Raw genomic sequence first — 57,671 nt, 5'->3', positions numbered from 1 at the left:
TACTGGGCGCGGTGCCGGCCTGCAACGCAATGTTCCGTCACGAATTCACGAAACCGGCCGCCGCGCTGCGCTATGCTTGCCGAACCTTGTCGCGCGTTGTCGCGCGTCGACGTCGGCGCGCGGCGGCAATCTGTAACGTCGGAACATAACGGTCGAGTTATCCACAATTTCTGTGGAAAACCTTGTGGAAAGTCGGCCGGACGGCCCCGTGGGACGGCTCGCGGGCTGGCTTGCCTATAAACAGACCTTTGTCGCCCGTTCGGAAGCAATCGATCCGATTCCTCACTCACCGGAAGGAGAATGCCATGTCCTATCGTATTGCAGTCGTCGTCGGCAGCCTGCGCAGCGCTTCGACGAACCGCGCGCTCGCGCACGCCGTGATCTCGCTCGCCCCCGCCGATTTTTCGTTCGAGTTCGTCGAGATCGGCGAACTGCCGCTGTACAGCCAGGACTACGACGCGGATTTCCCCGAAGTCGCGAAACGCTTCAAGCAATCGATCGAAGCCGCCGACGCGCTGCTGTTCGTCACGCCCGAATACAACCGGTCGATTCCGGGCGTGCTGAAGAATGCGCTCGACTGGGGCTCGCGCCCGTGGGGTTCCAACTCATGGTCGGGCAAGCCGGGCGCGGTGCTCGGCACGTCGCCGGGTGCAGTCGGTACCGCGCTCGCGCAGCAGCACCTGCGCAACGTGCTCGCGTACCTCGACGTGAAGACGCTCGGTCAGCCCGAGATGTTCATCAAGCACGATCCGGCGCGCATCGACGACCAGGGGCAGATCGTCAGCGAGGACACCCGCAAGTTCCTGCAGGGCTTCGTCGATCGCTATGCGGGCTGGGTGCGCCTGCTGAAATCCGCCTGACGTCGTCGGGCCGATCGACGCGCCCGTTCACGCCGTCGCGTCGGCGTCGGCGTCGGCGTCGGCGTCGGCGTCGGCGTCGGCGTCGGCGTCGGCCGCACGCGGCCGGTCACGCGCCGGTGTGTCGTGCGTCGCGCGCTTCGCGGATGCCCAGCAGGATCTCGTCGAGCAGCGCGATGTCGAACGGCTTCGACAGCACGCGGACGTTGACGGTGCGCGTACGGTCGAGCTCCTCCGCGTAACCCGTGACGAGAATCACGGGCAGCTTCCCCGGCCGTTTTTCGACCGCTTCGGCGAGGTCGATACCGTTCAGGCGGCCCGGCATGTGGATGTCCGAAATCACGAGATCGAACGTGTCGTTCGCCGCGGCGCCTTCGATCAGGCGCAACGCGTCGTCGGCGGTGGGCGCATAGGTCACGCGATGACCGAGCAGCGACAGCAGCGCTTCCGTGCCGGCCGCGACTTCGCCGTTGTCCTCGACGAGCAGCACGTGCAAGCCCGCGAGTGCCCCGCTGCCCGCGTCGTGCGCGCCGGCCGCCGGCCGGGCGACGACGTCCTCGGCGCGCGCGCGCGGCAGGTACAGACGCACCGACGTACCCGCGCCCACCGCGCTGTCGATCGTCGCGAGGCCGCCCGAGCGTTCGCAGAACGCGAATACCTGCGGCAGGCCGAGCCCCGTCCCCATCCCCTGCGGCTTCGTCGTGAACAGCGGTTCGAATGCGCGGGCGAGCACGTCGGGCGCCATGCCCGAACCCGTGTCGTCGAGCGAGATCTGCACGAAATCGCCGGTCAGCGGAAAGCCGTCCTCGCGGCGCAGCGTGACGTTGCGCGCGCCGACCGTGAAGCGGCCGCCCGTCGCCATCGCATCGCGCGCGTTGACCGCGAGGTTGATCACCGCGAGCTCGAGCTCCGCGACATCGACGCGGATCGGCCAGACGCCCGGCTCGATCGCGACGACCAGCGACGACTTCGATCCGAGCGACGTCTTCAGCAGTTCGCGGCACGTGCCGAGCCATTGCCCGACGTCGATCGTCTCGTTGTGCAGCGGCTGCTTGCGTGCGACGCCGAGCAACTGGCGCGTGAGCGACTGCCCGTTCTTCAGTGCGCGTTCGATCGCGTCGAGCTCCTTGTCGAGATGCTGCACGCCGCGCCGCCGCGCGATCTGCACGTTGCTCGAGATGATCATCAGCAGATTGTTGAAGTCGTGCGCGACGCTGCCGACGAGATTGCCGAGCGCCTGCATCTTGCGCGACTGCCGGTAGGCCGATTCGATCGAGCGCCGCATCGACGCTTCGGCCTGCCAGCGATCCCATGCTTGCTCTTCGGCCTTCAGCCGCTTGAGCGATAGCCAGATCACGGACCACAGCGCGACCGACGGCGCGAACATCGAGATGAACAGCACGCTCAGGTGTTCGTACCATTCATGCCAGATCGCCGACGTGCGGTACGCACAGCTCACGTAGACGGGATAGCTGCCGACCTGGCGATACGCGACGATCTCGCTGCTCGTGCCGTCGTGGCGCACGCGCACGACACCCGCGCGCGGATCGTTGTGCGGATTGCCGAACGTGACCGAGCGATCGGTGTGCGCAAGCGACGGCGGCGGCGGATACGACGCGATCACCGCGCCGTCGGAGCGCGCGAGCGCCATCGTCATCGGCGTGCTCGCGCCGCCGAGCAGGTCGCGGTAGAACGCGTTGAAATACGACGACTTCAGCGCGATCGACACCATGCCGGCGAACGAGCCGTCGCTATGGCGTCGCGCGACGCCCGTGTTGAACACGGGAATGTTCTCGAGCTTGAGCGGCCCCATCATCAGCCGCGAGATGTGTTCGATGACCTTGCCGTCGCGGATGCCGGCGAAGTCGTCGCGATTCACGATCGACGCATACGGCGCCGGATAGTAGAGGCTGTTGGCGAGCAGCATTCCGCTCGCGCCGAAGATCGACACGGCCGCCACCTGCGGATAGCCGCCGCCGATCGTGTTCAGCGCTTCGTGGATGTCGGATTCCTTGCTGCGCACGGTCGCGTCGTCCATGTCCTGCACGAGGTCGACGATGCGCGCATCGAGCGTTTCGCTCAGGTCGAACACCTTGAGCGCATGCTCCTCGGCGACGCGCACCGTGCGCATCGTCACGTCGCTCGCGGCGGCCTCGCGCGCCTTCAGGTCGTTGTACGCCATCACCACCACGTAGATGCACGGCAGCACGATGGCCGCGACGAGCAGCACGATCAGCGTCACGCGGCGCACCGCGAAATCGTGCTCGGGTGCGCCGGACGCGTAGCTGCCGTCGTCCTGCCAGTCGTCGGCGGGCGGGGGGGCGGAAGCTTGGGAGGCGGCAGGCCGTTCGGACGTCATCGAGGAAAGGGGGTGAAGCAGAGGTGCCTGCCATCATAAACGAGTTGCGGTGGCCCGCCGTGCGGCGCCGTACGCACGCGATCCGTCGAATCCACCCGCCGGAAACCGTCAGATTGAAAACGCGACGAATCCGGCAGCGCAAACGTACACAAGGAAAAATTTTGCGTGCTTATCTCGAAAATGGTCGCAGCTGTTTTCGGAATGGCGCGCGATCGGATCGATTCTGTTCGAAATGGTGAAAATGGCGAGTTGCATCGCCTCCGGTTTACTCCGAGAATCGCGCCTTGCTTTCCCCTATGACAGATACATGCGCCCGCCGGCGATTGCCGCGCGGTGCGTCGCGCGCACCTGCGTCGCGGCGCCCGTGCGCGGCTGCGAGGCGGTTGCCCCGCGCCCGAAACGCATGGCACTCAAGAAATGCGCCGCGCGGTCGTTAACGCGAGAGAGACCATTCCGTATACCGCATCGCCCCATGCCTTTGCCGATTGTAATTGCCGACGATTCGCTGCTCGCTCGCAAACTTCTGACAAAGGCGCTGCCGGGAGATTGGGACGTTGACGTCGCGTATGCAGCGAATGGTCGCGAGGCCTTGGCGCTCTATCGTGACGGCAAAGCTTCCGTGATGTTTCTGGACCTGACGATGCCCGACATGAGCGGATATCAGGTCCTGGAAACACTGCGCCACGAAGATCTGAACACGTTCGTGATCGTGGTATCCGCCGATATCCAGCCGCAGGCGCAAGCACGCGTGCGTGAATTGGGCGCGATCGCATTCGTTGCCAAACCCGTGACGTCGGAGGCATTGCTGCCCATTCTCAAGGAGTATGGGTTGTATGCCTGAATCGGTGTTCACGGCGGAGCAACGCGACGCGTTGCAGGAAATCGCCAACCTTGCAATGGGCCGCGCCGCCGCGCGGCTTGCGTTGCTGCTCGGGCACTTCATCGAGCTGTCGGTGCCGCGCGTGCGCGTCGTGAAAGCGGCCGACGCGGGCGCCGCGCTGCGCGAGATGACGGGCATTCACGACAACGTGACCGCGGTGCGCCAGGGCTTCCGTTCCGACATCAAGGGCGAGGCGATCGTGCTGTGCCGCACGGCGGGCGTCGCGCGGCTCATGTCGGTCGTCGACCGCACATTCGGCGACGGCGTGTACGGCGGGATGGCGACGCCGGACGAGCTCGTGTTCGACGTCGCGAACGTGCTGATGGGCGCCTGCGTCGCGTCGATCCTCGACGAACTCGGCCGCAAGCCGGTGTTCTTTCCGCCGGGGCTGCTCGGCGCGAACGTGTCGTTCGACGACGTCTTCCAGCCGAACGAGCTGGGGTGGAGCGTCGCGCTGCTGCTCGAGGTGAACTTCGGGCTCGAGGATCACACGTTCCGCGCGCATTTCGTGATGTTGATGGCCGAGGATTCGATCCGGCTGATGGGCGACGCGCTCGACGCGTTGCTGTCCGCGCTATGACGGCCGCCGCCCCGTCGCTGAGCGACCTCGTGATCGAACGGGTCGGCTTCGGCCTGTTCGTGCTCGACCGTTCGATGACCGTCCTGATGTGGAATCGCTTCATGCAGGACCACAGCGGCATCCCGGCCGCCGACGTGATCGGCCGCAACCTGTTCGACTGCTTTCCGGACCTGCCGCGCGCGTGGCTGTCGCGCAAGCTCGAGAGCGTGTTTCAGCTCGGCAGCTTCGCCTTCAGCTCGTGGGAGCAGCGGCCCTACCTGTTCCGCTTCGAGCACGACCGGCCGATCACGGGCGGCGTCGACTACATGCAGCAGGACTGCACGTTCATGCCGCTCACGCGCGGCCGTGACGTCGAAGCCGTGTGCGTGACGATCTCGGACGTCACGCACGTGAGCGTGATGCAAAGAGAGCGCGAGGAAGCGGTCGCGAAGCTGCGCGAACACGCGAATCGCGACGGGCTGACCGGCATCGCGAACCGGCGCTTCTTCGAGGCGCGGCTCGGCGACGAATTCTTGCGCTGGCAGCGCTACGGCGGCGACCTGTCGGTGCTGCTGTTCGACCTCGACCACTTCAAGACGATCAACGACCGCTTCGGGCATGCGGCGGGCGACGCCGTGCTGCGCGAGACGGCGCGCCGGGTCGCGTCGATCGTACGCGCGCAGGATACGTTCGGCCGTTTCGGCGGCGAGGAATTCGCGCTGCTGCTGCCGTGCACGAATCTCGACGAGGCGATGCGGGTGGCCGACAAGGTGCGCGAGGCGATCGGCAGCATGCCGGTCGATGCCGAGGGCGTCGGCGTGCCGGTCACGGCGAGCGTCGGCGCCGCGTGCGCGAAAGCCGGCGCGCTGAGCTGCGACGTGCTCGTCAACGAGGCAGACGCCGCGCTCTATCGTGCGAAGCGGCTCGGGCGCGATCGGTCGGTCGCGTACGCCTGACCGACCGCGCCCGTTCCGCTCAGCTTTTCGCGATGTCGGCGAGCACGCCGGCCAGCACGGCCGGCTGCGACACGAACGGCGAATGACTGCTGTCGAGCTGGTGCACGTGGGTCGGGTTGCCGGGCGCGAACGCGTCGGCTTCGTCGATGAAGCGCTGCTGCAGCGCGGGCAGGATCACGCGATCCTGCAGGCACTTGATGTAGTGGCGGTCGATCGCGCCCCAGCGTGCGGCGGTGGTCGGGATCGCGGTTGCGAACGGCGTGGCCGGCACGTCGCAGCTCATCAGGTTCGTGACCGCGTCGAAGTCGGCCTGCGGCGCGTCGTCGTACAGCGCGCGCTGCATCGATTCGCGATACGCGGCGTCGCCGCTGTGCGGATCGATGCGCAGTGCACCGGCCACGCGCGGGCTCGCGAGCATCAGCGGGCCGAGCAACTCGCCCTTGTTTTCCGGCGCGCGCACGTAGTCGAGGCCCGGCACGCCCGACGCGGGCATGAAGGCCGCGAGATAGACGAGCTTCGCGATCTTCTCCGGCGCGCGTTCGGCGGCCGCCGTGATCGCGAGGCCGCCCATGCTGTGCCCGACCAGCACGACCTTGCCGCGGCCGAGCGCATACGCGTCGTCGACGGCCTGCATCACCTGCGTCGCGTAGTCGTCGAGCGTCGTGTTCGCGACCGGCGACGGCTCGGCGCCGAACGCGTCCTTGTCGAGCGGCCGTGGGAGATACGACGCGGGAAAGCGGGCATGGATGCCGTGCGCGGGCAGGTCGCGTGCGATCGACAGGTAGCCGCGCGCGGCGAGCGCGGCCGCCACGTGGGCGTAGCACCACGCGCCATGCCACGCGCCGTGCACCAGCACGAAAACGGGGGGATCGGACTGCGGGGTGGCGGTGTCGTTCGTCTCCATGGTGTCCGTATTTTTTCGAGAAAGGTGTCATCTTAGACGAACCCGCCGGCATCGGGACGCGATCGCGCGCTCGCGTTTCTCGACCGGCAACGAACCGTCCCGTTGTGTCGCGCAGGCGACATTTCGTCCTGATCCGATTTGAATTTGTGCCGAAGCGCGCTAATTTGTTGCTTTACCTGCGATTGCGCCCCATGAACGTCGACTATCTCTTCTACCGGAAGCCGAACAAACCCGGCCCCTATTCGCTCGACGATCTGGGCGACGTCGCGCCGCCGATCGGCCCGGGCGACCTGGTGCGTGCGGGCATCGCGCGCGTGTTCGAACAGATCGACTGGCAGGAATCGCCCGACGTGCCGGGCGCGTGGTTCGGTACGGGCGGCGCGGTTTTCCAGTTCACCGTCGAGCCCGACGGGCGCGTGACGAGCTTCATGGGCTCGCGCCTCGAGCGCCGCTCGATGCTCCAGCTCACGCGCGAAATGGGGCTCATCGCGCTCGATCTGCAGCGCGACATCGTTTACGGCTGACGCGCCGCGCGGCGTCGATTCGCCGAAGCGGGCCGCACGGGCGCCCAGACGGCGCCCGACACCCCGCCCCACATGGTGCGCGTCCGCCATCGAACTTCAAAGATTGCTATACTTTCGGCCAATTCCGGCTTCCGGCCGGTAATTTGTGCCTGTCTGCGTCGATCGTTCGCATATCTCGCACGCATTTGACGCCCTGACCATCCCAGCCGGGCATGGCTTCTTCAATCGCCCCGCGTGGGTGTCTCCGTGGAGCTCGTCTTGGCCGTTTCCCATTCCGTCGTGGACGAACAAGAAACCGACGCCGCTGCCGTCACATCGGGCAGCTCCTTCTATCTGGCGATGCGCATCCTGCCGGCCGTGCAGCGCGATGCGATGTTCCAGGTCTACGCGTTTTGCCGCGCGGTCGACGACATCGCCGACAGCGACCTGCCGCGCGCCGAGCGCAACGCGGGCCTCGATCGCTGGCGCGCGGACATCGACGCATGCTTCGCCGGCCGCCCGCCGCGCCACCTGGCCGCGCTCGATCGCGAGATCCGCGCGTTCAACCTGCAGCGCGCCGATTTCCACGCGATGATCGACGGAATGGCGATGGACGCGGAGCAAGACATCTGCGCGCCCGACGAGCCGACGCTCGACCTCTTCTGCGATCGCGTGGCGAGCGCGGCCGGCCGGCTGTCGGTGCGCATTTTCGGGATGCCGGAAGCCGAAGGGATCGCGCTGTCGCACCACCTCGGCCGCGCGCTGCAACTGACGAACATCCTGCGCGACATCGACGACGACGCGGCGATCAACCGGTGCTACCTGCCGCGCGAACTGCTCGCGCGCGAAGGCATCGCGATCACGGATCCGGCGACGATCGTGCGCGATCCGGCGCTGCCGCGGGTGTGCGCGACGCTCGTCGAGCGCGCGCTCGAGCACTTCCGTCAGGCCGACGCGGTGATGGACACCTGCCCGCGTGCGCAGGTGAAGGCGCCGCGCATCATGTCGGGTGCCTATCGCTGCATTCTCGACGCCGCGATCGCACGCGGCTTTGCCGCGCCGCGCGCGCCGCTGCGCAAGCCGAAGGCGCGCATGCTGATGATCGCCGCGCGCTACGCGCTGTTCTGAGTCGACCGACGCGATGCCCAGAACCGTCCACGTGATCGGCGCAGGACTCGCGGGCCTGTCGGCCGCGGTCGAGCTGCAACGTCGCGGGCGGCGCATCGTGCTGCACGACGCGCACGCACACGCGGGCGGCCGCTGCCGCTCGTGGTTCGACGGGACGCTGAACACGACGCTCGACAGCGGGCTGCACACGGTTTTCGCGGGACAGCCCGCGACGCAGCGCTACCTGCGCGCGATCGGCGCGGCCGATCAGCTCGCGGGGCCCGCGCTGGCTGAATTCCCGGTCATGGACATCGCGTCGCAGCAGCGCTGGACGCTGCGTTTCGGCAACGGCCGCTGGCCGTCGTGGCTGTTCGATGCCGCGTCGCGCGCGCCGGGCACGACGCCGCTCGACTACCTCGCGCTCGCCCCGCTCGCGTTCGCGCGCACGGGCCGCTCGCTCGCGCAGACGATGCGATGCGACGGCGTGCTGTGGGATCGCTGGCTGCGGCCGTTTTTCCTCGGGGTGCTGAATATCGAGCCGCGCCACGCGAGCGCCGAGCTCGCGCGCGCCGCGCTGTGCGGCACGTTTGCGGCGGGCGGGCCCGGCTGCCGTCCGCTCGTCGCGCGTCGCGGGCTCGGCAGCGCGTTCGTCGAACCGGCGCTGCGGATGCTGCAGCACGGCGGTGCACAGATTCGCCTGAATTCGCGGCTCGACGCGTTCGAATTCGGCGCGTACGGCAATGCGGTGGATGCGGTGTCGGTCGGCGGCGAGCGCATCGATCTTGCGCCAGGCGACGCGGTCGTGCTGGCCGTGCCGCCCGAAGTCGCGCAGCCGCTCGTGCCCGAACTCACCGCGCCCGACACGTTCAGCGCGGTCGTGACCGCGTATTTCGCGGTCGAGAAGCCGGCCGGCGATCCGCTGCAGACGACCGTCGTCAACGGTGTCGTCGATGCGGTGCGGACCGGCGACGGCCTGCTCGCGGCGACGATCCGCGATGCGGGCCGCTGGCGCGACATGCCGCGCGACACACTCGCGCGGCGCATTTGGGAAGACGTCGCGCGCGTGAGCGGCGCGAACCCGGAAACCATCCCCGCGTGGCAGCTCGTCGTCGAGCCGCGCGCGGGCTTTGCGGCGGTGCCGTCGCAGGAAATGAAACGTCCGGCCGTGCGTACGCGCTGGACCAATCTTGTACTCGCGGGCGACTGGATTGCCACCGGCTTGCCCGCCACGATCGAGGGCGCGATCCGCTCCGGCCAGCTGGCCGCGGACGTGCTCCAGACGCAATAAACAGAGGGACCGATGAACGATCTCACCGAAATGGCTACCTTGTCCGCCGGCGCCGTGCCGGCCGGCGTCGACGCGGCTGTCGCGCGTGCGACCGACGCGCTGCTGGCCGCGCAGCAACCGGACGGGCACTGGGTCTACGAACTCGAAGCCGATTCGACGATTCCCGCCGAATACGTGCTGCTCGTCCACTATCTTGGCGAGACGCCGAACCTCGAGCTCGAACGGAAGATCGGCAAATATCTGCGCCGCATCCAGCAGGCCGACGGCGGCTGGCCGCTGTTCACCGATGGCGCGCCGAACATCAGCGCGAGCGTGAAGGCGTATTTCGCGCTGAAGGTGATCGGCGACGACGAGAACGCCGAGCACATGCAGCGTGCGCGCAAGGCGATCCATGCGATGGGCGGCGCCGAGATGTCGAACGTGTTCACGCGCATCCAGCTCGCGCTGTACGGGGCGATTCCGTGGCGCGCGGTGCCGATGATGCCGGTCGAGATCATGCTGCTGCCGCAGTGGTTCCCGTTTCACCTGTCGAAAGTGTCGTACTGGGCGCGCACCGTGATCGTGCCGCTGCTGGTGCTGAACGCGAAGCGTCCGCTCGCGAAGAACCCGCGCGGCGTGCGCATCGACGAGCTGTTCATCGATCCGCCCGTCAACGCCGGGCTGCTGCCGCGCCAGGGGCACCAGAGCGCCGGCTGGTTCGCGTTCTTCCGCGTGGTCGACCATGCGCTGCGCGCGGTCGACGGCCTGTTCCCGAGCTATACGCGCGAACGCGCGATCCGTCAGGCCGTGTCGTTCGTCGACGAGCGCCTGAACGGCGAGGATGGCCTCGGCGCGATCTATCCGGCGATGGCCAACGCGGTGATGATGTACGACGTGCTCGGCTATGCGGAAGACCATCCGAACCGCGCGCTCGCGCGCAAGTCGGTCGAGAAGCTGCTCGTCGTGCACGACGACGAAGCGTATTGCCAGCCGTGCCTGTCGCCGGTATGGGACACGTCGCTCGCCGCGCATGCGCTGCTCGAAACCGGCGATGCGCGTGCGCAGGAAGCCGTGCTGCGCGGCCTCGAATGGCTGCGCCCGCTGCAGATCCTCGACGTGCGCGGCGACTGGATCTCGCGCCGCCCGAACGTTCGGCCCGGCGGCTGGGCGTTCCAGTACGCGAACGCGTACTACCCGGACGTCGACGATACGGCCGTGGTGGTGATGGCGATGGATCGCGCGCAGAAGCTCACGCAGTCGGACACGTATCGCGAATCGATGGCGCGTGCGCGCGAATGGGTCGTCGGCATGCAGAGCAGCGACGGCGGCTGGGGCGCGTTCGAACCGGAAAACACGCAGTACTACCTGAACAACATCCCGTTTTCCGATCACGGCGCGCTGCTCGATCCGCCGACGGCCGACGTATCGGGCCGCTGCCTGTCGATGCTGTCGCAGCTCGGCGAGACGCCGCTGAACAGCGAGCCGGCCCGCCGCGCGCTCGATTACATGCTGAAGGAACAGGAGCCGGACGGCAGCTGGTACGGCCGCTGGGGGATGAACTACGTGTACGGCACGTGGACCGCGCTGTGCTCGCTGAACGCGGCCGGCCTGACGCCGGACGATCCGCGCATGAAGCGCGCTGCGCAGTGGCTGCTGTCGATCCAGAACAAGGACGGCGGCTGGGGCGAGGACGGCGACAGCTACAAGCTGAACTACCGCGGATTCGAACAGGCACCGAGCACGGCGTCGCAGACGGCGTGGGCGCTGCTCGGCCTGATGGCGGCCGGCGAAGTGAACAATCCGGCCGTCGCGCGCGGCATCGACTACCTGGTCGCCCGGCAGAACGAAGAAGGCTTGTGGGACGAGACGCGCTTCACCGCGACCGGCTTCCCGCGCGTGTTCTACCTGCGCTACCACGGCTATCGCAAGTTCTTCCCGCTGTGGGCGCTCGCGCGCTACCGCAACCTGAAGCGCGCGAACGAGACGCGCGTCACGGTCGGGATGTAACGCGTGGGCATGTCACGGCACAACGGCGCATTGCCCGTCATCGCGGTGACGGGGATGGCGTTCGAGGCGCGCATCGCGCGCGGCCACGGCGTCGAGGCCGTGTTCGCCGCGCGGGCCGACCGGCTCGAGCGCGCATTGACCGATGCGACCGCGCACGGTTGCGCGGGCATCGTCAGCTTCGGCACGGCGGGCGGCCTCGCGCCGGATTTGGCGCCGGGCGCGCTCGTGATCGCGAGCGCGATCGACGGGCCGTTCGGCCGCGTGGAGACCGATGCGGGCTGGAGCACGCGGCTCGTCGCCGCGCTGCACGACACGCCGTTGTGGGCGCGGGTCGCGCGCGGCACGGTCGCGGCCGTCGGGGCACCGGTCGTCGGCGAACAGGACAAGGCGTCGCTGCATCGCGCGAAGGGAGCGCTGGCCGTCGACATGGAGTCGCACATCGCCGCCGCGTTCGCGGCCGCGCGCGGCGTGCCGTTCGCGGTGTGTCGCGCGATCGTCGATCCGGCGTGGCGCACGCTGCCGCGTGCGGCAACGGCCGGCCTGCGCGACGACGGCAGCACGGCGATCCTGCCGATCCTGCGCGAATTGCTGAAGCAGCCGTCGCAGCTCGGCCCGCTGCTGCAGGTCGCCAGCGACGCGCGCGCGGCGCGCACGACCCTGATCCAGGCGCGGCACGCGTTCGAGCGGGCGGGCGCGATGCGGATCGTCTGAGCGGCACGCACCGCCGCCGTCTTCCCCCCGCTTTCCGGTCCGCCGTTTCGCGCGGACAAAAAAAGAGCGCTGCACACATGCAGCGCTCTTTGCTTTTGCGCGGCCGCCGTTGTGGCGTTACTGCGCGGCCGGGCTGCTCGCGGGCAGCGTCGGCATCGCCGGCGCGATCGGCGCGCCGTTGGCGGCCGGCGTTGTCGTCGCACCGGCCGAAGCGGCCGCCGGTGCAGCCGCCGACGCGGCGACCGGCGCGGTAGCCGGTGCGCTTGCGGGCATCGCATTGTCCGCGCCCGGATCGTCGTATTGCGGCAATCCCGGCGCGGCCGGTGCGTTGTTCGGCGCGGCGCCCGATGCGCCGCCCGCATCGCCCGGATCCTCGTAGTTCGGCAGCCCCGGCACGCCCGGCGCGGCCGCCGGCACGGCACCCGATTCGCCCGGTTCGTTGTAGCTCGGCGGCGCGGCCGACGCCGACTGGCCCCGGTACGTCAACGACTTGCGCTGCTGCAGGTACGCGTCGCGCACGAACGAATACGGGTCGAGCGCGGCCTGCTTCAGCAGGTCGGTCGCGCCGAGCAGGTCCGAGCGCGCGCTGATGAACTGCGCGATGTACATCGGATTGCGCGCGGCCGGCTCGATGTAGTTCAGCAGGTTGAAGCGCACGTCCACCGCGCGGCCGACGCCGTCGCGGATCGTGCTCGGCCCGAACACGGGCAGCACGAGGTACGGGCCGGACGGCATGCCCCAGCGCGCCATCGTCAGTCCGAAATCCTGATGATGCTTCGGCAGCCCGGCCGGCGTCGCGATGTCGATCAGGCCGGCGACGCCGAACAGCGAGTTCATCGCCACGCGCATCAGATCCTGCGTCGCATCGGTGATGCGCAACTGCAGCAGGTTGTTCGCCATGTTGCCGAGATCGCCGAGGTTCGAGAAGAAGTTGCTGATCGCGGTGCGCACCGGCGTCGGTGTGATCTTCTGGTAACCCTTCGCGATCGGCACCGCGATGTTCGAATCGACCGTGTCGTTGAACTTGTACATCGCCCGGTTCATCGGCTCGAGCGGGTCGTTGGGATTGCGGTTCGGTCCCGTCGCGCAGCCGGTCAGCATCGCGCTGGCGGCGACGGTCGCCGCAATGATTCGCACCTTATTCATTGATTCCTTGCGATTGGTTCTTGGCGCGTTTGACGCGCGGTTTGCCCATCAGGACGGGCTGGAACACCACGGCGCCGATCAGCGTACAGGTCAGGGCCAGCGCGAGCAGCTTGCCCATGCTCGACGTGCCCGGATGGTGCGACAGCCACAGGCTGCCGAATGCGGTCGCCGTCGTCGCGGCGCTGAACAGCACGGCGTGCGTGAGGCTCGAATGCAGCAGCCCCGTCTGCCCTGCACGCCACGCCATCACGAAATACACCTTGAACGCGACGCCGACGCCGAGCATCAGCGGCAGCGCGATGATGTTCGCGAAGTTCAGCGACATGCCGAGCACGACGCACATCTCGAGCGTCACGATGCCCGACACGAGCAGCGGTACCAGCGTGCGCAGCACGTCGCCGAAGCGGCGCAGCGTGACCCACAGCAGGATCGTGATCGAGATGATCGACCACAGCGCTGCGTGCAGGAACGCGTTGATGATCGTGTCGGCCGAATGCAGGATCGAGATCGGCCCGCCGGTCGCGCCGGGTTCCGCGGCCTTCACGGCCTTGGCGAAACGGCGCAGCATCGTGTCGTCGTTCGGGTCGACGCCCTTCGGCACCTTCGGCGAGATCTGCACGAGCGCGTGGCCGTCCGGCGCGACCCAGTCGCGCACGACCTGCGGCGGCAGCGATTCGCGCGTGATGTCCTGCGGCTGCAGCAGCGACGCGAGCTGGTTGAGCGCGATGCGCAGCGTATCGGAGAACGCACGTTCGGCACGGTCGCGCGTCGCGCTGTCGGCGGCGGCGAGCTTCGCGAGCGACGCGGACAGGTGCTGCGCGGCCGCGGCGCCCGGGCCCGGGTGATCTTCGGCCGCGTAGCTCAGCAGGTCGGACACGCGCTTGAGCGCCGCCACGCGTTGCGCGTCGGTCGCGGGCGGCGCGGCCGGCTGCGTCAGCGCGGGCAGCAGCTCGCTCGCGGCCGCGGCGATCGCCGCGCGCTTGGCCGGCTGGTCGGCGGGGATGAAGGTCGACAGCGTGGTCGTGCGGCCGACTTCGGGCAGCGCGTCGAGGCGCTTCGCGGCTGCATCGGCTTGCGCGAGCGACGGCGCGAGCAGCGTGACGTCGTTGACGGCGGCTTGCGGCGAATCCTTCAGCGCGAGCAGCGTCGCCATCGATTCGCTGTTCGGATCCTTCAGATGCAGCGGGTTGAAGTCGAAATGCAGGAACGCGAGTAGCGGCAGCGCGCCGATCACGACCGCGAGCGTGCCGATCAGGATCGGCTTGCGATGGCGATCGAGGTAATCGTCGACCGGCGCGAGCCACGGAAAACCCGGCGTCTTCGATTCGCCCGGCGGCGCGAACAGACGCAGCAACGCCGGCAGCAGCGTGAGCGTGGTCAGCAGTGCGACGAACATCCCGACGCCCGCGATCAGGCCGAGCTCGGATACGCCGCGATAGGCGGTGGGAATGAACGAGAAGAAGCTCGCCGCGACGGCCGCGGTGGCCAGCGCGAGCGGCATGCCCATCGAGTGGGCGGCGCCGATCAGCGCGTGATCGATGCGCGCGTCGCGGAAGCGTTCCTCGCGGTACTTCACGCCGTACTGAATCGAGAAGTCGACGCCGAGGCCGACGAACAGCACCATGAACGCGACCGAGATCATGTTCAGCGAGCCGACCATCGCGAGGCCGAGCGCGGCCGTCACGACGAGGCCGACGAACAGCGTGACGAGCACCGAGCCGATCATCCGCTTCGAGCGCAGCGCCAGCCACAGGATGACGAGCACGGCGAGCAGCGTGAGCGCACCGTTGAGCGCGGCGCCGTCTTCGACCGATGCGAATTCGTCGTCGGCGAGCGGCTGTTCGCCGGTCAGGCGCACGGTCGCTCCATAGCGTTTTTCGAGGTCGAGCGAGCGGGCCGCGTCGCGGATCACCTGGCTCGTTGCCGCGCCGGCCTTCAGCGCGCCGTAGTTGACCACCGGCTGCACGGTGACGAACGCGCGCGCGGGCTGCCGCGCGGCATCGTTGTCGACCAGCGCGCGCCACGAGAACGCGGCCGGCTTGCCGGCCAGCACGTCGTCGACCGTCGCCGCGCTGCGCGCGAGCAGCTTCGCCATCGCGGGCAGCTTCACCTGGCCGGTCAGGAGCGGCTGGCCGAGCGTGGTGGACAGCGTGGTGGCGAGCCCGGCGAGGCTCGGGTTCTTCGCGAGTTCGTTGACGAGCGGGCGCGCGCTCGCGAGTTGCGCGGTCGTATCGGAGACCTCCTGCGGCGACAGGAACAGCAGCCCGTTGTGCTCGAAGAACGGCCCGCCGCCCGGTTCGGCGACGGGGCCGATGCGGCCGGCGGCGGCGTCTTTCTGCAGTGCTTCGGTCAGCGCATGCGCGGCGGCCGTCGCGAATTCGGGCGCGGGCGCCTCGACGACCGCGAGGATCGTGCCGTTGCGTTGCGGGAACGCTTTATCGACGGCCTTGCCGAGCGCGGCCCATTGCGGTTCCGCATCGACGAGCTTGCTGATGTCGGTGTTGATCTTGAAATGCTGCGCGACGTAGACGCCGCTGAAGGCGGCGATGACGAGCGACAGGACGACGACCCAGACGGGGCGGCGCACCGACCACGCAACGAGTCGGACGATGAGAGATGTCACCATGTGGCGGTGGGGAGCGGCTGGCTAGGGCAAAGTAGCCAAGTATACCGGCGCGGCGTGGCGACGGTCGTGACGTCGTGGAGATTCGGGGCGGGAAGGATATTTGCTCCAGACGTGGCAAACGGATCGCGCGACCGGCTCATTTGTATGGGGATATTTACATAATCGGCGCGGCGGTGCGTCGACACCACGCTCGCCCGCCTGTGACAAACGGCGCTGAAAGGTAACAGTCGGTCACCGGGCGGCACCGCGGCGTCAGGCCCGGTATACTTTGCTCCACCGGCCGATGCAAAGCGCCGGCCGTTTTTTCCCATCGAGTGCGAAATTCGTATGAAACGTCATTTGTTTGCTTTCGTCGCGGCGGCCGCCGTGTCGGTTTCCGCTTTCGCGCAGAGCGCGCCGGTCGATGTCGTCCGCACCGCGGTCGAGGGCACCGTCAATGCGATGAAGGCCGATCCGGCCGCGCGCGGCGGTGACATGGCGAAAATCACCCAAGTCGTCGAGCAGCGTTTCCTGCCCGTGACGAACTTCGAGCGCACGACCCGCATTGCGGTCGGCGACGCGTGGAAGCAGGCCACGCCGCAACAGCAGCAGGAGCTGTACAAGCAGTTCCGGTTGCTGATGACGCGCACCTACGCCGCGTCGCTCGCGCAGCTCGGCAACCAGGACGCGAAGTTCTCGTTCAAGGCCGGCGGCGCGTCGGGCGCCGACGCGCTCGTGCAGTCGACGGTCACGACGCCGGGCGACAGCCAGTCGGTCGGCTATCGTCTGGGCAAGGTCGGCAACGACTGGAAGATCTACGACATCGACATGTCGGGTGCGTGGCTGATCCAGGTCTACCAGGGCCAGTTCAAGAGCCAGATCGCGACGGGCGGGATCGACGGGCTGATCGCGTATCTGCAGAAGCACAATTCGCGGACGAACTGACGGCCGCTGCAACGCCGCGGTTCGGAGGCACGAAGGGCGCCCAGAGGGCGCCTTTTTTCATCGCGGCGCGTCGACTGCGCGTCATGCGCCGACGCCGGGCATCCGCACGCAATCGTCGACCACCGCATCGACGAACGCGGCGCGATCCGTTTCCGGCGCCGCGATGATGTGATCGGTCGCGCCTTTCGCGGCGGATCGGCCCGACAGGCGCGCCTACCGCCGCCGATGCTCGACCGCGAACTTGATCAGCTCGGCCTGCCCTTCGATCTCCAGCTTGCGTTTCAGGTTGAGCCGGTGCGTCTCGACCGTGCGCACCGACAGCCCCGTCTGTTGCGCGATCTGCTTGCTCGACAGCCCTTCGGCCAGCGCGTCGAGGATGTCGCGTTCGCGCGGCGTCAATCGATCCAGCGGCGACGCGGTCGCGCTGGCCTGGATCATCCGCGCGGCCAGCCCTTCGCTGAAGAACGTCTGCCCGGCCAGCACCGCGCCGATCGCGCGGACGATCTCGCTCGCGGGCGAATCCTTCAGCAGATAGCCGCTCGCGCCGGCGCGCACCGCCTGCGTCACGTACTCGATGTTGTCGTGCATCGACAGCATCAGCACGCGAATGCCCGGAAAACGCTCGTGGAACACGCCGGCGAGCGTGATGCCGTTCATGCCGTTCATGCCGACGTCCATCAGCGCGAGATCGGGTTCGAGCGACGCGGCCAGCGCGAGCGCCTCGTCCGCGTTGCCGGCCTCGCCGACCACCGACAGGTCGGCCGCTTCGAGCCGCATCCGCAAGCCGTCGCGCACGAGCGGGTGATCGTCGACGAGCAGCAGTCGGGCGGCGGGTCGGGCGGTATCGGGGGCGCTCATGGGCAAAGGTCTCCGGTTGGGGGGCGCGTGCTCAGGCGGCGGCGCGTTGTAGCGGCACACGTGCGGCCACGACGGTATGGCCGACCTGCGACGTGATCGACAGCGTGCCGCCGAGCGCGTCGAGGCGCTCGCGCATGTTGCGCAGGCCGATACCGCGGCGCGCGTCGGCCTGCGAGCGTTCGGCGTCGAAGCCGCAGCCGTTGTCGGCGATCGTCAGCGTGACGGTTTGCGCGCCGACGTCGAGCGTGACGGCCGCGCGCGACGCCCGCGCGTGATGCACGATGTTGCTCAGCGCTTCCTGCGCGATCCGGAACAGCGCGGTGTTGACGGCTTCGGGCAGCGGCCGCGTGCCGCTGTGCGCGACCTGCGTATAGCCGATGTCGATGCCGCTTTCGGCGCCCAGCTCGCGTACGAGTTGCTCGAGCGCGGCCGCGAGGCCGAGATCGTCGAGCATCGACGGCCGCAGCGCATGCGAGATGCGCCGGACTTCGCGCAGCGTGTCGCCGAGCCGCCCGACGCCCGACGCGAGCGCCTGCTCGGCTTCGGGCATGCGCGACGTGCCGCGCTCGAAGCGCGCGAGCGCGGATTCGAGCATCAGCTTCGCGGACACCATCATCTGGCTGATCCCGTCGTGCAGTTCGCGCGACAGCCGCGCGCGCTCCTGCTCCTGCGATTCGACGACGCGCTGCGCGAGCAGCTTGAGCTTCGCATCGGCGCTGCGCGACTCGCTGACGTTCAGCACCAGCGCGCACACGGCGATCGCCGCCGCGCCGGTGAGCGCGATCGCGGTGAGCCAGCTCATCGTGCGCTCGATGTTCGCGGACGCGCGCGCGTCGATGCGCTGCAGTGCGGTGTCGACGTCGTCGAGATAGATGCCGGTGCCGACCATCCAGCCCCAGCGCTCAAGCGCGACGACGTAGCCGAGCTTCGGCGCGACGCGGCCCGTCGACGGCCGCTGCCATGCGTAGCGCACGTAGCCGCCGCCCTGCGAGGCCGCGCCGATCAGCTTCTGGATGGTCAGCGCGCCTTGCGGATCGCGCATCGACCAGAAGTTGTGGCCGACGCGCTCGGGCTCGCGCGGATGCATCAGCGAATTGCCGTGCAGGTCGTAGACGAAGAAATAGCCGTCGGGGCCGAAATCCATCTTCTGCAGCATCGCGAGCGCCTGCGTGCGCAGCAGCGCGTCGTCGCGCGCGTTGCGGCCGCTCGCGTCGTAGAGCGGCATGATCGCGCTGGTCGCGAGCTCGACGTAGTGTTTCAGTTCGACTTCCTTGCTCGACAGGTACGCGGCCTGGATCGTCGCATGCTGGGTGCGCGCGAGCGACGTCGCCTGCTGGCGCACGCCGAAGCCGATGCCGGCGATCGCGAGCAGGAACGGCACGATGGCCAGAAGGAAGATCTTTGCCTTGAGTCTCATGGTGGTGCGAAGCGGCGCGGCCGGCCAAGCGCGGCCGGCTAGGCGCGGTCGGCCAAGCGCGGTCGGCCAAGCGCGGCCAGCCAGGCGCCGCGGGCCGGGTGCATCGGCCGCGCGGCGGCGTATCGAGCCGGTATTGTCGACGATTTTGCATGCGGACGGCGGCCGCCCCCGCTGCCTGGACGCTCAGGCCCGCCGCGATTCGAGATCGTCGGCCAGCGTGGCCGCCTGCACGACGACGCGATTGCGCCCGCCTTCCTTCGCCCGATACAGCGCATCGTCGGCACGCTTGAGCGCGGCCTGGATGTTGTCGTCGCGTTCGGGATAGCTGGTCGTCACGCCGATGCTCACCGTCAGCCGGCCGACCGTGCCGGCGTCGTGTCGGATGCCGAGATCGATGATGCCCGTGCGGATCGTTTCGGCGATCGTTACCGCGCCGGCCGTGTCGATGTCCGGCAGCACCACGACGAATTCCTCGCCGCCGTAGCGCGCCGCATAGTCGGCCGGGCGGCGCAGGCAGCCGGCGACGCAGTGGCCGACCGCGGCGAGCGCGTCGTCGCCGGCCTGGTGGCCCTGCGTGTCGTTGTAGCGCTTGAAGTCGTCGACGTCGATGAACAGCAGCGACAGCGCATGTTGCGAGCGCGCGGCGCGGCGCCATTCGCGCGCGAGCGTGACGTCGAGCATCCGGCGGTTGTCGAGGCCCGTCAGGCCGTCGGTGCGCGCGAGCGCCTGCAGCTCGGTTTCCGCGCGATGACGCTTGCGCAATTGCACGTCGAGCAGCAGCGACAGGCCGACGAAGCCGATCGCGAGCGCGGCCATCGCGGAGCCGATCGGGATCGCACGGTCGTACCATGCGGCGTAGGTGTCCGCTTCCGAGCGCGCGACCATGACGATGAGCGGCAGGTGTTCGAGGTGCCGGAACACGTACAGGCGCCGCACGCCGTCGATCGACGCGGTATCGGCGAAGCTGCCTTCGCTGGCGGTCATGAAGTGCCGGAACGTGCTCGCGCGGCTGATGTCGCGGCCGACGATTTTGGGGTCGTACGGCTCGCGCGCGACCATCTTGCCGTCCGTGTTGATCAGCGCGACCGAGCCGCGATCGCCGAGCGACAGGCGCGAGAACAGGTTCTGGAAATATTCGAGCCGGATCGACATCACGGCGACGCCGCCGAACGAGCCGTCGGGCCGCGTGATCCGTCGGCTGAGCGCGATGCTCGGCGAGCCCCCGCGCAGCCGCGAATGATACGGATCGCTGACATACAGGCCGACGTCGGGCCGGTCGCGGTGCACGGTGAAGTACGGCTCGTTGCCGAAGTTGGCCTTGCGCGGCACGTCGCTCTTGCCGTCGACCGCGATGTCGCCTTTCGCGTCGAGCACATAGATGCCGCCGAGGTACTTGGCCGTCGTCGCCCGGTCGAACAGCACCTGGCGGCGCAGCGGCATCGGCAAGGCGACGACCGCGGGGTCGTTCATGCCTTCGACGACGGCCTGCAGCGAAAGCGAATAGATTTCGATGTTGCGTTCGATGTCCCACGACGCCATCAGCGCGAGGTTCTGTTGCATGCTGCGCGAGCGGTCGCGCGCGTCGATCCGGCCTTCGTACAGCACGATTCCGCACAGGAGCAGCAGGATCAGCGCGATCAGCAGCCCCGTATAGAAAATCAGGTGTGGCAGCAGGAACCGGCGCAGATGAGCGGCGACACGACTCGTCAGGCCGGATTCGCTGGGCATTGCGTAGTCGGTTTCTGCCATGGTCCGTGGATCGGGGGCATCGTCGCCGCGCGCCGGGCCGATGCGATTGTTCGTATGACTACCGGTGGCGATCCGGTGCGCAGCCCTTCCCGTGGATGCGTTGCGTTCAGCGGAGAAAACGGGTACCGATTATCGGCAATCGCGGCCGGATAAACCGATGAAGCCTGTATTCACAGGTAACGTCTGCTGCAATTCGACGGTCCGACGAATCGCGCGATGCGAATGCCACGGAGTATAACGCGCGTGTTTGCGTGCGCGGAAAATGTCGCAACCTGTTGATCAGGGTCAAATTACGGCGTAATCCGGCGCTTGCCGATATCGGGCGGAGCGTTGCGGCGCAAGGCTTTGCGGGGCGGCGGGACAGGTCGCGCGGCAAACGGTTGCGGATACCGGCGGATTAACGGCCGGCGGCATCGTCCGAGAAAGCGCGCGACAGGCGCCCATTATCGGTTTCAACGGTCGGGTGAACGCGAATATGAAAACGGGCAGCCGCGAGGCTGCCCGTTTCGCAAGACCGGCGTGCAGCCGGCGCCCGGCATGCGGGAGCGCCCGCATGCGCAGGATCATGCGCCGTGCTGTTGCGCCTTGAACGCGAGCCGGAACCGGTGCAGCAGCGGCTCGGTATAGCCGCTCGGCTGCGACGTACCTTGCAGCGCGAGCGCGCACGCGGCCTGGAACGCGGTCGACTGGTCGTAGCCGGGCGCCATCGGGCGATAGTTCGGGTCGCCGGCGTTCTGCTGGTCGACGACCCGGGCCATCCGCTTGAACACGTCGAGCACGAACGCCTCGGTGATCACGCCGTGGCGCAGCCAGTTCGCGATGTGCTGGCTCGAAATGCGCAGCGTCGCGCGATCTTCCATCAGGCCGACGTCGTGGATATCCGGCACCTTCGAGCAGCCGACGCCCTGTTCGACCCAGCGCACGACGTAGCCGAGGATGCCCTGCGCGTTGTTCTCGACCTCGCTCAGGATCTCGGCTTCGCTCCACGCGGCGCGCTCGACGACCGGCACCGTCAGCAGCCCTTCGAGCAGCGCGTCGCGCTCGCTCGCGTACGGCGTCTTCTCGAGTTCCTGCTGGACGGCCTGCACGTCGACGAGGTGGTAGTGCAGCGCGTGCAGCGTCGCGGCGGTTGGCGACGGCACCCACGCGGTGTTCGCGCCGGCGCGCGGATGCGCGATCTTCTGCTCGAGCATCGCGTGCATCAGGTCCGGCATCGCCCACATGCCCTTGCCGATCTGCGCGCGGCCGCGCAGGCCGGCCGATAGGCCCGCGAGCACGTTGTTGCGCTCGTACGACTGGATCCACGCCGACGATTTCATGTCGCCCTTGCGGATCATCGGGCCCGCTTCCATCGCGGTGTGCATCTCGTCGCCGGTGCGGTCGAGGAAGCCGGTGTTGATGAACGCGACGCGCGCGGCGGCCGCGGCGATACACGCGGCGAGGTTCACGCTGGTGCGGCGCTCCTCGTCCATGATGCCCATCTTCAGCGTGTTGCGCGGCAGGCCGTACAGCTCCTCGATGCGCGCGAACAGCGTGTCGGCGAATGCGACTTCGGCCGGGCCGTGCATTTTCGGCTTCACGATGTAGATCGAGCCCGTGCGCGAATTGCGCTTGGCCTTCAGGTCGTGCAGCGCGCACAGCGTCGTGACGACGCCGTCGAGGATCCCTTCCGGAATCTCGTTGCCGTCGCGGTCGAGCACCGCGCCGTTGGTCATCAGGTGGCCGACGTTGCGCACGAACAGCAGCGAGCGGCCGTGCAGCGACAGCGTGCCGCCGGCCGGCGTCGTGTACTCGCGATCGGCGTTCAGGCGGCGCGTGAAGACCTTGCCGCCCTTCGCGACTTCCTCGGCGAGCGTGCCTTGCATCAGGCCGAGCCAGTTGCGGTAGAGCTGGACCTTGTCGTCGGCGTCGACCGCCGCGACCGAATCCTCGCAGTCGATGATCGTGCTGACCGCGGCTTCGAGCACGACGTCCTTCACGTTCGCGAGATCGGCGCGACCGATCGGCGTCGACGCATCGATCTGGATCTCGAGGTGCAGGCCGTTGTGCTTCAGCAGGATCGCGGACGGCGCGTCGGCCGCACCCTGGTAGCCGACGAACTGCGCGGGCTGCGCGAGATGCACGACGCCCTTGCCGGTTTCGACCGCAAGCTGGCCGTCCTGCACGCGGTAGCGCAGTGCGTCGCGGTGCGAGCCGCTCGCGAGCGGCGCGGCGTTGTCGAGCACGCCGCGCGCGTAGTCGATTACGCGCTGGCCGCGCGTCGGGTTGTAGGCCGACGTGCGTTCGGCGCCGCCGTCTTCCGGCAACGCGTCGGTGCCGTACAGCGCGTCGTACAGGCTGCCCCAGCGCGCGTTCGCGGCGTTCAGCGCATAGCGCGCGTTCGACAGCGGCACGACGAGCTGCGGGCCGGCCTGCGTGGCGATCTCGCTGTCGACGTTCGCGGTGGCTGCCGCGACGTTCGACGGGACCGGCACGAGATAGCCGATTCGTTCGAGAAATGCGCGATACGCGGCATGGTCGCGTACCGGGCCGGGGTGCGCGCGATGCCACGCGTCGAGTTCCTGCTGCAGGCGGTCGCGCTCGGCGAGCAGCTCGCGGTTGCGCGGCGCGAGATCGTGCACCAGGGCCGAGAAACCGCTCCAGAACGCGGCCTTGTCGATGCCGGTGCCCGGCAGCGCTTCGTTTTCAATGAACTGGCTCAGCGCTGGCGCGACTTGCAGTCCTGCTTGGTCGATCATCGTGAATCCTCCCGGGGAATGAAAAACGCGTGCGCGGCTTGGCTGGTTATTCCGCGACGCTGCGTGTGCCGGCGCGGGCGATCTGCGCGTCCTGTTCGGACTTTACGCCAGACACGCCGATCGCGCCCGTTATCCGGCCGCCGACCGTAACCGGCACGCCGCCTTCGAGCAATCCCGTCAGCGGCGCGCTCAGAAACGCGGTGCGGCCACCGTTGATCATATCCTCATACGCCTTCGTGTCGCGACGGCCGAGCGCCGCCGCACGCGCCTTGTCCTGCGCAAGGTAGCTGCTGGCCGGCGATGCGCCGTTCAGCCGCGCGAACGCGAGCAGGTGCCCGCCATCGTCGACGACGGCGATCGACACGGCCCAGCCGTGGCGTTCCGCTTCCTCGCGGGCAGCGGCGAGCATGCGCTCGGCATCGGCCAGTTCGAGTTCGGGTTTCGTTTGCATGGCTTTCCTGCGGAATCGGCGGTCAGTCGACCAGCCGGTTGTCGGCGAGCTCGATCCAGTAACGCGCGGGCGTGCGGCCCGCGCCGTTCAGACGAGTCTGGCAGCCGACGTTGGCGGTGACAATCAGGTCGGGCTGCGCGGCTTCCAGCGCATCGAGCTTGTTGTCGCGGAGTGTCGTCGCGAGTTCGGGTTGCGTCAGCGAATGGGGGCCGGCCGAGCCGCCCATATCCGCCAGGACGAGGCGCGCTGGTGCAGTGTGCTCGTCGACGCGATCCGGTCGCTCGACACGGTCCCGACGCGGGGCGGTGGACATGCGGTTGCGCGGCGGCGCGGGTGGGGCGCAACCGGGACGGTAACCGCTAGAATTGCGGTTTTCGCCCGGAATACGTCCATGTCTTTTGCCTCGCTTGGCCTGATCGAGCCGTTGCTGCGCAATGTGCAGAGCCTCAATTACCAGACACCCACGCCGGTGCAGGCCAAGGCGATTCCCGCCGTGCTCGGCGGCAAGGACGTCATGGCCGCCGCGCAGACCGGCACCGGCAAGACGGCCGGCTTTGCGCTGCCGCTGTTGCAACGGCTGGTGCAACACGGCCCGGCGGTGTCCAGCAACCGTGCGCGCGTGCTGGTGCTGGTGCCCACGCGAGAACTGGCCGAACAGGTGCTGCAGAGCTTCGTCGCGTACGGCAAAGGGCTCGATCTGCGATTTCTGGCCGCGTACGGCGGCGTGAGCATCAATCCTCAGATGATGAAGCTGCGCAAGGGCGTGGACGTGCTCGTTGCCACGCCGGGCCGCTTGCTCGACCTCCATCGCCAGAACGCCGTGCAGTTCGATCAGGTGCAGGCGCTGGTGCTGGACGAAGCCGACCGCATGCTGGATCTCGGCTTCGCGCGCGAACTCGACGCGGTCTTTGCCGCGTTGCCCGCCAAGCGCCAGACGCTGCTGTTCTCGGCCACGTTCTCCGACGAGATCCGCACGATGGCGGCGGGCATTCTGCGCAGCCCGGTCGACATCAGCGTCAGCCCGCCCAACGCCACGGCGAGCAAGATCAAGCAATGGGTGGTGCCGGTCGACAAGCGGAACAAGCCGGATCTCTTCATGCACCTGGTGGCCCAAAACAAGTGGGAGCATGCGCTGGTATTCGTCAAGACCCGCAATGGCGTCGATTATCTGGCGCTCATGCTGGAGAAAGCGGGCTACGCGGTCGATACGATCCACGGCGACAAGCCGCAACCCGCACGTTTGCGCGCGCTGGAGCGTTTCAAGACGGGTGAAGTGCAGATGCTGGTCGCCACCGACGTGGCGGCGCGCGGGCTGGATATCGACGATCTGCCGCTGGTGATCAACGTCGATCTGCCGATCGTCGCGCAAGACTACGTGCACCGTATCGGCCGTACCGGCCGTGCGGGCGCCAGCGGTGTCGCGGTGTCGCTCGTGTGCGCCGATGAAGCGCCGCAATTGGCCGCGATCGAAGCGCTGATCCGGCAGACGCTGCGTCGGGAAGAAGAGCCGGGTTTCGAAGCCGAACACCGCGTGCCGGAAACCAGCGCGACGGGTCAGATCGTCAAGAAGCCGAAAAAGCCGAAGAAGCCCAAGGTGCAGCAAGCCGTGCCGGTCGCCAAACCGGGGCCGGGCAAGAAGCCGCATACGCAGGGCGGCGAAGGCAAGCGCAAGTCCGGGGCGCAGCATGCGACGGCCACGGGTGCCGGCAAGGGTCCCGACTACACCATCGGCAGCCCGTTCAGCGTGCAGAAGCCGCGCAGCAAACCGGCGGCCAAGCCGCCGGCGGGGAAGGCCGCGGGCAAATCTGCCGGCGGGCGTGGCAAACCTGGCAAACCGTCCAGGTAGACTGAACCCTTCCCTTTCAACGTGCCCGATACGATCGAACCGTCCGATGCAGTGAACGCATACGGGCGGTTCGGAACCGCGCTGCCGGTTTTCTCGCTCGCGACCTGAAACCGCGTGCGATAGCGGCTTCCCCGCGTGACCCATGATGGGCGATGACTGAAGTGAGAGATGGAATGACGACGACATTCGACGAGGCGACAACGGCGGCGATTGCCGCATTTGCCCAACTGGATTTCTACACGGCTGTGCAAGCGATGCGCGCCGAGGCCGATTACGACCACGAACGAGACCAGTGGATCTCGCGCTATGTCGACGAGCACGGCGGCGGCGTGGACGATGCGGAATACGACGCCCTGCACGCGCGGGCGCAGGCAACGCCGGAATACGCGGAGTTCATTGAGGGGGTCCGGCGGGAAATTCTGGAGTACTTCGGCGTAACCGACGATCAACTGGACTGCATGGTCGTGCTGCGCGAAGACGACAGCGATGCGCTGTGGGCGGAAGTCAACCGGCAGCGCAGCGCGCTGGGAACCGGTGAAGTACGCGGCGATCTCTGACCGGGCCCGTCATTCGTCGGCAGGTTGGGGGCGCCATTTGAAGATCGGCTCCGAGCCACGTATCGGATGCTCGCCTGTCAATCAATCTTCTCGCGCCAGTCGTAGCAGGATATCGGCGAGGGCTCGAATTTTCGGTTGTGCCGCCCGTTGGGGCGGATAGACGAGGAAGTAGGAAAGGCCGTCTTCAGCCACATCCTCGAACGGTGTCACGAGCGATCCGGCACGGAGTCGGTCTCGCGCCATTCGCGGGTCGCCGATTGCAATGCCGTGTCCTTCCGTCGATGCCGCGAGCGTCAATTCGAGGGTATCGAATACGAGCCCACGTCCCGCATCGATCTGGCGTGCCCCCACGTGATCGAGCCAGCATCGCCACTCTGCGCGGCTGGGCCCGGGATGGAGCAAATCGACATGCGCAAGGTCGGCAACGGATCGCAGCGATGTCGCCAATGCGGGCGCGCACATTGGCGTGAGCCGCTCGGGAAACAACGGTACCGCGTCCATACCGGTCCACTGCCCCGTGCCCCGCACAATGATGGCGTCGACGTCGGACGTGGCGAAATCCGGCGTGTCGTCCGCGGATGTCGAGAGACGCAGCTCCGTCCCGCTCATCGCGCGATGAATGTCCGGCAGCCGTGGGAGCAACCAGCGAACGGCGAACGTGGACGGCAACTTCAACGTGAGCACCGAGGTCGCCCGTGCATGGGCATCCGCATGCCTGACCAATTGCGCGAGCACGTCGACCGCGACCGTCAGCAGTGCATTGCCTTCCGGCGTCAACGTCAGCCCCGATACATGGCGCACGAACAGTGCGCATCGGTAATGCGTTTCCAGCTGCTGTATCTGGCGGCTCACTGCGCCTTGCGTGCGGCATAGATGATCCGCGGCCTTGCTGACGCTGCCCAGCTGCGCTGCGGCGACGAACGACTGAATCGCCGCCAGCGGCGGGAGCGGGCGCGTCAGATCGGCCAGCGGATATGCATGCGCCGCATACCCGGGTTGCAAATTTTTCGATTGTTCGGTCATCGGTGCGTCGCTATCGTGCGTCTACCGGATGCCCTGTTCTCGCGAATGAACGGGGTCGTCGACGAATGATCGGAGGATAATTTTGGGCTCAACGTCGGAATCACTCTACACGGAACAGGTTCGCGCTTACCTTCGGGAACTGGAGCGAGGCGACGTCTGCGCCATTTGCGCGCTATTTACGCCGGACGCGCAGATTTTCTCGCCATTTCTCGGCTGGATGCACCCCGAGCCCTTCTTTTCGAAGGTCGCTGCCGCATCGGGAGAAAGCAGGATTACACCGATCGATATCTGCGTCAGCACGAGCGGGGCTCGACGTGCGACAGGTTACTTCATCTACGACTGGGGCCTGAAAGACGGTTCGGTGGCGCGCTTCGAGTGCGTCGACGTGTTCGAGTTCGACACGGCGGGGCTCATCGAACGGATGATCATCGTGTACGACACCCATCCGATTCGCAGTACGGTCGGCGACAAGTATGCCTAGTTGAATCGATGTCGGGGCAAAGTCGTGCCCTGACGCCCACGCGCGTCGAAGCCGAGCGACGAGTGTAATCGGTCGATGGCGTTGAAGCCTGGACGGCGGGCCAGGTTCGCCAGGGGACCCTACCCGAATCCGCAACAGAATCCGCAAAAAAAGCCCGCCGAAGCGGGCAACCTCACGATGCGGAGGGGGAGATACGAAGACGCAGCCGGCGCGCGTTCAGCCTTTCGTCGCGCCGAACGTGAGCCCCGCGACGAAATGCTTCTGCATCGCGAAGAACATCGCGACCGACGGCAGCGCGGCGAGAATCGACCCGGCCGATACGAGATTCCACGACGTCGTCCATTGCCCCTTCAGCGCCGCGACACCCGCCGTGATCGGCGCCGCCTCGTCGCCTTGCGTGAGGCACAGCGCCCAGAAGTAATCGTTCCACACGAACGTGAACACGAGAATCGCGAGTGCGGCCAGCGCCGGCCGGATCAACGGCAGCACGATTCGCCAGAACACCGTCCATTCGCCCGCGCCTTCGATGCGCGCCGCCTCGATCAGCTCGAACGGCAACTGCTTGATGAAGTTGCGCAGGAACAGCGTGCAGAAGCCCGTCTGGAACGCGACGTGAAACAGGATCAGCGCTTCGACGGTATTGAACACGCCGAGCCGCAGCGACAGGTCGCGCACCGGAATCATCAACACCTGCACCGGCACGAAATTGCCGGCGACGAACGTGCCGAACAGCGCGGTATTGCCGCGAAACCGATAGGTGGCGAGCGCGAAGCCGGCCATCGCCGCGAGCGCGATCGAGCCGATGACCGACGGCACGGTGATCTGCACGCTGTTCCAGAAGTAATGCAGCATCGGCGACGTGGTCAGCGCGTCGCGATAGTTCTCGATCATCGCGAAGCGGCGCGGCCAGCCCCAGTAATGACCTTCGACGAGTTCCTCGGTCGAGCGCACCGACGTGACGAACACCGCGATCATCGGCAGCAGCCAGACGAGCAGCGCGACGGGCAGCGACAGCTTGTACAGCCGGCGCGATACCGGCTTCCAGTGGGCAACGGGTGTCGGAAACATGATGAGCGCACTCCCGAAAGGTCACTGCTCGTTGCGCAGCATGCGGCGCAACTGGAACACGATGTAGACGAGCATGATCGCGAACAGCACGACCGCGATCGACGCGGAATAGCCGAGCCGGTAGTACTTGATCGCCTGGTCGTACATGTAATACGCGAGCACGGTCGAGCTTTCGAACGGGCCGCCGCCCGTCATCACCGAGATCAGGTCGAAGCTGCGCAGCGCGCCGATCACCGTGACGACGATCGCCATGAAGGTGGTCGGCCGCAGTTGCGGCAGCACGACGTGCCATAGCAGCGCGAATCCGCGCGCGCCTTCCATCCGCGCGGCCTCGATCTGTTCCGGGTTGACCGACGTGAGCCCGGTCAGGTACAGGATCATGCAGTACGCCGTTTGCGGCCACAGCGCGGCGAACACGATCCCGAACGTCGCATAGCGCGCGTCGCCGAGTACCGGGATGCCATGCCCGGCGAGCAGCGCGAGCAGCCCGAAGGTCGGATCGTAGAACCACGAGAAGATCAGCCCGACGACCACGCCCGACAGCACGAACGGCGCGAAGAACAGCGATTTCACGAGCCGGATGCCACCGACCGCCTGGTTCAGGTACAGCGCGAGGGCGAGGCCGAGCGGCGGCGCGAGCATGAACAGCGCGAGCCAGATCACGTTGTTGCGCAGCGCCGTGTAGAACGTCGGCGCGTGCAGCAGCTCCGCATAGTTCGCGAGACCGACGAAGGTGCGTTCGGTCATCCCGTCCCAGTTGTACAGGCTCAGCCACAGCGTCGACAGGATCGGCCAGATCACATAGACGGCTACCATCGCGCAGGCCGGCGCGAGAAAGAGCCACGCGGCGCGCCGTTGCCGCCGCACGGCGGGCGACGGGCGGCGCGCGGGCAGCGTGGTGGCGGATGGGCCGCGCGGCGGCGCGGTGCCGGCGGGCGGGGGGGACGCGATCGGACTGGACACGGCAAGCCTCCTGAACGGACACGGCGGCGCGCGGCCGCCGGTTGGGTCACGCGGTCACTTCTTGTAGATCCGCTTGCGGGTCTGTTCGAGCTGTGCGAGCACCGTATCGAGCTGCGCGGGATTCGCGAGGAACTGCTGCATGCCCTTCATCCCTTCGTCGGCCATTTCCTTGGTCATGTCGCGATCGTAGAACTGCGCGACGCCGCCCTTCGTGTCGGCGAGGATCCGGAAGCCGATGCGCGAGATCGGATCGGCCGGCTCCGGCGACTTGCTGTTGGCCGACAGCGAGCCGAGCCCTTCGGCCAGCTTCGCGCCGATCTCCGGCGTTTCGACGAACGCGAGGAACGTGTGCGCGTCGGCCTTGTTCTTCGCCTTGGTCGGGATGTGCAGCGATTCGACCGGGCCGTCCTCCGCGGTCGGCACCTTCGGGTCGATGATCGGGAAGCGGTAGTAGCCCATTTCCTGCTTGACGTTCGGCGGGAAACCCGCCGCGATGAAGGTGCCCATCAGCATCATCGCGGCCTTGCCCTGGAACAGGAACGGCTGCGCGCCGTCGAGATCGTAGGACAGCGCGTTGTCGATGAAGTAACCGGCATCGATCAGCGATTTCCACGTCGTGTAGACCTTCTTCACGCGCGGGTCGGTGTACGGCACGTCGCCGGCCATCAGTTGCTGGTGGAACGCGTTGCCGTTCAGCCGCAGGTCGAGATAATCGAACCAGCCGGCGAGCGTCCACGCATCGCGGCCGCCGATCGCCACCGGCGTGATGCCCGCGGCCTTGAGCTTCTTGCACGCATCGAGAAACTGGTCCCACGTCTTCGTTTCGTCGGCGATGCCGACCTTGCGGAACAGATCCTTGCGGTAGAACAGCCCCCACGAGTAATAGACGGTCGGCGCCGCGTACTGCTTGCCGTTGTACGACGATGCGCTGCGCGTCGACGCGTACATCGCATCCCAGCCGTTCTTCGTCCAGTCGCCGCTCAGATCCTCGAACAGCCCGCGCTTCGCGTAGTACGCCATCCGTTCGCCCGCGTGCCAGTTCACGACGTCCGGCGCGACGGTCGTGAGCCACGCGGGGAGCTGTACCTTGTACGCTTCCTCGTCGACGAAGGTCGGCTTCACGTCGATGTCGGGATGCGCCTTGTGGAACGCTTCGATCGTCGACTGCCACACGGCGCGCTGGCTCGCGCCCTTGAACGCGATGTTGATCGTCAGCGTGCCGGCATCGGCGGGCGCCGTCGTGCCGAGCGACGCGAAGGCGACGGCGGCGGCCGTGGCGAGCCGGGCGGCGGCGCGAAGGGGGCGATGTGTCATGGTGTCTCCAGTCCTGTGTGTCGTTGTGCGTGACCGGCGCGTTGCGGCGCCGGGGGAGGTTACGAACGGCTTCGATACACGGCGACGCCTTGCGGCTCGACCTGTGCGGCGCCGACCACGAACGCGGACGGCGGCACCGCGTCGATCGTGTGCGGTGTGCTCGCGTAATTGAACACGTAAGTCAGCCCGCCGCGCCGGCTCACGCGTACGGCGTCGCCGAGCGGCGTCGGCGCGAGGCCGGCTTCGGCCGCGACATCGGCGAACAGTCGCGTGGTGGTTGCATCGTCGAACGGTGCGGCCCAGTAGTGCAGCGTACCGTGCGTGATGCACGCCGGATGGCCGTCGGCGAAGCGCGCGTGCACGACGCTGCGCGTGTCGTCGTGCAGCTCGACGAGGTCGCGCCAGTGACGCGCGTCGCCCGCGAACGGCGCGCCGTCGCGCAACGTGCCGTCGATCCGTTCGGTCACGTTCGGCCGCAGCGATTCGACGCGCCATACCCGCACGGGCAGGATCGACGCGAGCGGGCCGGGCGGCAGCGCCGGCGGAACCTGCAGGTCGGCGGTCTTCGAGCCGGTGCGCGGCCCGAACACCGCATGCGCGCCCGACGCGGCGAGCCGCGACGCGAAATCGTCCGGTACGATCGGCAGCGGCGGCACGACGACGAGGCGGTAGCCGTCGAGCGGCGCGTGCGCCGACACGATGTCGACGTCGAGGCCGAGCGAGCGCAGCGCCGAGTAGTACTCGAACGCGAAACGCGGATAGTGGAAATCGGCGCCCTGCGGCTGCACTTCGAACAGCCACTTCGCCTCGTAGTCGAAGACCAGCGCGACCGGTGCGCGCACCGGGCCGTCCGCGTCCGCGCCGGCGTCGTGCACGGCCACGATCTCGCGCGCGACGCGCTGCGCTTCGCGGCCGCCTTCGTCGAGCTGGTCGTCGGGGGTGTGCAGGCCCGCGTGCATCTGTTCCTGCGCGAACGGCGCCTGCCGCCAGCGGAAGTACGACACGCAACCGGCGCCGTGCGCGAACGCTTCCCAGCTCCACAGCCGCACCATGCCCGGCAGCGGCGCGGGGTTCCAGTGCGCCCAGTTCACGGGGCCCGGCTGCTGTTCCATCACCCAGAACGGCAGTTTCGACATGCCGCGGTACAGGTCGTGATTGAACGACGCGAAATCGGGATGGCCGGTGCGCAGCCAGCGCGCCTTCACGTCGGGCGCGAACCACAGCTCCTCGAGCGCGCCGAGCGGGTAGCTGTCCCACGTCGCGACGTCGAGGTCGCGCGCGACTTCGTAGTGATCGAACTCGGTGAACAGCTGCATGAAGTTGTGCGCGACCGGGCGGCCCGGCGAGTGTGCGCGGATCACGTCGACCTGCATTCGGTGATAGCGCGCGAGTTCGTCGGACGCGAAGCGCCGGTAGTCGAGGCGATGCGACGGATGGGCTTCGGTCACGGTGCCCACGGGCGCATCCACTTCGTCGAAATGGCGATACTCCATGCTCCAGAACACGGTGCCCCACGCACGGTTGAGCGCGTCGATCGTGCCGTAGCGCGCCTGCAGCCATTCGCGGAAGCGCACGAGCGCGGCCGGCGAGTAGCTGACGACGGTCTGGTGGCAACCCAGCTCGTTGTCGGTCTGCCAGTAGCGCACGGCCGGGTGGCGGCCATAGCGTTCGGCGACCGCCGTGCAGATCTGGCGCGACGCTTCGAGATAGGTCGGCGACGAGAAATCGTAGTGGCGGCGCGAGCCGAACGCGCGCGGCCGGCCGTCGGCGCCGATCGCGAGGATGTCGGGATGGCGGTCGACCAGCCATTTCGGCGGCGTGGCGGTCGGCGTGCACATCACGATCTCGAGGCCGGCCGCCCCGAGCACGTCGACCGCACGGTCGAGCCAGCCCCAGTCGTATTCGCCCGGCGACGGCTCGATACGGCTCCACGCGAATTCGGCGATCCGCACCTGCGCGATGCCGAGCGTTTTCATCCGGCGGGCGTCGTCGGCCCACATCGATTCCGGCCAGTGTTCCGGGTAGTAGCAGACTCCGAGGCGCATGCCGATCCTTATGCGTAGTGGTGAACGTGGACGTCGGCGCACACGGGCACCGCGCGGCCGTCTTCGGTGAACAGATGGCAGGCCGCGGCCGGCGCGTGCACGTGCACGCGTTCGCCGGTGTGCACCTGCGCGTCGCCCGGCACCTTCGCGATCAGCGGCGTCGCACTGGGCTGGCCGCACGGATCGAGGTGCACGTAGGTCTGTTCGCCCAGGCGCTCGACGAGCGCGACGTCGCGCGCGAGCGTCGTCGCATCGGGCGCGGCGCCGAGCGTCAGGTGCTCGGGGCGGATGCCGAGCGTCACGGCGGCGCCGGCGCCGAGCGCCGAGCCGTCGCGCGGCAGCACGAAGATTTCGCCGGACGGCACGAGCGAGACGGTCGTGCGATGCGCGTCGCACGCGGTCACGACGGCCGGCAGGAAGTTCATGCGCGGCGAGCCGATGAAGCCCGCGACGAAGCGGCTGGCCGGGTGATGGTAGAGGTCGAGCGGCGCGCCGACCTGCGCGATGCTGCCGTGCCGCGCGGTATCCGCGCCGGCGTGCAGCAGCACGATCTTGTCGGCGAGCGTCATCGCCTCGGTCTGGTCGTGCGTCACGTAGACGACGCTCGCGCGTTCGAACTGCCGATGCAGCCGCGCGATCTCGATGCGGGTCTGGCCGCGCAACGCCGCGTCGAGATTCGACAGCGGTTCGTCGAACAGGAACACGCCGGGCTCGCGCACGATCGCGCGGCCGATCGCGACGCGCTGCCGCTGGCCGCCCGACAGCGCCTTCGGCTTGCGTTCGAGCAGCGTGTCGAGCTGCAGGATCCGTGCGGCGTCGCGCACCTTCCGGTCGATCTCGGCCTTCGGCACGCGCGCGAGCTTCAGCCCGAACGCCATGTTCTCGTACACCGTCATGTGCGGAAACAGCGCGTAGCTCTGGAACACCATCGCCACGCCGCGCTCGGCCGCCGGCACGTCGTCGACGCGGCGGCCGTCGATCGACAGCTCGCCCGCGCTCAGATCCTCCAGCCCGGCGATCATGCGCAGCAGCGTCGATTTCCCGCATCCGGACGGCCCGAGAAACACGCAGAACTCGTGCGCGCCGATCTCCAGATCGACGTCGCGAATGACCGGCGCATGCTCGCCATAGGCTTTCTGCACGCGCCGCATCGAGATGCTCGCCATTGTCTCCGCTCCATGTTCTAATGCGCCATACTGCGTGATTAAGCGCTTAATCATCGCGATCAAAAAAAGAGGCGATGTGATCGCGGCCGAGTCGCGCCCGTCGGTCGGGCGGCAAGGTGTGCGGCGATAGTGCGCCGCTTCGCTGAGCGAAGCAAATACTGGATCGACGTCTCATATAGTGGGCAAACGATGGCAACTCTGGATGAAGTGGCGCGCCGCGCCGGCGTGACGGCCGCGACGGTGTCGAACGTGCTGCGCGACCGCGGCCGGGTCGGCGACGCGACGCGGGCGCGGGTGCTCGAAGCAGTCGACGCGCTCGGGTATCGGCCGCACCTCGCCGCGCGGGCGCTGGCGGAAGGGCGTGCGCCGACGGTCGCGTTGATGGTATCGAGCATCGCGAACCCGTTCTACCCGGAGTTCGCGCTCGCGGTCGAGCGTGCGGTGCGGCGCAACGGGCAGTTCCTGATCGTCTGCAATACGAACGAAGATCCGTTGCAGGGGCGCGCGTATCTCGACCAGATCGCCGGCACGATCTCCGAAGGCATTCTCGTGACCAATGCGAACCTGCACCTGCCGGATCTGCTCGACGTCGCGCGGCGCGGCGTGCCGGTCGTGCTGTGCCTGTGGGAGCGGCCCGAGGCGCCGCCCGACGGGCTGCCGTGCGTGGCCATCGATTTCCGCGAGGCGGGACGGATCGCGACGCGGCATCTGCTCGAACTCGGTCACGAGAAAATCGGCGTGATCGTCGGCGGCGCGGCGAGCGGTGTGCAGGCGGCGCGCTATGACGGCTTCGTCGACGTGATGCGCGACGCGGGGCTCGACGCGTCGACCGTCGAGGCCGAGCGCGATTCGATCGAGGGCGGCCTGCGCGCGGCGGGCCGGCTGCTCGATGCGCACCCGCAGTTGACTGCGCTGGTCGCGACCAACGACCTGCCGGCGATCGGCGCGCTGCACGCGGCGGCCGATCGCGGCAGGCGCGTGCCGGAGGACCTGTCGATCGTCGGCATTACCGATATTCACCTCGCCCGCGACACGCGGCCCACGCTGACGACCGTCGCGATTCCGACCGCCGAAGCGGCCGGAATCGCGGTCGAATTGCTCAATACGCTGCGCGAGGCGGGCGGCCAGGGCGACGATGCGTCGCGCGTGCGGGTCGCGTCGCTGCCGACGCTGGCGGTGCGCGGCACGACCGGGCCGGTACCGCACGCGGCATAGCGAAGCGCGGGCGGTCGTGCGCCGCCTCAGCCGCCTTCGACGAGCCGCAACACGATGCGTCGGGCCGACTCGAGATGCGCGACGGTCATCGCGCGGGCGCCGCGTGCATTGCGTTCGCGGCACGCCTGAAGGATATCGTCGTGCTCGACCTGGAATGACGGCGTATCCGCCAGCAGCGTCGCCTGCAGGCGTTCGTAACGCTCGACCTGGCCGCGCAGCTCGGCGATCGACTTCAACTGCCGCGCGTTGCCGCAGCATGAATACAGCAACTCGTGGAATTCGCGGTTCAGTTCGCCTTGCCGGCGCGGCACGGTTGCGTCGCCGAGCAGGCGATGCACGAGTTCGGCGCGCGCGAGCGTTTCGTCGTCGAGCCGTTTCACGCTGCGGTAGATCGCATCGCCTTCGAGCAGCACGCGCAAGTCGTAGATTTCCTGCACGTCCGACGCGCTCAGCATGCGCACGACGGCGCCGCGATTCCTGAAGATGTCGAGCAGGCCTTCGCGTTCCAGCCGCTGGATCGCCTCGCGCATCGGAATCCGGCTGATGCTGAACCGTTCGGCCAGATCGCGCTCGACGAGCCGCTCGCCGGCCGCCAACTCGCCGTTGACGATCATGTCGCGCAGCGACGCGGCGACCGCGTCCGCCGTGGAGTCGAGTCTGGTTTCCATGCCTGCGTGTTTCGTTAATTTGGAATAATGGTATACCAAACGACGATCCGGTGCCAGAATAGCGGCCACCGGCAGGCCTCACGCAATGGCGTCCGGGCCGGTCGAGACACCGACTTCAATTCAATGGAGAGCGAGATGGCATCGAGCGAACACACGTATCGCGTCGCGGTGGAGTGGACGGGCAATCGTGGCACAGGCACGTCGGGGTATCGCGAGTACGGCCGCGATCACGTGATCCGGGCCGGTTCCAAGCCGGATATCCCCGGGTCGTCGGATCCGGCGTTCCGCGGCGACGCGGCGCGCTGGAACCCCGAAGACCTGTTGCTCGCGTCGGCGTCGGCATGCCACAAGCTCTGGTATCTGCACCTGTGTTCCGAAGCCGGCATCCGCGTGCTGGCCTACGTCGACCACGCGGAAGGCACGATGCTCGACGGTGCCGAAGCGGGGCGCTTCACCGAAATCGTGCTGCGTCCGCAGGTGACGATCCGGGCCGGCGACGATCGTGAACGGGCGGCGCATCTGCATCACGACGCGCATGCGAAGTGCTATATCGCGAATTCGGTGAACTTTCCGATTCGCTGCGAACCGGTGATCGCGTGTGCAGCGGCGTGACGCGCCGGCAATGGACATCAGCACGAGACTCTCGTTCCGTTGACGCGCTTTTCATGGCGAAGTGCGAGGAGAAATCCAAGCGGTTCAAAAGACCGAACACTAACGCTCGGCACTGTCCAAGAAATCCAAGCGGTTCAAAGCTCTGAGAAATCAACACTCGGTTGTGTCCAGAATTTCCAGAGCAGATCAACTCGGTTGGATGCAGCCTCGCGATAGCGATTCAGATTGTGCGTTCCGAAATGTGTCCGTTCGTTGTGAGAGGATGGATTGGCGACTTTCCATAAATCTCGAACGACTTGTGCAATTCATCGCATATCGAAACGTTTTAATCGAAAACGGAACTCGTGCGTGCAAATGGGTGAGCGAAAGCTGCGCGAGAAATCGATCCGGTTTGTTGTCCGTACGCTTTAGTGGCTCGACCCGAGACGTTGCGGGAACACGTCAATCAGACGCGTCCGAAACTTGAAATTTGTGGTTTCCTTTCAACGGCTTGGCAATTTTTGACAGTCATTCGTAATGGTTTCGGTAAGCTCGCGTCCAATAAGCAAACGAATGGACGCGGGCCGCGTCGACGAGAATGAACAAGAATACGCATCGCCTGGTGTATTCCGGGCTTCGGGGTATGGTGGTGGCCGTGGCGGAGACAGCGACGGCCGAGGGGAAATCGGCAACGGGCGAAGCTCGCGCGCAGCGGCGATCGTCGACGTCGGGCGTTCGCGTTGTGATGGCGGGCGTCGCCGCGCTCGGCATGCTGCCAACCCTGGCCGATGCGCAGATCATCCCCACACCGGGCACCAGCACGCAGGTGATCCAGACGCCCAACGGCTTACCGCAAGTCAACGTGGCGCGTCCGTCGAACGCGGGCGTATCGGTCAACACCTACAACCAGTTCGACGTCCAAAAAGCCGGCGCGATCCTGAACAACTCGCCGACGATCGTCAATACGCAGCAAGCGGGCTATATCAACGGCAACCCGAACTACGGTCCGGGTCAGTCCGCACGAATCATCGTCAATCAGGTCAACAGCAACGCCCCCTCGTTTATCCGCGGATTCGTGGAGGTCGCGGGGCCGAGCGCACAGGTCGTCCTGGCGAATCAAGCCGGTCTTGTCGTAGACGGTGGCGGCTTCATCAATACCAGTCGCGCGACCTTGACGACCGGCCAGCCGTACTATGGCGCAGACGGATCGTTGACTGGCTACAACGTATCGCGTGGGCTCATTACTGTGCAAGGTGCCGGCCTCAATGCGTCGAATGTCGATCAGGTCGACCTGATTGCCCGCGCCGTGCAGGCCAATGCCGCGATCTACACAAAAGATCTGAACGTGATCGCCGGTGCGCAACAGGTCAATCATGACACGCTTGCCGCGACGCCAATCGCCGGTGACGGTCCTGCCCCGGCCGTCGCGATCGACGTCGCGCAATTGGGCGGTATGTATGCCAATAGGGTGTTTTTGGTTGGCAATTCCGCTGGCGTCGGTGTCGCGAACGCAGGGACGATCGCCGCGCAGGCAGGCGACCTGACGTTGCAATCGGACGGCCGACTCGTGCTCACGGGCAAGACGACCGCGAGCGGCAATCTCGCGCTGTCGGCCGAAGGCGGTATTCAGAACAGCGGCACGACGTATGCGCAGCAATCGCTGTCGGCGAACACCGCCGCCGATCTCACGAACAGCGGGACGCTGGCGGCGCAGCAGAACACGACGGTAAATGCGGGCACCATCAATTCGACCGGCACGCTCGGCGCGGGCGTGAACAGCGACGGGTCCGTCGCGCACAGCGGCGACCTCAACCTGACTGCGTCGGGCCAACTGAGCGCAACCGGCCAGAATGTCGCGGGCGGCAACGCGTCGCTGACGGGTGGCAGCATGAATCTTGCCGGCAGCCAGACAGCGGCGAACGGCAACCTGTCGCTGAATGCGACGGCCGGCGACGTGAACCTGTCGAATGCGACAACGAGCGCGCAAGGGGCCATTCAGGCGAACGCGACGCGTACGGTGATCAACGACCACGGCAACCTGTCGAGCGGCGGGAGCGTGACGCTGACGGGCGGTAACCTGTCGAACCAAAGCGGCAAGTTTTCGTCGCAAGGGGCGCTGTCGGTGAATGTTGCCGGCCAGATCGCCAACCAGTCCGGTGAACTGATCTCCGAAAGCACGGTGGACCTGCACGGCGGTGCCATCGCGAACAACCAGGGCACGATTCAAAGCGCGGCCGGCATGACGGTGGCCGGTGCGTCACTGGATAACACGGCGGGCCGAATTACGTCGCTCAACGGCGATGGCCTGTCGGTGACGACGAGCGGCCAATTGACCAACGCGGCCGGTACGACAGCGAACGGTGCGCAAGGCGGCGTCATCGGCGGCAACGGTGATGTTTCGGTCAGCGGCGCAAACGTTGTCAACCGCGGCGCGATTACATCGAATACGAATCTCCACATTTCCGGCCAGTCGGTCGACAACGGCAGTGGCACGCTGCAGGCCGCGCAGAACGTCGCGGTGGAAGCCGGCGCGCACTTGACGAATAACGGCGGCTCGATCGTCGGCAAGACGGCCACAGTCAGCGCCACGACGCTCGACAACAGCGCCGGCACCGTGCAGGGTGGTCAGGTGTCGTTGACCGCAACTGACCTCGCGAACCACGGCGGCACTATCACGCAGACCGGTACCGGCGCGATGAGCGTGAACGTGTCGGGCACGCTCGACAATTCCAGTGGCGGCACGCTGCAAAGCAACAGTACTGACCTGACGCTCGCGCCTGCCGCGCTCGTCAACGACGGCGGCACGATCACCCATGCCGGCACTGGCACGCTGACAGTGAGCAGCGGCACAGGTTCGGTGTCCAACGTGGGCGGTGCGATCGCCAGCAACGGGCGCGTTGTCGTGCAAACCGGCGCGCTGAACAACACGTCGGGCTCAATCAACGCGCAGACCGGACTGACGGCAACCGTCGGCGGTACGTTGAACAACGCGAACGGCAAGCTGCTGTCGAACACGGATCTGAGCGTCACCAGCGGCACGCTGGCGAACGACGGTGGTCAAATCGGTGCCGGCACGAACGCAACGATCCACACGGGCTCGATGACGAACCAGGGAGGGTCGATCGTTGCACCGAATCTGTCGGTCACGGCCGACTCGACGCTGGACAACAGCGGTGGCAAGCTCGAGGCCAATCAGCTTGCGCTGACGGCCGCGAACCTCGTGAACCACGGCGGGACGATCACGCAGTATGGATCGTCAACGATGGGGATGAACGTCAGCGGTACGCTCGACAACTCGGCTGCCGGCGTGATTCAGACCAACGCCACGGACCTGACGCTCAAGCCGGCCGAGCTGAACAACGCGGGCGGTACCATTACGCACGCCGGCACGGGCACGCTGACGATCGCTCCGGGTACCGGGACCACTGCGGGCGCCAGCGCGCTGAACAACGCGTCGGGCACCATCGTGACGAAGGGACAGGCCATCGTCAACGCGGCTACCTGGAACAACGCGAGCGGTATTCTTGCCGCGCAACGCGGCCTCAATGCGACCATCGCCGGCGACGTGAACAACGCGCAAGGTTTGCTGCGATCCGACGCGTCACTGTCGTTGAAGAGCGGCGGTGCGCTGTCGAACCAGGGCGGCCACGTCCAGGCCGGGCAATCGGCAGCAAGCGACACCAGCATGCTCGACATTCAATCTGCGTCGATCGACAACGCAGACGGTGCCATCGTCGACCTCGGCGCCGGCAAGATGACGGTGCAGGGTGGCAGTCAGATCGCAAACAGCCATGCAGGCGGCGTGTCGGGCATGGGCGCCATTACCGGCAACGGTGACGTGATGATCAGCGCCGCATCGATCCGCAACACGCAGGGTGGTCAGCTCAGCGGTGGATCCTTACATGTCAACGCGAATACGCTCGACAACAGCGGCGGCAGCATCGGCAACGTCACGAACTCGAACGGCGACGTGAACGTCACGACCACCGGCGCGATCACGAACACCAACGGCCAAATCAGCTCTACCCACGACCTGTCGGTCGCGGCGAGCACGCTGCAAGGTGGCGGCACGTACAGCGCGACGCACGACGCCAACGTGAATCTGCAAGGCGATTACACGGCAGCACCTGACACGCAGTTCAATGTCGGTCACGATCTCGCGTTCACGTTGCCCGGCACTTTCACGAACAGCGCGAACCTGCAATCGGTCAACGACCTGAGCGTCAACGCGGGGAACATCGTCAACGTGGGCGCCCTGACTGCCGGTGGCCTGCTGCGCACGCAATCGACCAATCTGTTCAATACCGGCGCGCTGGTTGGCGCCCGCGTTTCGCTGAATGCGACGAACACGATCTCGAACCTCGGACCGACCGCGTTGATCGGTGCATCGGACAGCAGCGGCACGCTCGAAATTCTCGCGCACGACATCGAGAACCGCGACGACACCACTACGACCGATTCGATGGCGACGACGGCGATCTTCGGCATGGGCAAGGTCGTGCTGGCAGGTGGCCGGGACGCCAGCGGCAATTACACGAACGCCGCGCTGGTCAACAACGTATCGGCGCTGATCCAGTCCGAAGGCGACATGGAACTACACGCGGGCAAGGTGACGAGCACGCGGCGCGTGATGAAGACGTCCACCAGTCAGATCGATCCGGGATTGCTCGCGCAGTTCGGCATCAGCATGTCCGGATGCGCGGCGTATTTCGTGGGGAATTGCACGGGTCAGACGAGTTACGGTATCCAGGACCCTACACCGGACCAAGCGGCAGAACTGATCAAACAACCGGGCGGCTTATTCATTTCGCCGCCTCATAGCGGTCAATGGAACAGCAGCTATCAGTTCACGACCTACTATGCCGACAGCGCGACGGCGACGACCGTGACCGACATCAGCCCGGCCGCACAGATCGTGTCGGGCGGCAAGATCGATGCGTCGTCCGTCGGCACGCTGCAAAACTACTGGAGCAACATCGCGGCGGTCGGCGACCTCAAGATGCCGGGGCACTACGACGCCGACGGCTGGGCGGCGTCCGGACAGACACTGCCGGGCGTGACGGTCTCGTACTCGGGCCAATACCACTACAACAACTACGACAATTCCGAACACGACTGGCAGTTGCCGTTCGGCAATGCACCGTTCGTGACCGGGCGCCCGGGTGGCTTTACGCAGGCAGCGCCGGCATCGATCAAGGATTACACGCTGCCGGGTTACTTTTCGACACTGAGTTCCAACGGCACGATCTCGGGGACGGGCGTCAGCGTCAGCAACACGGCGACCAACGCGTCGATTCCGTCGCTCGGCTTGTTGCCGGGGCAGTCGGTGCCGGGGCTTACGCCCGCCAATCTGAGCGGTAACGCAAGCGGCGCTAAATCGGATGCATCGTCGGTGCACGGCGGTCAACCGGCGCCGGTCGATCCGATCATCGCCAGTGCGACGGCACTGAACGTGCTGAACAACCTCACGATTCCGCAAGGCGGGCTGTACCGGCCGACTACCGCGCCGAATGCGCACTACGTGATCGAGACGAATCCGGCGTTCACGAACCAGAAGAACTTCATTTCGAGCGACTACTTCTTCGGGCAGCTCGGCGTCGACCTCACGCATATCCCGAAGCGTCTTGGTGACGGCTTCTACGAACAGCAGCTCGTGCGCAATCAGGTGACGGCGCTGACCGGCAAGGCGGTGCTGGGGCCGTATGCGGACTTGCAGGCGATGTACCAGTCGTTGATGACGGCGGGTGCGGATCTGTCGAAGTCGCTCGATCTTCCCATGGGTGCGAGCCTGTCGGCCGAGCAGGTGTCGAAGCTGACCAGCAACGTGATCCTGATGGAAACGCGGGTGGTTGACGGACAATCGGTGCTGGTGCCGGTCGTGTATCTCGCGCAGGCCAGCCAGCAGAACATCAACGGCCCGTTGATCAGCGCAACGAACATCGATCTCCAGAACGCGCAGTCGTTCACGAACAGCGGCACGATCAAGGCGGACAACACGCTGGCGATCCAGGGCAAGCAGATCGATAACGCATTCGGCGCGCTGCAAAGCGGCGGGCTGATGTCGCTGAAGACCGAGAACAATATCGACCTGACGTCGGCGAATGTGAAGGCTGGCAGCCTGCAACTGGACGCCGGGAAAGACCTGATTCTCGATACGGCCACGAAGACGAACACGCGGGTAAGCCGAGACGGCGCGACGAGCGTGGTGACGACGCTGGGGCCGACCGCGAAGCTGGACGTTGCAGGCGACGCATCGATCGTCACCGGCGGCAACTTCCAGCAGAACGCGGGCAACCTGTCGGTCGGTGGCAATCTCGGGATGAACGTCGGCGGCAACTGGGATCTGGGTGCGGTGCAGACGGGCGAGCACAAGATCGTGCAGCGCGCGAACGGCGTGTCGAACACCGACATCAACAAGGTCACCGGCAGCTCGGTGACGGTCGGCGGGCAGTCGAACGTCGTCGTGGGTGGCGATCTGACGGCGAAGGGTGCGCAGATCGACCTCGGACAGGGCGGCACGATCGCAGCCAAGGGTAACGTGACGCTAGGCGCGGCGAGCGCGACATCGACGGTGAACAGCAACAGTTCGGGCAGCGACAGTCACGGCAGCTCCGCGGATACGCAGCACAAGTCGGATCAGGTGCTCACAGGCACGACGCTCAAGGGTGGCGACACAGTGAACATCGTGTCGGGTAAGGACATAACGCTCTCCGGCAGCGCAATCAGCCTCGACAAGGGCAACGCGAACCTGCTGGCGTCCGGCGATGTGAATATCGGCGCGGCAACGGAGACGCACGAGCTGAATTCGCACGAAACGCACAGCCACAGCAATGTCGTGAGCGGTGTGAAGGTTGCAAGCGGGATTGATCAGACGATGACGCTCAATCGCGGCAGTCTGGTGTCGGCGGACGGCGTGAACATCGTCAGTGGAAAGGACGTCAATGTTCAGGGCAGCACCATCGTCGGAACGAATGACGTAACGCTCACGGCAGCGCGCAACACGACGGTGACGACGTCGCAAGACACCTTGCAGTCGTCGAGCTACTACAACAAGAAGGAATCCGGACTGATGTCGGGCGGGGGACTGTCGGTGTCGGTGGGCAGCAGTTCGCTGAAGACGACCAGCCAGACGACCGAGGTGTCGAACAACGCCAGCACGATCGGTTCGCTGAAGGGCAACCTGAGCATCACGGCTGGCAACGATCTGCACGTGACCGGCAGCGATCTGATCGCAGCGAAGAATCTCAGCGGGACAGGCGCGAACGTGACGATTGACGCGGCGCAGGACAAGAACCACCGCGGCGAAACGCAGGAAGTCTCCAAGAGCGGCCTGACGCTGGCACTGAAGGCACCGGTGATCGACGCGGTATCGAACGCCGTGGGCCAATCGCGTGCGTCCAGCAATAGCCAGGATGGTCGGGCAGCGGCGCTGCACGGGATGGCTGCGGCGAGCGCTGCGTGGGATGCGAACATGGCTGCGGGCGATGCGGTCCGGGCGCTGGGGGCGGGCGAAACGCCTCAGTTCAAGGTCGAAGTCAGCGTCGGCAGCAGTCACAGCAAGAGCGCATTCTCCGAAGGCAGCGTGACGAATCGCGGTTCGAATGTGAATGCGGGCGGAACGGTGGCATTTGCGGCAACGGGGAACGGGCAACCGGGTAGCGGTAATGTGGCGATCGTTGGTTCGAACGTGAACGCAAACGACGTGATCCTGGCAGCGAAGAATCAGGTCAATATCATCAATACGACCGATACGGATTCGACGCGTAGCACGAATGAGTCAAAGAGCGCGAGCGTGGGGGTTTCCGTCGGCACGGGCGGGTTCGGTGTTTCCGCGGCGATGTCGAAGGCGAACGGCGATGGCAACAGCGATCTGGCCACGCAGAACAATAGCCATGTAAACGCAGCAAACAATGTGACGATCATCTCGGGCGGCGATACAAACATCATCGGCTCGAACGTGAAGGGCAATCAGGTGAACGCCGACGTGGGCGGAAACCTGAACATCGTCAGCGTGCAGGACACGTTGTCGAGCGCGGCGCATCAGTCGAGTTCAGGCGGGGGCTTCAACATCAGTCAGGGTGGCGCCAGTGCGAGCTTCAGCCAGAGCAAGGGCAACGCGTCGGGCACCTATGCGGGCGTCAATGAACAGGCCGGGATTCAAGCAGGTGACGGCGGTTTCAATATCAACGTCACCGGTAATACCGACCTGAAGGGTGGGCTGATCGCAAGTCAAGCCGATGCGTCGAAGAATTCGCTGACAACAGGTTCGCTGTCCTTCTCGGACGTCCAGAACCAGTCGCACTACGATGCGAGCTCGAGCGGCTTCAGTGCAGGTGCGACGACCGGCGATGGGGGGATGAACTACAGCACGCACGGCAGCACGTCGGGCAAGAACGCGGGCGGCGCCGCGCCCATGCTTGGCCAGAACGACAGCGGTAGTGATAGCGCGACGACGAAGAGCGGCGTGAGTGCGGGGACGGTCACGATCACGGATTCGGCGAACCAGAAGCAGGACGTCGCCAGCTTGAACCGCGATACGACGAACACGAACGGTACGGTCGCCAAACTCCCCGACATGCAGAATCTCTTGAGCAATCAGGCGGACATGATGGCGGCGGCCAGCGCGGCGGGTGAAGCCGTATCGCGTCGGATCGGAGACTACGCGGACAAGATGATGAAGGACGCCGCGGCGAACGGTGATCAGGCGGGCGTCGACGCGTGGAAGGAAGGCGGAGCGAATCGCGCATTGATGCAAGGTGCCGGCGCGGCGCTGGTGACGGGGTTGGCGGGCGGTAACGCGGTAGGTGGCGCCGCTGGTGCCGCGATTGCATCGATCGCGTCGGGCAAGCTGAATGAGATCAGCAGTGCGATCGCGGGCAGCGATCCGACTGGGAACGCCAATATGAACCAGGCATTGGGCAACATCGTGGCGAACGCGCTTGCGACGGGGGCGGGCGCGGCGGTGGGTGGTGAGGCGGGGGCGTTCTCGGGGTACAACGTTGACCGGTTCAACCGGCAGCTTCACCCCGACGAAAGACAGTGGACGAAGGACAAGGCGAAGGACTTCGCGAAGTTCTATGAAGAAAAGACCGGGAAGGCACTCACTGCGGAGCAGGCGGAGAATATGCTGCTCGCGAACGGCTATCGTTTGGTGGATGCGGCGGCAAGCAAGGGGCCGGGAGGGGACGCAACTGCGGTGGCCTATATCAGTCAGAACGGTGGCGGGCTGTTCCATGCGACGTCGGCGGAGTACAACAGTCCGTTCTTGTCTGGAAACAAGGATGGCACGCTGACACCCGAGCAGCGAGCTTTGCCCGGATCTGCGGCAAACCCGACAGCAGGACTGCTGATCGCTGGTGGTCTCGTTACCGCGGGCCTCGCACCGGAAATAATTGCTGGTGGATCGGCAGGGGTATCGTACGCGCAAGACCTGTTTGCCGCCTACAAGGCTGCGCAGGCAGGGTATTCGCTAACGACAGCGGCTGCAACTGGAGCGGCAGTTTCCGGCGGCATCTATACGGGCGTAGCTGCGGCCAGTGCTGGGGTAGCCACATTGAAAGGGAACAACTTCTACGAGAGTTTTAATCAGAATTTTTCACTAGCCGGATTGGCGACCGCAACGACATTTGGCGCCTATAATTCTATATTTACTACATCTATGTTGGGCTGGGCGGGAATTCCTAATTCGATCATGAATGTCGCAACTATTCCAGGGTTTGTGATCCGTGGAGTCGGGCTTGCGCTAAGTCAAACGGCTGGTAGAGCAGCGCAGGCAGTCGTGAAATCTGGTGAGCCTTATAAGCAATAAGGAGTGAGAATGTCGCTTGAATCCATAAGTGGTCTTATAGGAGGATTCTTCGGCCCAGTTTTCGGAAGGATTCTCGGGAAATTTCGTCTCTGGAAGGTTTTCTTCGCATCAATGTTGCTTATATATCTTGGATTATTTGCGGCGGGGATTGTGGTGGTTGGCTTCAAGGCTACAGTATCTAGATTCGGTGAATTCCTTACGCCTTTCGCGTTGCTTGTATTTGTGGGTTTGTCTGCCACTGTCACTCTCGTTGCTTTTTTAGGGCATACCGCACAAAAAAACCGAGAGAACTGACCGACCTGCACTCCTATTGGTCAGGGACTGCCATGTCGGGTTAGATCATAGGCGGGTTGATTGACGAAATGTTCAGGACACTTGTGGGTAAGGTGCTTGGGAAGTTTCGCCTCTGGAAAGGCACTCGTGCGTCTTTTTTGAATCCCTTCTGATGGGAAATTTATTGGTTGGATTTAAGAAGTCGCTCCCATATTTTCAGAAATGAAGGATGGCAAAGATAATTAATGGCATTAATGAGCGTCGAATTAATCGCTGCTTTTATCTTCGAGCGCCCATGGCTTCTTGCGATGTTGTAATGCGGTAAGTCTAATGGCGTTGACGGATGCTAGGTGCGTCCGGTTAACTGCCGATCGCATACTGAGCACCGATCGGTGTGCGACGTAGTCGACATTCACAATCAAGTGATGAAAAATACATGAGAACTATTTGCCGGGGGAATTCCGCTGTAGCAGCGCTGCTGCTTATCGCGACCAGTGTGTCCGCGCAGGAAGCGCCGCGCCTGACCGTTCCGGGCAATGACCAGCAAACCCGACAGCAAGAAGAGGCACGTGAGCGCGAGCGAACCGTCACCGCGCCCGGGGTACGGTCGAACATGACGGCACGCGCCGGGTATCCCACGCTGCCGTCGGAAACGCCCTGCTTTCGCATTGATCGTTTCTCCCTCGACGTACCCGATGCGCTGCCCGCTTCCCTGAAGTTGCAAGGCGCGTCGGCATTGCCGATGGATCGTTTCGCCTTCGCGCGCGAATGGCTCGAACACTACACCGGGCAGTGTGTCGGCAAACAGGGACTCGACGCGCTCGTCAAAGGCCTGTCGCAAGCCATTCTGGCGCGCGGGTACGTGACGACGCGCGTGCTGCTGCCCGAACAGGATCTCTCCATCGGCACGCTGAAGCTCTCGCTGATCCCCGGTGTCATCCGCCATGTACGCTTCGCCGATGAAAAGCTCCGCGGCACCTGGAAGACCGCCTTCCCGACCGGCGACGGCGAACTGCTCAACCTGCGCGACCTTGAGCAAGGTCTGGAGCAGATGAAGCGCGTGTCGAGCCAGGACGTGTCGATGCAGATCGTGCCGGCCGATGTGCCCGGCGAAAGCGACGTCGTGCTCGACGTGAAACGCAGTAAGCCGTGGACCGTCGTCGCATCGATCGACAACTCCGGCACACGCGCGACCGGCAAACTGCAGGGTAACCTGTCGCTCGGCATCGACAACCCGCTGGGCCTGAACGACCTCTTCAACATCGGCGTGAGCCAGGATCTCGAGTTCGGCGACAAGCGCCTCGGCTCGCACGGCTGGAACGGCTTTTATTCGATTCCGTGGGGCTACTGGACTGCGACGCTGTCCGCGTACACGAACACGTACTATCAGCAAATCGCCGGGGTCAACCAAACCTTCGTCGCGAGCGGTAATTCGAAGACAGTCGATTTCAAACTCGCCCGCGTGCTCGCGCGCAGCCAGAACGACGTATTCGGCGGCTACGTGCGCCTGTCGCGCCGCTTCGGCCAGAGCTTCATCGAAGATACGGAAATCCCGCAACAACGCCGCAACAACACGTTCATCGAACTCGGTCTGAATGATCGACACTATTTCGGCGGTGCTCAATTCGACGGCACGCTCGCGTACCGTCAAGGCGTCGGCGGGTTCGGCGCGCAGGACGATATCCCCGAGCTGAATGGAGACCAGACCTATCGCTTCAAAATGGCCGTGCTCGACGCGAACCTGTCGGTGCCGTTCGCGATTGCGCAGCAGCCGTTCCGCTACGTCACGACGTTCCACGGCCAGTACACGGGCAATACGCTCTACTATATCGACGATCTGACGATCGGCAGCCGCTATACGGTGCGTGGATTCGATGGCGAGACGATGTTGGCCGCGGCGCGCGGTTTCTACTGGCGCAACGAGCTTCAGGCGCCGATCGGCCGAACCGGACAGGCCGTCTATGCCGGCATCGACTACGGCCGCGTGTGGGGCCCGCAGCCGGTCGCCCTGGTCGGCACGCAGCTCGCCGGTGCCGTGATCGGCGTCAAAGGCAGCGTCGCGACACGATTCGGTGGCTATGGCTACGACCTGTTCGCTGGCACGCCGATCTACAAGCCGTCCGGGTTCCCGACGGCGCGTGTCACGGTTGGTTTTCAGGTCACCGCACAGTTCTGATGATGAAAGCGTAAGCCCGTGCCCGGCCTGTCCGGAAGCCGGCGCCCACGTCACAGCGCGACGTCGTACACCTCCCGTGCCGCCGCCCGAATCGCATCGACCATCACCGTCACCGCCGGCGAATGCAGCCGGTCGGTGCGCGTGATGATCCCGAAGTCGTCCATCCGGCAATCCATTTCCAGCGGCAGCACCGTGACGATGCCGTGCCGCGCGTAGTACCGCGCGACGTCCTCGGCGAGCACCGCGATCATGTCGCTCTGCTCGATCAATTGCGTGATGAACAGCAGCGCGGCCGTTTCGACGACGTTCGCCGGCGGCGCGAGGCTCGCGCGCTGGAACACGAGATCGAAGCGGTGGCGCAGCACGCTGCCGGCCGGCGGCACGACCCAGGCGGCGCGCTGCACGTCCGCGAGCGACAGCGGCGCGTGCGCGAGCAGCGGATGGCCGGGGCGCACCACGGCCGCCACCGACTCGCCGGTCAGCGGCTCGTAGCGCAGGCGCAGCTTGTCGTGTTCGGCCGACAGCCGGCCGAGCACGATGTCGATCTTTTCCTGCGCGAGGTGTTCGAGCAGCACGTTGCTGGTGTCGATCTCGACCGACACGTGCAGGCCGGCATGCGTGCCTTTCACGGCGGCGACGGCCGGCGGCACGAGGCGCAGGCCCGGCGACGTGATCGCACCGACCGCCACGTGGCCGAGATGGCCGGCCTTCAGCGCGGCCAGTTCCTCGTGCGCCTGGTCGAGGCTGCCGAGCGCCGCGCGCGCGTGGCGGATCAGCGCGTCGCCGTACAGCGTCGGCCGCATCCCGCGCGGCAGGCGCTCGAACAGCACCGCGCCGATCGATTCCTCGAGTTCGCGCAGCAGCTTCGACGCAGCCGGCTGCGTCATGTTCAGCGCCGCCGCCGCGCGGTGAATGCTGCCTTCGTCGGCGAGCGCGACGAGCAGCAGCAACTGGCGCGTCTTCAGGCGGGCGCGGTTTCCCCATGGGCTGGCTTCGGGCATCGTACGGGTTTATATCGATATCGGAATCGATATCGTAATCGCCTAAATCGTCATTAGCCAGTTATCAAAATTCTGCCTAGACTGCGCCGGTATCCCGTCACCACAGGACTGACGATGTCGGCAACAAAACCCAGGCTGCGCTCCGCTCAATGGTTCGGCACGAACGACAAGAACGGCTTCATGTACCGGAGCTGGATGAAGAACCAGGGCATTCCCGATCACGAATTCGACGGCCGGCCGATCATCGGCATCTGCAACACATGGTCGGAACTGACGCCGTGCAACGCGCACTTTCGCAAGCTCGCCGAGCACGTGAAGCGCGGGATCTCCGAGGCGGGCGGCTTCCCGGTCGAATTCCCGGTGTTCTCGAACGGCGAATCGAACCTGCGGCCGTCGGCGATGCTCACGCGCAACCTCGCGTCGATGGACGTCGAGGAAGCGATCCGCGGCAACCCGATCGACGCGGTCGTGCTGCTCGCCGGCTGCGACAAGACGACGCCTGCGCTGCTGATGGGTGCGGCCAGCTGCGACGTGCCGGCGATCGTCGTGTCGGGCGGCCCGATGCTGAACGGCAAACTCGAAGGCAAGAACATCGGTTCGGGCACGGCCGTGTGGCAGTTGCACGAAGCGCTGAAGGCCGGCGAGATCGACGTGCATCACTTCCTGTCGGCCGAGGCCGGCATGTCGCGCTCGGCCGGCACCTGCAACACGATGGGCACCGCGTCGACGATGGCGTGCATGGCCGAGGCGCTCGGCGTCGCGCTGCCGCACAACGCGGCGATTCCGGCCGTCGATTCGCGCCGCTACGTGCTCGCGCACATGTCGGGCATCCGGATCGTCGAGATGGCGCTCGAAGGGCTCGTGCTGTCGAAGATCCTGACGCGCGCGGCGTTCGAGAACGCAATCCGCACTAACGCGGCGATCGGCGGCTCGACGAATGCCGTGATTCACCTGAAGGCGATCGCCGGCCGCATCGGCGTGCCGCTCGAACTGGAAGACTGGATGCGCATCGGCCGCGACACGCCGACGATCGTCGACCTGATGCCGTCGGGGCGCTTCCTGATGGAGGAGTTCTATTACGCGGGCGGGCTGCCGGCCGTGCTGCGCCGGCTCGGCGAAGGCGGGCTGCTGCCGCATCCGGATGCGCTGACGGTCAACGGCAAGTCGCTGTGGGACAACGTGCGCGAAGCGCCGAACTACGACGAAGAAGTGATCCGCCCGCTTGACCGGCCGCTGATCGCGGACGGCGGGATCTGTATCCTGCGCGGCAATCTCGCGCCGCGCGGCGCGGTGCTGAAGCCGTCGGCGGCGAGCCCCGAGCTGCTGAAGCATCGCGGCCGCGCGGTGGTGTTCGAGAACCTCGAGCACTACAAGGCGACGATCAACGACGAATCGCTCGACGTCGATGCGAGCTCCGTGATGGTGCTGAAGAACTGCGGGCCGCGCGGCTATCCGGGCATGGCCGAGGTCGGCAACATGGGGCTGCCGCCGAAGCTGCTGCGCCAGGGCGTGAAGGACATGGTGCGGATTTCCGACGCGCGGATGAGCGGCACCGCGTACGGCACGGTCGTGCTGCACGTCGCGCCGGAAGCGGCGGCCGGCGGGCCGCTCGCGGCCGTGCGCAACGGCGACTGGATCGAGCTCGACTGCGAGGCCGGCACGCTGCATCTCGACGTCACGGACGAAGAGCTGCAGCGCCGCCTGTCGGACGTCGATCCGACCGCGGCGCCGGGTGTGGCCGGCCAGCTCGGCAAGGGCGGCTATGCACGGCTGTACATCGATCACGTGCTGCAGGCCGACGAGGGGTGCGACCTCGACTTCCTGGTTGGCACGCGCGGCGCGGAAGTGCCGAGCCATTCGCATTGAGCGGCGGGAACACGCATTCCGGGAACGGACCGAGACGGGGCACGAGGGAAACACGGTGACGCGCCGGATGCGGCCGAGCGTGAAGGAAGAGCTGCGTAAGCGTTCACGCACAAACGACGGCCGACCGCGAAGTATGGGGTATGAGCGCAGAAGCGCCAACGGGGATCGGCCGCGAAGCATGCGGTATGCGCAAGCCCCCAAGCGCAAATGCATACCGGCCGCGAAGGATGGGACGCACGTAAGCGCGAAAGCACTAACGTGCGTTGACCGCGAAGCATGGGGTCCGCGCAAGCGCTGAAGCGCTAACGTGGGTCGACAGCGATGCATGGGATCCACGTAAGCGCTGAAGCGCTAACGTGGATCGACCGCGATGCATGGGACGTACGTAAGCGCTGAAGCGCTAACGTACGTCGACAGGAGACAAGATGACGACGCAGTACACGAGCGCGCAGGACGCGGCGGAACAGTCCGATTCGACGGCAGCCGTCGACGAACGGTACCTGACCCGCCTGCTCACGCGCAAGCTGGTGCCGTTCCTCGCGCTGATCTACGTGGTCGCCTACGTCGACCGTACCGTCGTCGGCTTCGCGAAGCTCCACATGAACGCGGCGATCGGCCTCGGCGACGCCGCGTACGGGCTCGGCGCGGGACTGTTCTTCATCGGCTACTTCCTGTGCGAGGTACCGAGCAACCTCGCACTCGGCCGCTTCGGCGCACGCGTATGGTTCGCGCGCATCCTCGCGACCTGGGGCGCGATCACGATGGCCATGGCGCTCGTACAGGGGCCGACCAGCTTCTACGTGCTGCGCTTCCTGCTCGGCGCGGCCGAAGCCGGCCTCTATCCCGGCATCCTGTACTTCCTCACGCAATGGTTCCCGATGCGCGATCGCGCGCGGGTGATCGGCCTGCTCGTGCTCGCGCAACCGCTCGCCGGTATCGTGACCGGGCCGCTCGCCGGCTGGCTGCTGTCGACGCACGGGTGGCTCGGCCTGTCGGACTGGCAGACGCTGTTCGTCGTCAGCGGCCTGCCTGCCGTGCTGCTCGCGTGGCCGACGCTGCGGCTGTTGCCCGAGTCGCCCGCGCATGCGCGCTGGCTGAATGACGGCCAACGCCGCTGGATCGCCCGGCAACTCGCCGCCGACCGCGACACCTATCGCCCCGATTCGCACGGCAATCCGCTCGCCGCGTTGCGCGACCGCCGCGTGCTGCTGCTCGCCGCGCTGTTCCTGCCGTTCCCGCTGTGCATCTACGGATTGTCGCTGTGGCTGCCGACGATCATTCACGCGTTCGGCACCGGCGATGCGACGACCGGCCTGCTGTCCGCCGTGCCGTACCTGTTCGCGGTGGTCGGCCTGCTCGTCGTGCCGCGCCATTCGGACCGCAAGCGCGAGCGCTACTGGCACATCGTCGTCGTGTCGGCCGCCGCCGCCGTGACGATGGCCGCGAGCGCGTGGGTACGGCAACCCGCGCTGCAATTCCTGTTCATCTGCCTCACCGCGTTTTCGCTGTATTCGATCCAGGCCGTCGTATGGGCGCTGCCCGGCGAATTCCTGACCGGCACGAGCGCCGCGGTCGGCATCGCCGCGATCAATTCGCTCGCGAATCTCGGCGGTTACCTGGGGCCATACGGGATCGGACTGATCAAGGCATCGACCGGCAGCCTCGCGGCCGGCCTGTACTTCCTCGCGGCGACGCTGCTGTTCGCGGTGCTGATGACGTTCGTGGTCCGGGCCGCGCTGCGCGTGCCCGAACCGGCCGCCGGCGCGTTCGCCGGCGAATCCTGAGCGCCTTGTTTTCCGGCTGAACGCCGATTCGACTGATGCAGGACCAACCATGACATCGAGCAGCACGCCGCGCTATCGCGGCATTTTCCCTGTCGTCCCGACGACGTTTACCGAGACCGGCGAGCTCGACCTCGCGAGCCAGAAGCGCGCGGTCGATTTCATGATCGACGCCGGCTCGGACGGGCTGTGCATCCTCGCGAACTTCTCCGAACAGTTCGCGATCGCCGATGACGAACGCGACGTGCTTACGCGCACGATCCTCGAACACGTCGCAGGCCGCGTGCCGGTGATCGTCACGACGTCGCACTACAGCACGCAGGTGTGTGCCGCGCGCAGCCTGCGCGCGCAGCAGCTCGGCGCGGCGATGGTGATGGCGATGCCGCCGTATCACGGCGCGACGTTCCGCGTGCCGGAAGCGCAGATCTTCGATTTCTTTGCGCGCGTGTCGGATGCGATCGACATCCCGATCATGATCCAGGACGCGCCCGCGAGCGGCACCGCGCTGTCCGCGCCGTTCCTCGCGCGGATGGCGCGCGAGATCGAGCAGGTCGCGTACTTCAAGATCGAGACGCCTGGTGCCGCGAACAAGCTGCGCGAGCTGATCCGGCTCGGCGGCGACGCGATCGAGGGGCCGTGGGACGGCGAGGAGGCGATCACGCTGCTCGCCGATCTTCATGCGGGCGCGACCGGCGCGATGACGGGCGGCGGCTTTCCGGACGGCATCCGGCCGATCCTCGAAGCGTTCCGCGAAGGGCGGCACGACGATGCGTTCGCGCATTACCAGACGTGGCTGCCGCTGATCAATCACGAGAACCGCCAGTCCGGGATCTTGACCGCGAAAGCGCTGATGCGCGAAGGCGGTGTGATCGCGTGCGAGCGGCCGCGGCATCCGATGCCGGAACTGCACCCGGACACGCGCGCGGAATTGCTCGCGATCGCGCGCCGGCTCGATCCGCTCGTGCTGCGCTGGGCGCACTGAGCGAGTGGCGAAGGAGGAAAGCACGATGAGCGATGTGATTTCGTTGGGCGTCGTCGGGATCGGCAAGATCGCGCGCGACCAGCATTTGCCGGCGATCGCCGCCGAACCGGGCTTCGCGTTGACTGCCTGTGCGAGCCGTCACGCGGAAGTCAACGGCGTGCGCAATTATCCGGATCTGACCGCGCTGCTGGCCGCCGAGCGCGAGCTCGAAGCGGTCTCGCTGTGCGCGCCGCCGCAAGTGCGCTACGCGCAGGCGCGCGCCGCGCTCGAAGCCGGCAAGCACGTGATGCTCGAGAAGCCGCCGGGCGCGACGCTGGGCGAAGTGGCTGCGCTGGAAGCGCTGGCGCGCGAGCGCGGCCTCACGCTGTTCGCGACCTGGCATTCGCGCTGCGCGAGCGCGGTCGAGCCGGCGCGCGCGTGGCTCGCGACGCGCACGATCCGGGCGGTGCAGGTGCGCTGGAAGGAGGACGTGCGGCGCTGGCATCCGGGGCAGCAGTGGATCTGGGAACCGGGCGGCCTCGGCGTGTTCGATCCGGGCATCAACGCGCTGTCGATCGTCACGCGAATCCTGCCGCGCGAGCTCGTGCTGCGCGAGGCGACGCTGTTCGTGCCGAGCGACGCACAGATGCCGATCGCGGCCGAACTCGATTGCGCGGATACCGCCGGCGTGCCGGTGCACGCGGAATTCGACTGGCGGCACGGGCCGGTCGAGCAATGGGAGATCGCAGTCGACACGGCCGACGGCGTGCTCGCGATCAGCCGCGGCGGCGCGCAACTGTCGATCGCGGGCGAGCCGGTCGAGGTCGGCCCGGAACGCGAGTATCCGGCGCTGTATGCGCACTTTCACGCGCTGATCGCGCGTGGCGAAAGCGACGTCGACGCGCGGCCGCTGCGGCTCGTCGCCGACGCCTTCCTGTTCGGCCGGCGCGTGCAGACCGACGCGTTCGGCCGTTGAACCTGCGTCGCGCGCTTCGGCGCGAAGCGCGCGACGCGTGATCGATTACGACACACATCCACGGCATCGGCCGATACAAAGGAGACACCCATGAACCGCACGATTCGTCGACATACCCTGCGCGCGCTGCTGGCCGCGCTCTGCATCGCACCGCTCGGCATGCAGGGCGCCGCGCGCGCCGATGCGCCGCTGAAGATCGGCTTCCTCGTGAAGATGCCGGAGCAGGCGTGGTTCATCAACGAGCAGAACGCGGCGTCCGCGCTCGGCCAGAAGGAGAACTTCTCGGTCGTGAAGATCGGCACGCCGGACGGCGAGAAGGTGCTGGCCGCGATCGACAACCTCGGCTCGCAGGGCGCGCAGGGCTTCGTGATTTGCGCGCCGGACGTGCGCCTCGGGCCGGCGATCGCGTCGCGCGCGAAGCGCTACAACATGAAGTTCGTGACGGTCGACGACCAGCTCGTCGATTCGAGCGGCAAGCCGCTGCCGAACGTGCCGCACCTCGGGATGTCGGCGACCAAGATCGGCAACCAGGTCGGCCAGGCGATCGCCGACGAGATGAAGCGGCGCGGCTGGAAGCCCGAGGAAGTCGGCGCGCTGCGCGTCACCAACTACGAGCTGCCGACCGCGAAGCTGCGCACCGACGGCGCGACGCAGGCGCTGCTCGCGAACGGCTTCCGCAAGGAGAACATCTTCGACGCGCCGCAGAAGACGACCGACGACGAAGGCGGCTTCAGCGCGGCAGCGCCCGTGCTCGCCCGCCATCCGAACGTGAAGAAATGGGTGATCTACGCGCTGAACGAGGAAACGGTGCTCGGCGCGGTACGCGCGACCGAGCAGCTGCACATTCCGGCGGCGGACGTGATCGGCGTCGGCATCAACGGCGCGGGCGAGGCGTTTGCCGAGTTCCAGAAGAAGGAGCCGACCGGCTTCTACGGGACGATCGCGGTCAGCTCGACGAACCACGGCAAGGAGAGCACGCAGAATCTCGTCGACTGGATCCGCACCGGCAAGACGCCGCCGGCCGACACGCAGACGAGCGGCAAGCTGATGACGCGCGCGAACTGGCAGGCCGTGCGCGCCGAACTCGGTATCTGAGCGGGGCGAGGCGAGAACGCGATGACGATGCAGACGATGACGGCCGCGTCCGGCCACGACGCAGAAGCGGCCGCGCCGCCGGAAGGCCCGCTGCTCGCGCTCGACGGCATCACCGTGACGTTTCCGGGCGTGCGTGCGCTCGACGCGGTGTCGCTGTCGGTGCGCGCGGGCGAAGTGCACGGGCTGATGGGCGAGAACGGCGCCGGGAAATCGACGCTGCTGAAGGTGCTGTCCGGCGTGAACCAGCCGCAGGCGGGCACGCTGACGCTGAACGGCACGGTGCAGCGCTTCGCGTCGACGCGCGCGGCGCTCGAGGCCGGCATCGCGATCATCTACCAGGAGCTGCATCTGGTGCCCGAGTTGACGGTCGCGGAAAACCTGATGCTCGGGCAATTGCCGAGCCGGCTCGGCGTGGTCGACGAGCGTGCGCTCGCCGCGCGCGCGCTCGATGCGCTGGAGCGGCTCGGCGAGCACATCGATCCGGGCATCCCGGTGAAATATCTGTCGATCGGCCAGCGCCAGATGATCGAGATCGGCAAGGCGCTGATGCGCGACGCGCGCGTGATCGCGTTCGACGAACCGACGAGTTCGCTGTCCGCGCGCGAAACCACGCAACTGTTCCGGATCATCCGCGCGCTGCGCGCGCAAGGCCGCGCGATCATCTACGTCACGCACCGGATGGAGGAAGTCTACGAACTGTGCGACCGCGTGACGGTGTTTCGCGACGGCCGCCGCATCGACACGTTCGAATCCGTCGCCGATCTCGACCGCGACCGGC

The 57,671-nt window shown here is 66.5% G+C and carries 41 protein-coding genes and 1 pseudogene (1 of these 42 only partly in view); 24 read left to right on the top strand and 18 right to left on the bottom strand.

Going from position 1 to position 57,671, the window contains the following annotated elements; all coding sequences use genetic code 11:
- Positions 1-305 precede the first annotated feature (305 nt).
- Positions 306-860: an NADPH-dependent FMN reductase gene (locus tag WS61_RS05555; RefSeq protein ID WP_059499604.1), complete on the top strand. Its 555-nt coding sequence runs from the start codon at positions 306-308 to the stop codon at positions 858-860.
- Between the two features lie 106 nt (positions 861-966).
- Here the strand turns inward: WS61_RS05555 and WS61_RS05550 are convergent, their stop codons facing one another.
- A complete protein-coding gene (locus tag WS61_RS05550) occupies positions 967-3,216 on the bottom strand; it encodes a hybrid sensor histidine kinase/response regulator (RefSeq protein ID WP_059499603.1) in 2,250 nt (749 codons plus the stop codon).
- 472 nt (positions 3,217-3,688) lie between these two features.
- On the opposite strand from WS61_RS05550, the gene WS61_RS05545 reads away from it, so the two are divergent.
- The 3 genes from WS61_RS05545 to WS61_RS05535 are packed head-to-tail and all read left to right on the top strand — an operon-like array spanning position 3,689 to position 5,611.
- A complete protein-coding gene (locus WS61_RS05545; protein ID WP_011548759.1) occupies positions 3,689-4,057 on the top strand; it encodes a response regulator in 369 nt (122 codons plus the stop codon).
- Positions 4,050-4,676, top strand: coding sequence for a chemotaxis protein CheC (locus tag WS61_RS05540; protein ID WP_034205817.1), 627 nt, complete (start codon positions 4,050-4,052; stop codon positions 4,674-4,676). The genes WS61_RS05545 and WS61_RS05540 overlap by 8 nt, the downstream gene beginning before the upstream one ends.
- Entirely contained in the window at positions 4,673-5,611 is a 939-nt protein-coding gene (locus WS61_RS05535; protein WP_059499602.1) for a GGDEF domain-containing protein, read from the top strand. Before WS61_RS05540 ends, WS61_RS05535 begins: the two co-directional genes overlap by 4 nt.
- A 19-nt stretch (positions 5,612-5,630) precedes the next feature.
- On the opposite strand, the gene WS61_RS05530 is transcribed toward WS61_RS05535, so the two are convergent.
- Complete coding sequence (locus WS61_RS05530) at positions 5,631-6,515, bottom strand: alpha/beta fold hydrolase (RefSeq protein WP_059499601.1); 885 nt, start codon at positions 6,513-6,515, stop codon at positions 5,631-5,633.
- A gap of 191 nt (positions 6,516-6,706) precedes the next feature.
- Here WS61_RS05530 and WS61_RS05525 point away from each other — a divergent pair, with 191 nt between their 5' ends.
- The 5 genes from WS61_RS05525 to WS61_RS05505 all read left to right on the top strand — a co-directional run bounded on the left by WS61_RS05525 (position 6,707) and on the right by WS61_RS05505 (position 12,110).
- On the top strand, positions 6,707-7,039 hold the full coding sequence (locus WS61_RS05525; RefSeq protein ID WP_059499600.1) for a hypothetical protein: 333 nt from the start codon (positions 6,707-6,709) through the stop codon (positions 7,037-7,039).
- A 258-nt stretch (positions 7,040-7,297) separates the two neighbouring features.
- A complete protein-coding gene (hpnD, locus tag WS61_RS05520) occupies positions 7,298-8,146 on the top strand; it encodes a presqualene diphosphate synthase HpnD (RefSeq protein ID WP_059499632.1) in 849 nt (282 codons plus the stop codon).
- Between the two features lie 13 nt (positions 8,147-8,159).
- Positions 8,160-9,413: a hydroxysqualene dehydroxylase HpnE gene (gene hpnE, locus WS61_RS05515; RefSeq protein WP_059499599.1), complete on the top strand. Its 1,254-nt coding sequence runs from the start codon at positions 8,160-8,162 to the stop codon at positions 9,411-9,413.
- Positions 9,414-9,425: 12 nt separating this feature from the next.
- On the top strand, positions 9,426-11,399 hold the full coding sequence (gene shc / locus WS61_RS05510; RefSeq protein ID WP_059499598.1) for a squalene--hopene cyclase: 1,974 nt from the start codon (positions 9,426-9,428) through the stop codon (positions 11,397-11,399).
- 9 nt (positions 11,400-11,408) lie between these two features.
- Positions 11,409-12,110, top strand: coding sequence for a phosphorylase (locus WS61_RS05505; RefSeq protein ID WP_059499597.1), 702 nt, complete (start codon positions 11,409-11,411; stop codon positions 12,108-12,110).
- A 117-nt stretch (positions 12,111-12,227) separates the two neighbouring features.
- Here WS61_RS05505 and WS61_RS05500 read toward each other — a convergent pair whose 3' ends face one another.
- Entirely contained in the window at positions 12,228-13,256 is a 1,029-nt protein-coding gene (locus WS61_RS05500) for a VacJ family lipoprotein (protein ID WP_059499596.1), read from the bottom strand.
- Entirely contained in the window at positions 13,249-15,882 is a 2,634-nt protein-coding gene (locus WS61_RS05495; protein WP_059499595.1) for an MMPL family transporter, read from the bottom strand. Before WS61_RS05495 ends, WS61_RS05500 begins: the two co-directional genes overlap by 8 nt.
- A 327-nt stretch (positions 15,883-16,209) precedes the next feature.
- Between WS61_RS05495 and WS61_RS05490 the strand changes: the two genes are divergently transcribed.
- Complete coding sequence (locus WS61_RS05490) at positions 16,210-16,806, top strand: phospholipid-binding protein MlaC (RefSeq protein WP_034205827.1); 597 nt, start codon at positions 16,210-16,212, stop codon at positions 16,804-16,806.
- Between the two features lie 213 nt (positions 16,807-17,019).
- On the opposite strand, the gene WS61_RS05485 is transcribed toward WS61_RS05490, so the two are convergent.
- The 6 genes and pseudogenes from WS61_RS05485 to WS61_RS05460 all read right to left on the bottom strand — a co-directional run.
- Positions 17,020-17,664, bottom strand: a complete 645-nt coding sequence (locus tag WS61_RS05485; RefSeq protein ID WP_006485936.1) for a response regulator transcription factor — start codon at positions 17,662-17,664, stop codon at positions 17,020-17,022.
- Positions 17,665-17,695: 31 nt separating this feature from the next.
- On the bottom strand, positions 17,696-19,081 hold the full coding sequence (locus WS61_RS05480) for a cache domain-containing protein (RefSeq protein ID WP_059499594.1): 1,386 nt from the start codon (positions 19,079-19,081) through the stop codon (positions 17,696-17,698).
- A gap of 183 nt (positions 19,082-19,264) precedes the next feature.
- Positions 19,265-20,830, bottom strand: coding sequence for a diguanylate cyclase (locus tag WS61_RS05475; protein ID WP_059499593.1), 1,566 nt, complete (start codon positions 20,828-20,830; stop codon positions 19,265-19,267).
- A gap of 563 nt (positions 20,831-21,393) precedes the next feature.
- Complete coding sequence (locus tag WS61_RS05470; protein WP_059499592.1) at positions 21,394-23,568, bottom strand: malate synthase G; 2,175 nt, start codon at positions 23,566-23,568, stop codon at positions 21,394-21,396.
- Between the two features lie 46 nt (positions 23,569-23,614).
- A complete protein-coding gene (locus WS61_RS05465) occupies positions 23,615-24,019 on the bottom strand; it encodes a heme-binding protein (protein ID WP_059499591.1) in 405 nt (134 codons plus the stop codon).
- Between the two features lie 22 nt (positions 24,020-24,041).
- Positions 24,042-24,239, bottom strand: a pseudogene (locus WS61_RS05460) (heterodisulfide reductase-related iron-sulfur binding cluster); the annotation flags it as partial.
- Between the two features lie 171 nt (positions 24,240-24,410).
- Here WS61_RS05460 and WS61_RS05455 point away from each other — a divergent pair.
- Both WS61_RS05455 and WS61_RS05450 read left to right on the top strand, forming a co-directional pair.
- Positions 24,411-25,865, top strand: coding sequence for a DEAD/DEAH box helicase (locus tag WS61_RS05455; RefSeq protein ID WP_059499589.1), 1,455 nt, complete (start codon positions 24,411-24,413; stop codon positions 25,863-25,865).
- 173 nt (positions 25,866-26,038) lie between these two features.
- Positions 26,039-26,422 carry a hypothetical protein gene (locus tag WS61_RS05450; protein ID WP_059499588.1) on the top strand — a complete coding sequence of 128 codons (384 nt, stop codon included), beginning with the start codon at positions 26,039-26,041 and terminating at the stop codon, positions 26,420-26,422.
- Between the two features lie 81 nt (positions 26,423-26,503).
- Here the strand turns inward: WS61_RS05450 and WS61_RS05445 are convergent, their stop codons facing one another.
- Entirely contained in the window at positions 26,504-27,445 is a 942-nt protein-coding gene (locus WS61_RS05445) for a LysR substrate-binding domain-containing protein (protein WP_059499587.1), read from the bottom strand.
- A gap of 82 nt (positions 27,446-27,527) precedes the next feature.
- On the opposite strand from WS61_RS05445, the gene WS61_RS05440 reads away from it, so the two are divergent.
- Positions 27,528-27,926 (top strand): nuclear transport factor 2 family protein, encoded by a 399-nt coding sequence (locus WS61_RS05440; RefSeq protein ID WP_179949330.1) that lies wholly within the window; start codon positions 27,528-27,530, stop codon positions 27,924-27,926.
- A gap of 216 nt (positions 27,927-28,142) precedes the next feature.
- Here WS61_RS05440 and WS61_RS05435 read toward each other — a convergent pair whose 3' ends face one another.
- From WS61_RS05435 to WS61_RS05415, 5 genes are read right to left on the bottom strand one after another with little or no spacing between them, the layout of a single operon-like run.
- Positions 28,143-28,994: a carbohydrate ABC transporter permease gene (locus tag WS61_RS05435; protein WP_027781771.1), complete on the bottom strand. Its 852-nt coding sequence runs from the start codon at positions 28,992-28,994 to the stop codon at positions 28,143-28,145.
- A 21-nt stretch (positions 28,995-29,015) separates the two neighbouring features.
- Complete coding sequence (locus WS61_RS05430) at positions 29,016-29,957, bottom strand: carbohydrate ABC transporter permease (protein ID WP_059499585.1); 942 nt, start codon at positions 29,955-29,957, stop codon at positions 29,016-29,018.
- A gap of 54 nt (positions 29,958-30,011) precedes the next feature.
- On the bottom strand, positions 30,012-31,271 hold the full coding sequence (locus WS61_RS05425) for an ABC transporter substrate-binding protein (RefSeq protein ID WP_059499584.1): 1,260 nt from the start codon (positions 31,269-31,271) through the stop codon (positions 30,012-30,014).
- Positions 31,272-31,330: 59 nt separating this feature from the next.
- Positions 31,331-33,316, bottom strand: a complete 1,986-nt coding sequence (locus WS61_RS05420) for a beta-galactosidase (RefSeq protein ID WP_059499583.1) — start codon at positions 33,314-33,316, stop codon at positions 31,331-31,333.
- Positions 33,317-33,324: 8 nt separating this feature from the next.
- Positions 33,325-34,482 (bottom strand): ABC transporter ATP-binding protein, encoded by a 1,158-nt coding sequence (locus WS61_RS05415; RefSeq protein WP_059499582.1) that lies wholly within the window; start codon positions 34,480-34,482, stop codon positions 33,325-33,327.
- Between the two features lie 189 nt (positions 34,483-34,671).
- Here WS61_RS05415 and WS61_RS05410 point away from each other — a divergent pair, with 189 nt between their 5' ends.
- The gene (locus tag WS61_RS05410; protein ID WP_059499581.1) at positions 34,672-35,697 is read left to right on the top strand and encodes a LacI family DNA-binding transcriptional regulator; all 1,026 of its coding nucleotides are present in this window, start codon (positions 34,672-34,674) and stop codon (positions 35,695-35,697) included.
- A gap of 26 nt (positions 35,698-35,723) precedes the next feature.
- Here the strand turns inward: WS61_RS05410 and WS61_RS05405 are convergent, their stop codons facing one another.
- Positions 35,724-36,365, bottom strand: a complete 642-nt coding sequence (locus WS61_RS05405; protein WP_059499580.1) for a GntR family transcriptional regulator — start codon at positions 36,363-36,365, stop codon at positions 35,724-35,726.
- A gap of 135 nt (positions 36,366-36,500) precedes the next feature.
- Here WS61_RS05405 and WS61_RS05400 point away from each other — a divergent pair, with 135 nt between their 5' ends.
- The 4 genes from WS61_RS05400 (at position 36,501) to WS61_RS05390 (ending at position 49,213) form a co-directional block, all read left to right on the top strand.
- On the top strand, positions 36,501-36,977 hold the full coding sequence (locus WS61_RS05400) for an OsmC family protein (RefSeq protein ID WP_059499579.1): 477 nt from the start codon (positions 36,501-36,503) through the stop codon (positions 36,975-36,977).
- 577 nt (positions 36,978-37,554) lie between these two features.
- On the top strand, positions 37,555-46,764 hold the full coding sequence (locus tag WS61_RS05395) for a hemagglutinin repeat-containing protein (protein WP_157692678.1): 9,210 nt from the start codon (positions 37,555-37,557) through the stop codon (positions 46,762-46,764).
- 9 nt (positions 46,765-46,773) lie between these two features.
- The gene (locus WS61_RS34705) at positions 46,774-47,058 is read left to right on the top strand and encodes a hypothetical protein (protein ID WP_156441776.1); all 285 of its coding nucleotides are present in this window, start codon (positions 46,774-46,776) and stop codon (positions 47,056-47,058) included.
- 415 nt (positions 47,059-47,473) lie between these two features.
- Positions 47,474-49,213, top strand: a complete 1,740-nt coding sequence (locus tag WS61_RS05390; RefSeq protein WP_059499578.1) for a ShlB/FhaC/HecB family hemolysin secretion/activation protein — start codon at positions 47,474-47,476, stop codon at positions 49,211-49,213.
- 50 nt (positions 49,214-49,263) lie between these two features.
- Here the strand turns inward: WS61_RS05390 and WS61_RS05385 are convergent, their stop codons facing one another.
- Positions 49,264-50,214 carry a LysR family transcriptional regulator gene (locus WS61_RS05385; protein ID WP_059499577.1) on the bottom strand — a complete coding sequence of 317 codons (951 nt, stop codon included), beginning with the start codon at positions 50,212-50,214 and terminating at the stop codon, positions 49,264-49,266.
- 114 nt (positions 50,215-50,328) lie between these two features.
- On the opposite strand from WS61_RS05385, the gene WS61_RS05380 reads away from it, so the two are divergent.
- From WS61_RS05380 to araG, 6 genes are all read left to right on the top strand, one after another.
- Positions 50,329-52,080: an IlvD/Edd family dehydratase gene (locus WS61_RS05380; RefSeq protein WP_059499576.1), complete on the top strand. Its 1,752-nt coding sequence runs from the start codon at positions 50,329-50,331 to the stop codon at positions 52,078-52,080.
- A gap of 425 nt (positions 52,081-52,505) precedes the next feature.
- Positions 52,506-53,864, top strand: a complete 1,359-nt coding sequence (locus WS61_RS05375) for an MFS transporter (RefSeq protein WP_059499575.1) — start codon at positions 52,506-52,508, stop codon at positions 53,862-53,864.
- 49 nt (positions 53,865-53,913) lie between these two features.
- On the top strand, positions 53,914-54,843 hold the full coding sequence (locus tag WS61_RS05370; protein ID WP_059499574.1) for a dihydrodipicolinate synthase family protein: 930 nt from the start codon (positions 53,914-53,916) through the stop codon (positions 54,841-54,843).
- A 25-nt stretch (positions 54,844-54,868) separates the two neighbouring features.
- On the top strand, positions 54,869-55,798 hold the full coding sequence (locus WS61_RS05365) for a Gfo/Idh/MocA family protein (RefSeq protein ID WP_059499631.1): 930 nt from the start codon (positions 54,869-54,871) through the stop codon (positions 55,796-55,798).
- A 90-nt stretch (positions 55,799-55,888) separates the two neighbouring features.
- Positions 55,889-56,893: an arabinose ABC transporter substrate-binding protein gene (locus WS61_RS05360; RefSeq protein ID WP_059499573.1), complete on the top strand. Its 1,005-nt coding sequence runs from the start codon at positions 55,889-55,891 to the stop codon at positions 56,891-56,893.
- A 21-nt stretch (positions 56,894-56,914) separates the two neighbouring features.
- Positions 56,915-57,671, top strand: partial view of an L-arabinose ABC transporter ATP-binding protein AraG gene (gene araG / locus WS61_RS05355; protein ID WP_059499572.1) — the start only. The gene runs 791 nt beyond the window's last position; the window shows 757 of its 1,548 coding nt (coding positions 1-757); it begins with the start codon at positions 56,915-56,917; its stop codon lies off the right edge, out of view.

Origin of the sequence: Burkholderia sp. ABCPW 11, from assembly GCF_001523445.1 — a bacterium.
In the GTDB taxonomy this organism is placed as follows: Bacteria; Pseudomonadota; Gammaproteobacteria; order Burkholderiales; family Burkholderiaceae; genus Burkholderia.
The sequence above is the reverse complement of the archived record's forward strand: the minus strand, read 5'-3'. Positions and strand labels throughout refer to the sequence as shown.

What these genes read in the sequence shown, in the direction of transcription:
- WS61_RS05555 (WP_059499604.1), top strand. Translation starts at nt 306, where the DNA reads ATGTCCTATCGTATTGCAGTCGTCGTCGGCAGCCTGCGCAGCGCTTCG.
- WS61_RS05550 (WP_059499603.1), bottom strand. Translation starts at nt 3,216, where the DNA reads ATGACGTCCGAACGGCCTGCCGCCTCCCAAGCTTCCGCCCCCCCGCCC.
- WS61_RS05545 (WP_011548759.1), top strand. Translation starts at nt 3,689, where the DNA reads ATGCCTTTGCCGATTGTAATTGCCGACGATTCGCTGCTCGCTCGCAAA.
- WS61_RS05540 (WP_034205817.1), top strand. Translation starts at nt 4,050, where the DNA reads ATGCCTGAATCGGTGTTCACGGCGGAGCAACGCGACGCGTTGCAGGAA.
- WS61_RS05535 (WP_059499602.1), top strand. Translation starts at nt 4,673, where the DNA reads ATGACGGCCGCCGCCCCGTCGCTGAGCGACCTCGTGATCGAACGGGTC.
- WS61_RS05530 (WP_059499601.1), bottom strand. Translation starts at nt 6,515, where the DNA reads ATGGAGACGAACGACACCGCCACCCCGCAGTCCGATCCCCCCGTTTTC.
- WS61_RS05525 (WP_059499600.1), top strand. Translation starts at nt 6,707, where the DNA reads ATGAACGTCGACTATCTCTTCTACCGGAAGCCGAACAAACCCGGCCCC.
- hpnE (WP_059499599.1), top strand. Translation starts at nt 8,160, where the DNA reads ATGCCCAGAACCGTCCACGTGATCGGCGCAGGACTCGCGGGCCTGTCG.
- shc (WP_059499598.1), top strand. Translation starts at nt 9,426, where the DNA reads ATGAACGATCTCACCGAAATGGCTACCTTGTCCGCCGGCGCCGTGCCG.
- WS61_RS05505 (WP_059499597.1), top strand. Translation starts at nt 11,409, where the DNA reads ATGTCACGGCACAACGGCGCATTGCCCGTCATCGCGGTGACGGGGATG.
- WS61_RS05500 (WP_059499596.1), bottom strand. Translation starts at nt 13,256, where the DNA reads ATGAATAAGGTGCGAATCATTGCGGCGACCGTCGCCGCCAGCGCGATG.
- WS61_RS05495 (WP_059499595.1), bottom strand. Translation starts at nt 15,882, where the DNA reads ATGGTGACATCTCTCATCGTCCGACTCGTTGCGTGGTCGGTGCGCCGC.
- WS61_RS05490 (WP_034205827.1), top strand. Translation starts at nt 16,210, where the DNA reads ATGAAACGTCATTTGTTTGCTTTCGTCGCGGCGGCCGCCGTGTCGGTT.
- WS61_RS05485 (WP_006485936.1), bottom strand. Translation starts at nt 17,664, where the DNA reads ATGAGCGCCCCCGATACCGCCCGACCCGCCGCCCGACTGCTGCTCGTC.
- WS61_RS05480 (WP_059499594.1), bottom strand. Translation starts at nt 19,081, where the DNA reads ATGAGACTCAAGGCAAAGATCTTCCTTCTGGCCATCGTGCCGTTCCTG.
- WS61_RS05475 (WP_059499593.1), bottom strand. Translation starts at nt 20,830, where the DNA reads ATGGCAGAAACCGACTACGCAATGCCCAGCGAATCCGGCCTGACGAGT.
- WS61_RS05470 (WP_059499592.1), bottom strand. Translation starts at nt 23,568, where the DNA reads ATGATCGACCAAGCAGGACTGCAAGTCGCGCCAGCGCTGAGCCAGTTC.
- WS61_RS05465 (WP_059499591.1), bottom strand. Translation starts at nt 24,019, where the DNA reads ATGCAAACGAAACCCGAACTCGAACTGGCCGATGCCGAGCGCATGCTC.
- WS61_RS05455 (WP_059499589.1), top strand. Translation starts at nt 24,411, where the DNA reads ATGTCTTTTGCCTCGCTTGGCCTGATCGAGCCGTTGCTGCGCAATGTG.
- WS61_RS05450 (WP_059499588.1), top strand. Translation starts at nt 26,039, where the DNA reads ATGACGACGACATTCGACGAGGCGACAACGGCGGCGATTGCCGCATTT.
- WS61_RS05445 (WP_059499587.1), bottom strand. Translation starts at nt 27,445, where the DNA reads ATGACCGAACAATCGAAAAATTTGCAACCCGGGTATGCGGCGCATGCA.
- WS61_RS05435 (WP_027781771.1), bottom strand. Translation starts at nt 28,994, where the DNA reads ATGTTTCCGACACCCGTTGCCCACTGGAAGCCGGTATCGCGCCGGCTG.
- WS61_RS05425 (WP_059499584.1), bottom strand. Translation starts at nt 31,271, where the DNA reads ATGACACATCGCCCCCTTCGCGCCGCCGCCCGGCTCGCCACGGCCGCC.
- WS61_RS05420 (WP_059499583.1), bottom strand. Translation starts at nt 33,316, where the DNA reads ATGCGCCTCGGAGTCTGCTACTACCCGGAACACTGGCCGGAATCGATG.
- WS61_RS05415 (WP_059499582.1), bottom strand. Translation starts at nt 34,482, where the DNA reads ATGGCGAGCATCTCGATGCGGCGCGTGCAGAAAGCCTATGGCGAGCAT.
- WS61_RS05410 (WP_059499581.1), top strand. Translation starts at nt 34,672, where the DNA reads ATGGCAACTCTGGATGAAGTGGCGCGCCGCGCCGGCGTGACGGCCGCG.
- WS61_RS05405 (WP_059499580.1), bottom strand. Translation starts at nt 36,365, where the DNA reads ATGGAAACCAGACTCGACTCCACGGCGGACGCGGTCGCCGCGTCGCTG.
- WS61_RS05400 (WP_059499579.1), top strand. Translation starts at nt 36,501, where the DNA reads ATGGCATCGAGCGAACACACGTATCGCGTCGCGGTGGAGTGGACGGGC.
- WS61_RS05395 (WP_157692678.1), top strand. Translation starts at nt 37,555, where the DNA reads ATGAACAAGAATACGCATCGCCTGGTGTATTCCGGGCTTCGGGGTATG.
- WS61_RS34705 (WP_156441776.1), top strand. Translation starts at nt 46,774, where the DNA reads ATGTCGCTTGAATCCATAAGTGGTCTTATAGGAGGATTCTTCGGCCCA.
- WS61_RS05390 (WP_059499578.1), top strand. Translation starts at nt 47,474, where the DNA reads ATGAGAACTATTTGCCGGGGGAATTCCGCTGTAGCAGCGCTGCTGCTT.
- WS61_RS05385 (WP_059499577.1), bottom strand. Translation starts at nt 50,214, where the DNA reads ATGCCCGAAGCCAGCCCATGGGGAAACCGCGCCCGCCTGAAGACGCGC.
- WS61_RS05380 (WP_059499576.1), top strand. Translation starts at nt 50,329, where the DNA reads ATGTCGGCAACAAAACCCAGGCTGCGCTCCGCTCAATGGTTCGGCACG.
- WS61_RS05375 (WP_059499575.1), top strand. Translation starts at nt 52,506, where the DNA reads ATGACGACGCAGTACACGAGCGCGCAGGACGCGGCGGAACAGTCCGAT.
- WS61_RS05370 (WP_059499574.1), top strand. Translation starts at nt 53,914, where the DNA reads ATGACATCGAGCAGCACGCCGCGCTATCGCGGCATTTTCCCTGTCGTC.
- WS61_RS05365 (WP_059499631.1), top strand. Translation starts at nt 54,869, where the DNA reads ATGAGCGATGTGATTTCGTTGGGCGTCGTCGGGATCGGCAAGATCGCG.
- WS61_RS05360 (WP_059499573.1), top strand. Translation starts at nt 55,889, where the DNA reads ATGAACCGCACGATTCGTCGACATACCCTGCGCGCGCTGCTGGCCGCG.